Annotated in this window: 48 protein-coding genes (1 of these 48 running past the window's edge); 17 read left to right on the top strand and 31 right to left on the bottom strand. The window is 32.9% G+C overall.

What is annotated here, in order from left to right; genetic code table 11:
• Positions 1–421, top strand: partial view of an Ig-like domain-containing protein gene (locus M4I21_RS11000; protein WP_249559213.1) — the 3' portion only. The gene continues 1,193 nt to the left of window position 1, outside the view; 421 of the gene's 1,614 nt are visible here — the last part of the coding sequence; the start codon falls outside the window, past its left edge; the stop codon is at positions 419–421.
• On the opposite strand, the gene M4I21_RS10995 is transcribed toward M4I21_RS11000, so the two are convergent.
• The gene (locus M4I21_RS10995) at positions 411–1,187 is read right to left on the bottom strand and encodes a nitrilase family protein (RefSeq protein WP_249559212.1); all 777 of its coding nucleotides are present in this window, start codon (positions 1,185–1,187) and stop codon (positions 411–413) included. The genes M4I21_RS11000 and M4I21_RS10995 overlap by 11 nt on opposite strands.
• A gap of 138 nt (positions 1,188–1,325) precedes the next feature.
• Here M4I21_RS10995 and M4I21_RS10990 point away from each other — a divergent pair, with 138 nt between their 5' ends.
• From M4I21_RS10990 to M4I21_RS10980, 3 genes are all read left to right on the top strand, one after another.
• Positions 1,326–1,931 (top strand): DinB family protein, encoded by a 606-nt coding sequence (locus tag M4I21_RS10990; protein WP_249559211.1) that lies wholly within the window; start codon positions 1,326–1,328, stop codon positions 1,929–1,931.
• 196 nt (positions 1,932–2,127) lie between these two features.
• The gene (locus M4I21_RS10985) at positions 2,128–4,329 is read left to right on the top strand and encodes a PAS domain-containing sensor histidine kinase (protein ID WP_249559210.1); all 2,202 of its coding nucleotides are present in this window, start codon (positions 2,128–2,130) and stop codon (positions 4,327–4,329) included.
• Positions 4,330–4,342: 13 nt separating this feature from the next.
• On the top strand, positions 4,343–4,747 hold the full coding sequence (locus tag M4I21_RS10980; RefSeq protein WP_249559209.1) for a response regulator: 405 nt from the start codon (positions 4,343–4,345) through the stop codon (positions 4,745–4,747).
• Here M4I21_RS10980 and M4I21_RS10975 read toward each other — a convergent pair whose 3' ends face one another.
• Complete coding sequence (locus tag M4I21_RS10975; protein ID WP_249559208.1) at positions 4,748–6,097, bottom strand: DUF5689 domain-containing protein; 1,350 nt, start codon at positions 6,095–6,097, stop codon at positions 4,748–4,750.
• 4 nt (positions 6,098–6,101) lie between these two features.
• Complete coding sequence (locus M4I21_RS10970; RefSeq protein ID WP_249559207.1) at positions 6,102–8,837, bottom strand: peptidase associated domain and porin domain-containing protein; 2,736 nt, start codon at positions 8,835–8,837, stop codon at positions 6,102–6,104.
• A gap of 61 nt (positions 8,838–8,898) precedes the next feature.
• On the opposite strand from M4I21_RS10970, the gene M4I21_RS10965 reads away from it, so the two are divergent.
• Positions 8,899–9,963: an endonuclease/exonuclease/phosphatase family protein gene (locus M4I21_RS10965; protein ID WP_249559206.1), complete on the top strand. Its 1,065-nt coding sequence runs from the start codon at positions 8,899–8,901 to the stop codon at positions 9,961–9,963.
• A 2-nt stretch (positions 9,964–9,965) separates the two neighbouring features.
• Here M4I21_RS10965 and M4I21_RS10960 read toward each other — a convergent pair whose 3' ends face one another.
• The 11 genes from M4I21_RS10960 to uvrC form a co-directional block, all read right to left on the bottom strand.
• Positions 9,966–10,403 carry a hypothetical protein gene (locus M4I21_RS10960; protein ID WP_249559205.1) on the bottom strand — a complete coding sequence of 146 codons (438 nt, stop codon included), beginning with the start codon at positions 10,401–10,403 and terminating at the stop codon, positions 9,966–9,968.
• A gap of 59 nt (positions 10,404–10,462) precedes the next feature.
• Positions 10,463–11,833: an Ig-like domain-containing protein gene (locus tag M4I21_RS10955; protein ID WP_249559204.1), complete on the bottom strand. Its 1,371-nt coding sequence runs from the start codon at positions 11,831–11,833 to the stop codon at positions 10,463–10,465.
• 139 nt (positions 11,834–11,972) lie between these two features.
• A complete protein-coding gene (locus tag M4I21_RS10950; protein ID WP_249559203.1) occupies positions 11,973–13,124 on the bottom strand; it encodes a hypothetical protein in 1,152 nt (383 codons plus the stop codon).
• A gap of 19 nt (positions 13,125–13,143) precedes the next feature.
• The gene (locus M4I21_RS10945; protein ID WP_249559202.1) at positions 13,144–15,678 is read right to left on the bottom strand and encodes a TonB-dependent receptor; all 2,535 of its coding nucleotides are present in this window, start codon (positions 15,676–15,678) and stop codon (positions 13,144–13,146) included.
• A gap of 174 nt (positions 15,679–15,852) precedes the next feature.
• The gene (pgi, locus tag M4I21_RS10940) at positions 15,853–17,499 is read right to left on the bottom strand and encodes a glucose-6-phosphate isomerase (protein WP_249559201.1); all 1,647 of its coding nucleotides are present in this window, start codon (positions 17,497–17,499) and stop codon (positions 15,853–15,855) included.
• A 2-nt stretch (positions 17,500–17,501) separates the two neighbouring features.
• A complete protein-coding gene (locus tag M4I21_RS10935) occupies positions 17,502–18,788 on the bottom strand; it encodes a peptidoglycan DD-metalloendopeptidase family protein (protein ID WP_249559200.1) in 1,287 nt (428 codons plus the stop codon).
• Positions 18,788–19,753, bottom strand: coding sequence for a tryptophan 2,3-dioxygenase family protein (locus M4I21_RS10930; RefSeq protein ID WP_249559199.1), 966 nt, complete (start codon positions 19,751–19,753; stop codon positions 18,788–18,790). The genes M4I21_RS10935 and M4I21_RS10930 overlap by 1 nt, the downstream gene beginning before the upstream one ends.
• 6 nt (positions 19,754–19,759) lie before the next feature.
• Complete coding sequence (locus M4I21_RS10925) at positions 19,760–20,539, bottom strand: DUF3108 domain-containing protein (protein ID WP_249559198.1); 780 nt, start codon at positions 20,537–20,539, stop codon at positions 19,760–19,762.
• Between the two features lie 314 nt (positions 20,540–20,853).
• Positions 20,854–21,996, bottom strand: coding sequence for a 4-hydroxyphenylpyruvate dioxygenase (hppD, locus tag M4I21_RS10920; RefSeq protein WP_249559197.1), 1,143 nt, complete (start codon positions 21,994–21,996; stop codon positions 20,854–20,856).
• 212 nt (positions 21,997–22,208) lie between these two features.
• Positions 22,209–24,482, bottom strand: a complete 2,274-nt coding sequence (locus M4I21_RS10915) for a patatin-like phospholipase family protein (protein ID WP_249559196.1) — start codon at positions 24,480–24,482, stop codon at positions 22,209–22,211.
• Positions 24,483–24,486: 4 nt separating this feature from the next.
• Complete coding sequence (gene uvrC, locus M4I21_RS10910) at positions 24,487–26,277, bottom strand: excinuclease ABC subunit UvrC (protein ID WP_249559195.1); 1,791 nt, start codon at positions 26,275–26,277, stop codon at positions 24,487–24,489.
• Positions 26,278–26,631: 354 nt separating this feature from the next.
• Between uvrC and M4I21_RS10905 the strand changes: the two genes are divergently transcribed.
• On the top strand, positions 26,632–27,192 hold the full coding sequence (locus M4I21_RS10905) for a 5-formyltetrahydrofolate cyclo-ligase (protein ID WP_249559194.1): 561 nt from the start codon (positions 26,632–26,634) through the stop codon (positions 27,190–27,192).
• Here the strand turns inward: M4I21_RS10905 and M4I21_RS10900 are convergent.
• The 4 genes from M4I21_RS10900 to ileS are packed head-to-tail and all read right to left on the bottom strand — an operon-like array spanning position 27,164 to position 32,283.
• On the bottom strand, positions 27,164–27,802 hold the full coding sequence (locus tag M4I21_RS10900) for a lipoprotein signal peptidase (protein WP_249559193.1): 639 nt from the start codon (positions 27,800–27,802) through the stop codon (positions 27,164–27,166). The genes M4I21_RS10905 and M4I21_RS10900 overlap by 29 nt on opposite strands.
• Before the next feature lie 33 nt (positions 27,803–27,835).
• The gene (locus M4I21_RS10895; RefSeq protein WP_249559192.1) at positions 27,836–28,456 is read right to left on the bottom strand and encodes a DUF4097 family beta strand repeat-containing protein; all 621 of its coding nucleotides are present in this window, start codon (positions 28,454–28,456) and stop codon (positions 27,836–27,838) included.
• A 37-nt stretch (positions 28,457–28,493) separates the two neighbouring features.
• Positions 28,494–28,877 carry a TraR/DksA family transcriptional regulator gene (locus tag M4I21_RS10890; RefSeq protein ID WP_249559191.1) on the bottom strand — a complete coding sequence of 128 codons (384 nt, stop codon included), beginning with the start codon at positions 28,875–28,877 and terminating at the stop codon, positions 28,494–28,496.
• 4 nt (positions 28,878–28,881) lie between these two features.
• The gene (gene ileS / locus M4I21_RS10885; protein WP_249559190.1) at positions 28,882–32,283 is read right to left on the bottom strand and encodes an isoleucine--tRNA ligase; all 3,402 of its coding nucleotides are present in this window, start codon (positions 32,281–32,283) and stop codon (positions 28,882–28,884) included.
• Positions 32,284–32,623: 340 nt separating this feature from the next.
• Between ileS and M4I21_RS10880 the strand changes: the two genes are divergently transcribed.
• Positions 32,624–33,067 carry a hypothetical protein gene (locus M4I21_RS10880; RefSeq protein WP_249559189.1) on the top strand — a complete coding sequence of 148 codons (444 nt, stop codon included), beginning with the start codon at positions 32,624–32,626 and terminating at the stop codon, positions 33,065–33,067.
• A gap of 71 nt (positions 33,068–33,138) precedes the next feature.
• Here M4I21_RS10880 and M4I21_RS10875 read toward each other — a convergent pair whose 3' ends face one another.
• From M4I21_RS10875 to M4I21_RS10860, 4 genes are all read right to left on the bottom strand, one after another.
• Entirely contained in the window at positions 33,139–35,568 is a 2,430-nt protein-coding gene (locus M4I21_RS10875; protein ID WP_249559188.1) for a TonB-dependent receptor plug domain-containing protein, read from the bottom strand.
• Positions 35,552–36,271, bottom strand: coding sequence for a DNA repair protein RecO (recO, locus tag M4I21_RS10870; RefSeq protein WP_249559187.1), 720 nt, complete (start codon positions 36,269–36,271; stop codon positions 35,552–35,554). The genes M4I21_RS10875 and recO overlap by 17 nt, the downstream gene beginning before the upstream one ends.
• A 118-nt stretch (positions 36,272–36,389) precedes the next feature.
• Positions 36,390–37,733, bottom strand: coding sequence for an NADP-specific glutamate dehydrogenase (gdhA, locus tag M4I21_RS10865; protein WP_249559185.1), 1,344 nt, complete (start codon positions 37,731–37,733; stop codon positions 36,390–36,392).
• A gap of 105 nt (positions 37,734–37,838) precedes the next feature.
• Positions 37,839–38,993: a cystathionine gamma-synthase gene (locus tag M4I21_RS10860; RefSeq protein ID WP_249559184.1), complete on the bottom strand. Its 1,155-nt coding sequence runs from the start codon at positions 38,991–38,993 to the stop codon at positions 37,839–37,841.
• A gap of 73 nt (positions 38,994–39,066) precedes the next feature.
• Here M4I21_RS10860 and M4I21_RS10855 point away from each other — a divergent pair, with 73 nt between their 5' ends.
• A complete protein-coding gene (locus M4I21_RS10855; RefSeq protein WP_249559183.1) occupies positions 39,067–39,816 on the top strand; it encodes a DUF3298 and DUF4163 domain-containing protein in 750 nt (249 codons plus the stop codon).
• 34 nt (positions 39,817–39,850) lie between these two features.
• Here M4I21_RS10855 and M4I21_RS10850 read toward each other — a convergent pair whose 3' ends face one another.
• Complete coding sequence (locus M4I21_RS10850; RefSeq protein ID WP_249559182.1) at positions 39,851–40,312, bottom strand: DinB family protein; 462 nt, start codon at positions 40,310–40,312, stop codon at positions 39,851–39,853.
• Positions 40,313–40,414: 102 nt separating this feature from the next.
• Here M4I21_RS10850 and M4I21_RS10845 point away from each other — a divergent pair, with 102 nt between their 5' ends.
• A complete protein-coding gene (locus M4I21_RS10845; RefSeq protein ID WP_249559181.1) occupies positions 40,415–40,768 on the top strand; it encodes an arsenate reductase family protein in 354 nt (117 codons plus the stop codon).
• Positions 40,765–41,664: a DMT family transporter gene (locus M4I21_RS10840; protein ID WP_249559180.1), complete on the top strand. Its 900-nt coding sequence runs from the start codon at positions 40,765–40,767 to the stop codon at positions 41,662–41,664. Before M4I21_RS10845 ends, M4I21_RS10840 begins: the two co-directional genes overlap by 4 nt.
• Here the strand turns inward: M4I21_RS10840 and M4I21_RS10835 are convergent.
• Positions 41,661–42,140: an acyl-CoA thioesterase gene (locus tag M4I21_RS10835; RefSeq protein ID WP_249559179.1), complete on the bottom strand. Its 480-nt coding sequence runs from the start codon at positions 42,138–42,140 to the stop codon at positions 41,661–41,663. The genes M4I21_RS10840 and M4I21_RS10835 overlap by 4 nt on opposite strands.
• Positions 42,141–42,279: 139 nt before the next feature.
• Between M4I21_RS10835 and M4I21_RS10830 the strand changes: the two genes are divergently transcribed.
• The 4 genes from M4I21_RS10830 to M4I21_RS10815 all read left to right on the top strand — a co-directional run bounded on the left by M4I21_RS10830 (position 42,280) and on the right by M4I21_RS10815 (position 45,946).
• On the top strand, positions 42,280–43,254 hold the full coding sequence (locus M4I21_RS10830; protein WP_249559178.1) for an NAD(P)H-dependent flavin oxidoreductase: 975 nt from the start codon (positions 42,280–42,282) through the stop codon (positions 43,252–43,254).
• Between the two features lie 2 nt (positions 43,255–43,256).
• Positions 43,257–44,219: a YheT family hydrolase gene (locus M4I21_RS10825; RefSeq protein WP_249559177.1), complete on the top strand. Its 963-nt coding sequence runs from the start codon at positions 43,257–43,259 to the stop codon at positions 44,217–44,219.
• 41 nt (positions 44,220–44,260) lie between these two features.
• Positions 44,261–44,743 (top strand): c-type cytochrome, encoded by a 483-nt coding sequence (locus M4I21_RS10820; protein ID WP_249559176.1) that lies wholly within the window; start codon positions 44,261–44,263, stop codon positions 44,741–44,743.
• Between the two features lie 162 nt (positions 44,744–44,905).
• Positions 44,906–45,946, top strand: coding sequence for an aldo/keto reductase (locus M4I21_RS10815; RefSeq protein WP_249559175.1), 1,041 nt, complete (start codon positions 44,906–44,908; stop codon positions 45,944–45,946).
• Between the two features lie 65 nt (positions 45,947–46,011).
• Here M4I21_RS10815 and M4I21_RS10810 read toward each other — a convergent pair whose 3' ends face one another.
• The 7 genes from M4I21_RS10810 to panC all read right to left on the bottom strand — a co-directional run bounded on the left by M4I21_RS10810 (position 46,012) and on the right by panC (position 52,514).
• Positions 46,012–46,644 (bottom strand): outer membrane beta-barrel protein, encoded by a 633-nt coding sequence (locus tag M4I21_RS10810; protein WP_249559174.1) that lies wholly within the window; start codon positions 46,642–46,644, stop codon positions 46,012–46,014.
• 98 nt (positions 46,645–46,742) lie between these two features.
• Positions 46,743–48,104, bottom strand: coding sequence for a DNA repair protein RadA (gene radA / locus M4I21_RS10805; protein ID WP_249559173.1), 1,362 nt, complete (start codon positions 48,102–48,104; stop codon positions 46,743–46,745).
• Between the two features lie 513 nt (positions 48,105–48,617).
• Entirely contained in the window at positions 48,618–49,109 is a 492-nt protein-coding gene (locus M4I21_RS10800) for a hypothetical protein (protein WP_249559172.1), read from the bottom strand.
• 65 nt (positions 49,110–49,174) lie between these two features.
• Entirely contained in the window at positions 49,175–50,308 is a 1,134-nt protein-coding gene (locus M4I21_RS10795; RefSeq protein WP_249559171.1) for an alpha/beta hydrolase, read from the bottom strand.
• 29 nt (positions 50,309–50,337) lie between these two features.
• Positions 50,338–51,303 (bottom strand): lysylphosphatidylglycerol synthase transmembrane domain-containing protein, encoded by a 966-nt coding sequence (locus M4I21_RS10790; RefSeq protein WP_249559170.1) that lies wholly within the window; start codon positions 51,301–51,303, stop codon positions 50,338–50,340.
• A gap of 1 nt (position 51,304) precedes the next feature.
• Positions 51,305–51,655 (bottom strand): aspartate 1-decarboxylase, encoded by a 351-nt coding sequence (gene panD, locus M4I21_RS10785; protein WP_072303819.1) that lies wholly within the window; start codon positions 51,653–51,655, stop codon positions 51,305–51,307.
• Positions 51,656–51,668: 13 nt separating this feature from the next.
• On the bottom strand, positions 51,669–52,514 hold the full coding sequence (panC, locus tag M4I21_RS10780) for a pantoate--beta-alanine ligase (RefSeq protein WP_249559169.1): 846 nt from the start codon (positions 52,512–52,514) through the stop codon (positions 51,669–51,671).
• Between the two features lie 107 nt (positions 52,515–52,621).
• Here panC and M4I21_RS10775 point away from each other — a divergent pair, with 107 nt between their 5' ends.
• The 3 genes from M4I21_RS10775 to glmS all read left to right on the top strand — a co-directional run bounded on the left by M4I21_RS10775 (position 52,622) and on the right by glmS (position 57,263).
• Positions 52,622–53,431 carry a glycogen/starch synthase gene (locus M4I21_RS10775; RefSeq protein WP_249559168.1) on the top strand — a complete coding sequence of 270 codons (810 nt, stop codon included), beginning with the start codon at positions 52,622–52,624 and terminating at the stop codon, positions 53,429–53,431.
• Between the two features lie 5 nt (positions 53,432–53,436).
• Positions 53,437–55,287, top strand: coding sequence for a DUF4270 domain-containing protein (locus tag M4I21_RS10770; protein WP_249559167.1), 1,851 nt, complete (start codon positions 53,437–53,439; stop codon positions 55,285–55,287).
• Between the two features lie 128 nt (positions 55,288–55,415).
• Positions 55,416–57,263: a glutamine--fructose-6-phosphate transaminase (isomerizing) gene (gene glmS / locus M4I21_RS10765; protein ID WP_249559166.1), complete on the top strand. Its 1,848-nt coding sequence runs from the start codon at positions 55,416–55,418 to the stop codon at positions 57,261–57,263.
• Positions 57,264–57,671: the final 408 nt, after the last annotated feature.

Below are 57,671 nucleotides of genomic sequence, written 5' to 3'. Positions count from 1 at the left end.
GGTGGTGCCTATAGATGAAGAGTATAATATTACAATGCTCCCATCTGCAATAACAGATTTTTTTGATGCTGTTAATGATACTATTGTATACCGAGTTTCTTATGTAGACCCTACAGAAAATAGTTTTCTTACGGTTAGGTTGTCTGGAGAAGTTGCTTACCCTGTTATTGTACAACTGGTAGATGAGTCAGGAAAATTAATAAGAGAACAATTTGCTGTTGAGTCTAAGTCATTTGTGTACAAAAACGTTAAGCCAGGGAAATATCAAGTAAGGGTAATACAAGATACTAACGGAAACCAAAAGTGGGATACAGGTAATTACTTAGAAAAGAAATTTCCAGAAAAAGTAAGTTATTCTCCAAATATTTTAGAGCTAAGAGCCAATTGGGAGGAGAATTATGATTTTCAGATTATAAAGTAAAATCATCTCTGTCTTCTAAAAACTTTAATTTATTTCGGGTATCATTTATGTGCTGTTTGTGTATGGTGGTTTGTAAAATTTCTTCATTAGAAGAAAAACAAATGTCATTACCAAGCGCGTCGTAAGTAGCAGAGTGTCCTGTATACTCGTATCCAGACTTGTCTACCCCAACTCTATTTACACCAATACAATAAGACATATTTTCTATAGCTCTAGCTTTAAGTAATGTGTCCCAGGCTGTAATTCGTTGTTTAGGCCAATTTGCAACGTATAGTAAAACATCATAGTCCTCTGTGTTTCTTGACCATACCGGAAACCTTAAATCGTAACAAATTAATGGGCAAATTTTAAAACCTTTGTAGGTTACAATTAATTTTTTACTACCTGCTTTATACACCTTGTCTTCACCGGCTAAAGTAAAGGTGTGCCTTTTATTGTACGTAACGTAAGTTCCGTTTGGGAACACAAAAAATAACCTATTGTAATAGTTGCCGTCTTCAAAAAAAAGAATGCTTCCAGTGATTGCAGCCTGTTTTTTATGAGCAATTTCTTGCATCCACTTTAAAGTTTTGTTGCCTTGGTTATTATCAATATTACTAGGATTCATAGTAAAACCAGTTGTAAACATTTCAGGCAATATAATAATATCGGTATCAGTAGTAAGTGGTGCTATTTTTTTATTTAATGTATTTCTGTTCTTTTCAGGATTTTCCCAATAAATAGAAGTTTGTATCAATGCTATTTTTAAAGAATTAGGAGCGTCCATAGTCGTGATTTTAACGTATTATAGTTGAGCAATAAAAGTACTACTTTTAAAAAAGATAAAAATGTTACTTTTTTACAGCTAGTTTTGTTATTATTCTACAAAAAAGAGACATATACAATACAACTTAAAACAACACAAATGAAAAAAGTAATTTACGGAGTAATAGCATTATTAATGCTTAGTTTTATGCCTGTAAACAAGGGTTTAAATAATGCGGATAAAGAGCTTGTAGTTACAGAGATGACTAAAACTACTAAGTACTTATTACAAGCAATAAAAGGACTTAGTCCAGAACAATTAAATTTTAAAAGCAGTCCTGAGTCTTGGTCTGTTGCAGAATGTGTAGAGCATATAGCTGTATCAGAAAGCAATATTTTTGGAGCTGTAGAAGCTGCAGTTAAAACGCCAGCAGATGCATCAAAAAGAGATTTAGTTAAAATTACTGATGATGAGGTTATAGGTTTTATGTTAGACAGAACTAAGAAGGCAAAAGCTCCAGAGGCTTTTAAACCTTCAGGAAAATTTGGAAGTCATAAAGAAACTGTAAAAGCATTTCTTAAAAAAAGAAAGCAGAATATAAAGTACGCTAAAAAGACAGAAGACAACTTAAGAAATCACTATGGAGAAATGCCATTTGGAGTTGTAGACGGAGTGCAATTAATGGTTTTTATTTCTGCACACTCGGAAAGACATATATTACAGATAAAAGAAATTATGAGTCATACAGACTTTCCTAACAAATAGGGGTAGAATACATCAATTCATAATAAAAAAGGCACATTTGTTAATAAATGTGCCTTTTTTATTATTTATAACACTCTAAACTAGGGTATATATGTTGTTTTTTCTTTGTTTTGCATAAAAAATATAAATTTAAAGAAAGTTATTTCTTACTTGATGAGAATTACACTATATTTAAAGTTAAACCATTATTAAAATTTTGCAAAAAGAGCTTACACATTTGTTTATAGAAGATTCTCCCATAGAGATTGGTGTTTTTGATGCTGATATGAACTTTCTTAGTTGCTCTAAATTATGGTGCAAAAAACTGGGTTTATCTATTGAAGAAGTAATAGGAAAATCATACTATCAAATCTTTCCAGAGACAACAGAAGAGATTAGAAAAATACATGAATACTGCCTTAAGGGTAGTTTTATAAGTTTTGAAGGAGAAAAAACAATATTAGCAAGTGGAAAGATTCAGTGGTTAAACTTTAAAATTAATTCTTGGGAAAAAGAAAAGGATAAGGTTGGAGGGTTAATTATTGTTTGCGAAGATATTTCTAACAAACGAAACGAAGACGAGTATAGATTAAAAGCGCAACAAATTGCTAATATTGGTGGTTGGGAAGTTAATTTAATTACCAATGAGGTCTATTGGACTAACATAACCAAAGAATTACATGAGGTATCAGAAAGCTATATTCCTAGTTTAGAAGAAGGAGTAAGTTTTTATAAAGAAGGTTATCATAGAGAAAAAATTGTAGCGCTTGTGAGTGAGGCAATTAGTGAAGGGACTCCTTGGGATACTGAATTAATTATAGTTACCGCAAAAGGAGTTGAAAGATGGGTAAGAGTTATTGGTAAAGTTGAATATGTTAATGGTAAGGCGGCTAAAATAACAGGTACTTTCCAAGATATAGATAGTAAAAAGAGAACAGAGGTAAATTACCAAGAAATATTACGCAGGCATAATATAGCTACCAAAACGGCTAGTATAGGTGTTTGGGATTATGATTTAGCCAGTCTAGAGTTAAGTTGTGATGAAAACACATACCTATTGTATGAAGCAGATTTAAGTGGCTTTGCAAATACGTATGATGCTTGGAAGCAAAGTATTTTACGAGAAGATAGGGATAGGGTCATAAAAGAAATGGATTTTGCTATACAACACAGAGTTGAGTTTAATACAGAGTTTAGAATTAGACTTAAAAATGGCAGAATAAAATATATAAAATCTATAGCACAAGTTCATAAGTACCCAGATAGTAACGAAACCAAAATGATTGGTGCAAATTGGGATATTACAGAGTTTAAGCACACGGAATTAAAATTAATTAAAAGAAAAGAGTCTTTTACTGGGGTTTTTAATAACTCATCTGTAGGGATGGCTTTAATTGGTTTAGATGGTTCTTGGTTAAAAATAAACAAAAGTTTATGCACTAGTTTGGGGTATTCAAAGGAAGAGTTAATGAAATTGACTTTTCAAGATATAACTCATCCGGAGGATTATATTACAGATCTAGATTTGTTAGATAAACTAACCTTAGGGGAGATAGATCAATATCAAATAGAAAAAAGATATTTTCATAAAAAAGGACATGTTGTATATGTAATTTTATCTGTAACTAAGGTAAGTAAAATAGATGGTACGCTGTCTCATTTTATATCGCAGGTTGTAGATATTACATCTCGTAAAGAGGCAGAAAATAAGGTTAAAGCTGTTCTGAAAATAACAGCTGATCAAAACGAAAGTTTAACTAATTTTGCACATATAGTATCTCATAATTTAAGATCGCATTCTACAAATTTATCTATGCTTACAGGTTTTTTAATTAATGAAACCGATAAGGAAGAAAGAGAAAATTTAATTAGAATGTTAAATGATTCATCAGAGAGTTTAGATGAAACTATTTCCCACTTAAATGAAGTGGTTAGTGTAAAGTTAAACGTCTTAGGTAAATTAGAAGGTGTAAAAATTATAGATGTTTTTGATAATGTAAGAAAAAGTGTAGCCGCATTGTTAAAAGAAAATGATGGAATACTAAACGTACAAATACCAAAGGAAGATATAATTAGTGCTGTGCCGGCTTATGTAGAGAGTATTTTATTAAATTTATTAACCAATAGTGTTAAGTATTGTTCTCCTAAACGAAGATTAGTTGTAGATATAAAAACAAGAAGAGAAAGAGATAAAATTATATTGAGCTTTTCTGATAATGGCCTTGGAATAGATATGAAAAGGCATCAAAACAAAATTTTTGGAATGTATAAAACGTTCCATAAGCATAAAGACTCTAAGGGAATTGGACTTTTTATTACAAAAAGTCAAATAGAGGCAATGAACGGAAAAATAGAAGTTGATAGTTCTGTAGATGTAGGAACAACATTTACATTGTATTTTAACTCACATAAAAAATAAGATAAAATAAAAAATGAAAAAAATACACAGCGCTTGTATTATAGATGACGATCCAATTTTTGTATATGGAACAAAACGTATAATGAAAGACGTAGATTTTTGCGAAGAAATTCACGTTTTTGAAAATGGGTTAGACGCTATAGAAGAGTTAAATAGGTTAAGAGTCGCAAAGAAGAAGTTGCCAAAACTGATTTTCTTGGATTTAAATATGCCTATTATGAATGGGTGGGAGTTTTTAGATGATTTTCAGAAAATTCCAGAACACATAAGAGAAGGTGTTATAATTTATATTATTAGTTCGTCTATTGACCCAAGGGACATAGAGCGTGTTAAAACATATAATATTGTTAGTGATTATATTTTAAAGCCTGTTACTCCTAAAGATTTAGAGAACTTACTAGAAGAGTTAGTAGAGTAGTTATCTAATGCCTGGAGTAAAATCTGTAGGTGCTATTTGTGGTGTTTTAAAAGTGCCATTTTCTCCTGTATCATTAAAAATAATCCATTCGTTAAAGGTGAAGCTACTGTTGCTTTTTGTGACAGATTCTTTACGCGCTGCTTTTCCGTCTTCAAATTCATGATTGGTATTAGATCCGTCTTCACCAATAATACCAAATATATCTATAACTTCTCCAAAAGGATCAACTAGTTCCAGGTTGTCGTCCCCGTTAGAATCTGCAGGACTATTTGTACTAACACTCACGTCTGGTATAAAACCGTATACAGACGCAAACTCTGTAGCATTGGGAGATATAACAAGAGTACTTTTTGCACTAATTATATATCCAGATAAATCTATAGAAGCGCTAATTTCTGTACTGGCATTTGTATACCTATTAAGTTTCCAGTTGTTTAAATCTAAAGGTTCGTTGCTGTAATTGTATAGTTCAATAAAACGGGCACCTGCATTGTTATCTGGATCAGCAATTTCAGAAATAAAAATAGCTGTAGATGTAAATTCGGTAACAATAGGTGGGCAACGATCATTTGCAAAGTTAAGGTCGCTAAGACTTCTTATTTGCAACTTAAACTCATTTTTATCTTTAATTAAAACGGCTGTAACGCTTCCGTTATTAGTAGGTAGTATATTATCTGCAAAATTGGAATAGCCACTATTTACAAGCTTAATTTGGTTTCCTAGGCAATCTTTTAAGGTACGTTCTGTTTCTTCTTTTGCCTCTGCAAATGTCAAGTCTAATTCTTCTTCTATAAATTCTAAGTTTTCTATTTCAACTAAAGTGTTTACCATATAGTCTTTTAAATTGGTAATCGAGATTTTGGTAGCTTTAGCAATAGCGCTATTGCAGCTAGAAAATAGATGTTCCTTAACCTGCAAGCTTGGTAATCTACCTACAGATTTATTTCCAAAGGAAGTAAAAACACCACCAATTACGTAGTTGTCATTCTTTTTAGCTAGATATAAGTCTTTTAGTTTAATAGATACTTTTTCTCCATTTCTATAATTAAGGTGATAATCTCTGGTGTCTACAAGAAACTGTATTCCTATTGTTGGGTTTTCTGCTTTATCTTGAATATGTATTGTTCCAAAAAAGTTGTTTTCAATGTCAGATGAAACTACGTAACCTTCTAAGATAATAGGATCTAAAACTTTGACTACTTCTCCTGTGGTGCTATTTTCTAGGTCAGCAAAAGTTGCATTTATTGTTAGTTCTGTGCAATTGTCTTTTGGAGAGTCAAAATCTTTATCGGTAACACATCCAATAACTAGAGTAAAGAAAAATAAAATGAATAGAAATTTTTTATACATAATTTTAAAAGCTAATGGCCAAGTTTAAAAAGTAAGTACGCCCATAACCGTACCAATATTTAGTTCCAAAAGATGGCGTTGTGCTAAGGTTATCTTGTGACATTTCTCCGTAGTTCCCGTTTCTACTCTGTTCATATCCGCCAGTTTTAAAAACGGTATTAAATACATTGTTAACACTTGCAAAAATACTAACGTAATTGCCTTTAATAATCCAGGACTTGCCGCCAACAAGGTTAAGAAGATAAAAATCTTCCATTTTTTGTTGTGCTAATAGTTTGTTTACGTTTTCTGGTGTTGCTTCAGGAAAAGGTTCTTTGGTTTCTGGGTTTAAATAAAAACTACTTGTTCTTGTTATGGTAGAGATATTGGCATAGTTATTACCTAAGAAATTTGCGGAACCAGAGACCCACCAATATTTAGGATCTCTATATTCTAAGCCAAAGGCGAATGCTTTTTGTGGTCCTTGCGCAAGTTTGTACCCATCTATGGAGCTTGTGCCTAGATCACTATAGCCTTCTGTGTTTATTAATTCGTCTGTATTTGCTGTGGTATCAAAATTTATGGCAACATTAGGATCGTTATCGTAGGCGTAATCGCCTAAAGCAAATACTCCCGAAGCTTTTACGGAGGAAGATAGTTGGTATTCTAGTCCAATTTCTAATCCCATATGTCTTTTATTTATGTTGGTAACTACCTCCTGTACAAAATCAGACCCTATTCCAGATTCTACAAAGAAAAAATTAACATCTGTAGCACCTTTAAACTCGGTGTAAAATGTAGAAATTCTGCCCGTTAATTTAGAAAGACGTATGTGGTAGTTTAGATCTGCAGTTGTAATGCGTTCACTTTGTATATTTTCTACACTTGTGTTGTTTTCTCTAGGGTTTACAAATGTATTTTGTAATGTTGGTGGTTTTTCTGTTGTCGCAAATTGAGCATTTATCCAATGTCTGCCTGTAATTTTATAGGTAAAAGCGCCTTTTAAATTTATATCTGTAAAATTTACTTTAGGACTGTTGCCTATAGAGTTGTCTAAGTAACGTTCGTTTTTAAAAAGACCTTGCCTTTGGTAGTTAAGCTGATTTATACTTGCCGATACTGATGCGTACCATTTACTATAGCTTACTTTTAATTGTGAAAAATAATTTATATTGGTGGCGTTTAATATGTAATTATAATTAAAAATTTCATTTTCTTCTTTGTTAATAGAACCATCTACATCGTTACTTGTGTTAGAGAAAGTATCAATATCTAGATGATAATTAGCATTTAGTAAATCTTCAATTTTCGCATAATTATGAGATTTTAAATTTTTGTACATCACTCCAAAATCTATAGAATATTTAGAATTTACCTTAAAGCTTCCGGAGCTATTAAATGTTAGTATTTTATCATCTACAAAGTCATTATATAAAACATATGAAGCTTTTTTATCTTCTAAAGCAGTATTGGCTTCGTAAATACTGTTCCAGTCTAATTGCGAATTTCTAATAAAGGCTTGTCTTGTTGTTTCTGCACTTTCAAAATTTGCTCCAATAGGACTGTTTACATAAAAACTGGGTAAATAGCGATAGTAAGTAGCGTCTGGGTTAGGAGCATTATAGTAACCAAGTCTACTTTTTGTTTGTGGGCCAAATAGATAGGAGACACCCGTATTTAATTTAAAGTTTTCTGTTTTATATAAATGATTAAACATGAATACTGGCTGTGCAATTTTACGTTCTCTAGAGTTTCTAATTTTTTTATCCTGTTCTCCCCAATACGGATTGTATTTTCTTCCTTTTAATAAAAAGACTTCTTCCGTAATAGCAGAAGATCTTCCCCTTCGGTTAGATGCGAATATTGCTGTTGCTAAAAATGTATTTGTGCTATTTAATTGGTATTCTAATGCTCCAAAAACGGAAAAAGCATCATACAAAGTGCCTTCTATATAGCCTTCTTTTGCCCATCTATGGGAGGCAGAAACACTATAGGTAATTCCTTTTTTGTTGGTAGCTTCTGTATGTGTTGTCATTAACCTTCCTGCGTAAGTTCTATTCGCTGCGGAAAAAGAAACACGTGTGCCCGGTCTCATTTTAGAGGGTTGTGTATTTATGTTTGTTGTTCCTAATATACCGCCAAAACTATAATTAGACGGTTGTAGGCCAAATGTAAATTCTTGATTTCTGGTAGCATCATTTAGGCCACCCCAATTATTCCATTGAGGTCTACCGTCGGTAAGGTTATTCATTAAAACACCATTAAGTAATACCTGACTATACTCCGAGTTGTACCCTCTTACTCTAAAAAACGCTTGCCCAAAATCGAACGCAGCCCTGTTTAAAAATATGTCTTTGGTAGCTTGCAATAGACCAGATGTTATTGTACTACTTTCATCATTAGATATATCTACCTCTGTTAAAGAAATGAGATTATCTGTCTTTTCTGTAGTAATGTCTTTTTCTAAATAGATGATGCCTAAGTCTATGTTTTCTTCTGCTATAGAAATAGGTAATCTTATAGACGTGTAACCTTCGGCGTTTATTTTTAATATGTAATCACCTTTTTGTATAGTGCTGATGAATAGTGTACCCGAAATAAGTTCTGTACTAGTTGAGGTTCCTTCTAAGAATGCAGTTCCTAGTATTTTAATATTATTCTCTTGTTTACTTATAACAGTAGCTTTAATACTTATTTTAGTTTGCGCATACGTAAAATGTAGGGCTATTAAAAACGATAAAACGTTGAAAAACAATCTCATATATTTGTGAAAATAGATATTTTCGAGGAAAATTCCTTATTTTCATAAAAATATTTTGTTAATGCGTAGGAATATAGGTTGTAATTGCTTTGGTTTATTTTTGATATTATTAGTAATAACAGTTGAGAATGTATCTTCTCAGAATAAAAAACAGTATAAAGCCAGAACAATTGCTTTTTATAATTTGGAAAATTTATTTGATACAATTAATGATCCAAATACGTTTGATGATGATCGTACGCCTTTGGGTAAGGATAAATGGACGGCAGATAAGTATAGGGATAAACTAAAAAACATGTCTTTAGTTTTATCAGAAATAGGTAGTTCTGTAACCAAGGCTTCTCCTGATATAATTGGAGTTTGTGAAGTTGAAAATAATGCTGTTCTAGAAGATTTAATTAAACAACCAGCATTGCTTAATAAAGGCTATGCTATACTACATTTTGATGCTCCTGATGAGCGAGGTATTGATGTTGCTTTATTGTATAAAAAAGAAGTTTTTATGCCAACATCTTTTAAAAGCCATAGGTTATTATTGTTTAGGGAAAACGGGTATAGAGATTATACTAGAGATCAGTTAATAGTTGGTGGTTTGTTAGATGATGAAGAAATTTATTTTATTGTAAATCATTGGCCGTCCAGGAGTGGAGGTGAAGCGCGTAGTAGGCCTAATAGAATTGCAGCAGCTAAACTAAATAAAAGAATTATAGATTCCGTTTTACGCTTAAATACGGATGCAAAGATTATAAGTATGGGGGATTTTAACGATGACCCTATAAATGATAGTTTTAAAAAAATTATAAAAACTGAGGGTAGAAAAAGAAAAGTGACAGATAGTATTTTGTTTAATCCTATGGAAGCGTTGTATAGAAAAGGAGAAGGCTCTTTAGCATACCGTGATAAATGGAATATCTTTGATCAGATTTACTTTACAGGAAATCTAATAAGTAGCACTAAAGAGTCTTTCTCTTTTTATAAAGCAGCAATTTATAATCCTGCTTATTTATTAACTTCGTCCGGTAGATACAAAGGCTACCCAAAACGCACCTATTCTGGTGGTAATTATACGGGTGGTTATAGCGATCACTTTCCGGTCTATATTACACTAATAAAGTTAGTGAATTAGTTTTAGAACCATTGTCCCCAAGGAATTCTACTTAAAAAACATAATAATCCTAATCCGTAAAAAATAGCTATTAATTTAAATTTCTTAGCGCTTTCCATTACTTTTTTGTGCTTAGACCAACCAATTGTAATAAGCACTATTGCAATAATGTTTATAAAAGGGTGTTCTACGGCTAGTAGTCTAGCAGCAGGACTTAATCCGCCCATTCCGTTCGCTTTAATAGATCCAAAACCATTAGGCGAAACAAAGAAAAGTATAATTCCAATTAGCAGTTGTATATGCGATAATATTAGCGCAAACAAAGAGACTCTAAAGTCTTTAGTTAGGTTAAAATCTCTTTTAGCTAGTAAGCCGGAAACTGCGTTTACAACAGCTAAAATTAAAATTGCTAATACAATAAAAGCAAAGAATGAGTGTAGGTTTAAAATTGTGTCGTACATAGTAAATTGTTTGACTATAAAAGTACTAAAAATTAAGAATTTAAAAGTGAATTTTTAGTTTATTCCCACTTATTTTCTGCGTTATCTCCTCCCCAGATTAATGTTGCTAAATATGGGTTATCTATAAGAGGATTCCTGTTTCCTTGAGCATCTTGAATTACGTTATTTCTTTGTTCTTCAAATGAAGATACCGGATCTGCTATATTCCAGGCTAAAAATAAATCTAATGTTCCTACTTGTGTATAGTCTTCGTTGTATCTAATGTTAAGGTATAAAACCATACGTGCAACATCACCTCGCCAGTCATCACCAGGATACCATTTACCATCTATTAGTTGGTAGTCTCCAGAACCCTCTGTATAGGCAAAGTTACTTCTGTTTTCGTTTACAACTGCATCACAAGAGCGCAAGTGGTGTAAATCTGAAACAGCTATGTCTGATCCTAATTTAGATTGAGGAAAAATATGTTCTGTATTAAACGTCTGTGGAGAATGCGTGTTTGTGCCAGAAGTATATTCTCTGTAATCTCGACTCTCTCCCGAATACATTAAAATTACATTGTCGGCAATGGTTTCATCCTCATCTGCATTGTATAAATAATTATGTCTTTGCCCGTAAGATAAAATAGTAGTGTGTTTAGAAGTAGTATGCTCCTTTAATGCGTTTAAAGTGATATCAGCATTCTCAGAAAAAGCAACATTTTGATAATAACTTTGTAATTCTGAAGGAATATTAAAGCTCAGTCTTTCTGCAATTGTAACTGTAATAGTAGCAGTTGCACAAGTAGCATCTGGCTTGTCATTATCGCAAATAGTATATGTAAAAGAATCTTCTCCTGTAAAATTATTTTGTGGCGTATAAACAATTTGTCCATCTTCATTTAACTCAACCGTACCAGATGCACTAGAACCGTCTACAGACGTTAAAATAGCATCATCTATTATGGTGTCGTTGTCTAGGGCAGTTGTAATTGTAATAGGAGTATTGTCTACGGTTGTGTATGCATCATCAACAGCAACGGGATTTCCTTCGTCTGTTATAGTTACGGTAACTGTTGCCGTAGAACAATTGGGAGTTTCTTCGGAATCGCAGATCGTGTATGTAAAAGTATCTACACCTATAAAATCTGTAAGAGGGGTATAAGAATATGTACCATCTCTATTTTCAGTAATTGTGGCCCCACCGGTGCTACTAGCATCAAAAGAAGTTATACTAGCTCCTGTTCTGGTGTCGTTGCTTAAAAGGGTGCTTATAATTAACTCTTCATTTTCTATACCGGCAACATCATCATTTACGGCTATTGGTTTGTTGACTGGTGTTGGGTCTGGTGCGTCTGTGCCACTGTCTGAACTGCTACAACCTAATGTTAGTGTAAAAAATGCAGTTATGTAAATATACTTTTTTATTGATTTATTTAGTTTCATCATCATCTAGTCTTTCTAATAGTTAGGGTGATTTTTAGTGTTATGCTAAATTAAGTGTTGTTTATTAAAGTTTTAAAAGAATTAAAGAAAAAACCTCTATCTAAATAAATTAGATAGAGGTTAAATATTTTAAAGTGATACGTTTCTATTTTAGAACGTAAACTCCATCTTCAAAAATTATATTCATAATCCAAACTGCGTCAGATCCAGAATATACATTGTAAGATACTGAGAATTTTTGACCTTCTTCAACGTCAGTGAAGTTGGCTGTTAAAATAGTAACCATTTTAGCAAATCTAGCATCTTCAGAAGCATCATCTTTACCTTCTCTTACATCAAAGTTTGGAAACCTGTCATTACCAACTAACACATAATCAGCACCTGTTAATGTGTATTTAATAGTGTTGTCTGGTACCCAAGTGTTACCATCATGTGCAAACTGTATTGTTTCGCTAGCAACATTATCATATTTAGACCATTTAGAACCATCAAATATAAAGTTACTAGTGTATGTAAATGTTTTTCTAATACTACTTCCATCAGGTTTTTTACCAGTAACTTTTGATAACTCATAAGATGCCACAGCAATATCGCCAGCTTCTTTTGTTTCAAACTTAAAACGTTCTGCTAAAGTAACTGCTATTTTTAAATCAGCTTCATCATCGCTAGAAAAGTTAGGAAAACTCTCGCCCATTGCAGTATATTCTGCAGGAGTAAACCCGGCAAATCTTGTCCATTCTCCGTTTTCAAATAAGAAACTATCTGTAAGATCCGTTGGAGAGCCTGCATAGTACTCATAACGTAAAGAAACAAAGTCACCTTCTTCAGCTGTAGGGTATTCTGCAGCTAAGAAGTCAAATATATGATCTTCGTCAGAAAAGTTTCCGTAAGTATCTCCGGTTATAGCATTTTGCTCTTCAGGTGTAAGAATTCTTACTTCAGCCTCATAAGTTGGTATTTTGTTGTACCAATCAAAAGTGATTAAAGCAGAAGAAGCTTGCTCAATTTCACCATTGTCCTTATAAGTAACTCCCCACATAGGGTACTCTCCTATTAAATATACAGGTAATAGTTCTTTTGCTTCATCTACAGAACTAAAGCTTGGAAATTTAAATTCGAAATATCCTCCTTTACTCTTTTTTTCGATATAATCTTCGTCAATAAGAGTATATTCTAAACTTCCTATTTCCGCGTTTTTAGCATTTATAACATCTAACTCTTCGTTAATGTCTTCCATTGGATCACAAGAGGTGAAAATAAACCCAAATGCGATTAGTGAATAAATTATTTTTTTCATCTTAAATATGCTTTTTTAATTAAAATCTAATTTTTGTGCTAAGGCTAAATGTTCTTCCAAAACCATAGAAAACACTAGCAGTAAGTGCATCGTGATTTCCTCCATCTTGTGCATCTGCAATGTATCTTGTATCGAAAACATTGTTCATTCTAACTGTAACTGTAGCGTCATATTCGCCTAATTTAAAACCGTGTCTTAAACCTGCATCAAATAAACCATAGTCAGGAGCTTCCCAAGCTTCTGGTGTAGATGCATCTCCACGATCACTAGGATCAAAATCTGCATAAAAGTTAGCGTAGTAGTTGTAATCTATAATAAGGTTAGTTTTAGGCATAACTTCGTAGTTAAGACCTAGAGCCATTGTAGTTTGTGCAGCATCACCAACATGTAAATCTTTAATGTAAATATCTACAGTATTTACTAAGTTTTGATTTTCATCAAAAATTTGAACATCTGTAACGTTGTTTTGCCATGTCCAATCTCCAAAAGAAGCCATACCTGTAATGGTTAACTCGTCTGTAGCTTTATACATAAAATCTAACTCTATACCTTGGTGTAAAGCGTCTACGCCTAAAATGTTTGCTACAGCATTAGAACCATCTGGCTGATTAAAGCTAGCAGTTTCAGTTCTGTCATTCCAGCTAGTTCTGTAAATGTTTACGTTAGCGGCTAATTTATCGCTACGGTAACCATAACCTAGTTCAGCACTAAATATTTTTTGGTTTTCAGCATCTGGGTTTTGGTTTTCGTTGTCAAATCCAACAAATACACCATCAAAATTAGCTGCTTTTTCAAAGTAACCAATGTTACCAAAAATATTATGATTGTCATCTAATCTGTAGTTAGCACCACCTTTTGCGCTAAATCCTAAAAAGTTGTATCTGTCTGTTTTTTGATCAGGATCTGAATCTAAATAGTTAAAGTAATCTATTCTTTGGTAAGATGTGTTAGATACTGCTGTAGATAAAAACGCAGAAACTTTATCTTTATCGTACTCTACTTGAGCAAAGAAACCTTGCCATCCTACGTTACCTACGTTGTGGTACTGACGTTTGTCACCAACTTGTAAAGTAGCATTTGGATTGTTTTCATTGTCATTATCTAAGGCGTAGTTACCACCTAGTAAATCTGTAACCTCAGAGAAGTGATCACCAGTGTAATCTCTTAAATCTATACCAACTAATAAATCTAAATCTTCTGTTAGTTCATTTTTGTAAGTAGATAAAAATCCAAACCACTCGTGATTGTTGTAAGAAGCTCTTAAGTATGCTTCAGAACCTAATCCTTGACGTCCGTTTTCACGGTTAATTTCTACAATATTGTCTAAGTCTACTGGTTGATCAAAACCACCTAATCTAGTTTTAAATAAATCTGTGTTAGTACCAGCAGTACCACCACCACCACCATTACCCCAAGAGGCGTAAACTGCAGAAGATAATATTGACTTTTCATTAATGTTCCAGTAATGGTTTAATGAAGTCTGAGATTTATGGTAAAAGTTATCTTCTATATGAGTAACCTGACCATTTTTATAACCCCAATCTGGGTTAAATCTAATTCCGCTTTCAGCGTTTCTGTACGTATCAATAGAACTTCTGTTTTGACGTTGCCCGTGTGTTTGTGGAGCACCGAAAGAAGTTAAAGATAATTTGTGATTATCGTTAATTGATTTAGAAATGTTTACAAAATAGTTGTAACCATTAAACTGAGTACCGTCTACATAACCTTCTCCTGTAGTTTTAGAAGCAGATACTGTTGCAGCAAATCCGTTATCCATTAAACCTGTAGAGATAGTAGCTCCGTATTTTTGGTATCCGTCATTACCAATACCACCAAAAATACTTCCACCTTTTTCTACATCTGTAGTTTTAGATAAAATGTTTATTGTACCACCAATAGAAGGCACAGCTACTTTAGAAGCACCTAAACCTCTTTGTACCTGCATAGAAGAAGTAACGTCTGATAAACCAGCCCAGTTACTCCAATATACTCTACCGTTTTCCATATCGTTAACAGGAACCCCGTTAATCATTACAGCAACGTTTTGAGAATCGAAACCTCTAAGTCTAATTTCACCATCTCCAAAACCACCACCAGATTTAGTAGCATATACACCAGGTGTAGATTTTAGAACTTCAGGAAATTCCTGTGTTCCTAATTTTAATTCAATGTCAGCAGCACTAATTGTAGAAACAGCAACCGGAGTTTTTCTGTCTACAGCTACAGAAGCTACAATAACAACTTCTTCTAAAGCTTCTGCATCTGGCATTAATGTAATTTTGCCTACATTGCCAATTGCGCTAAAGCTTATTTCTTTGGTGATGTATCCAATATAAGATACAACTAAAACACCAGAATTACTAGGGGCAGTTATGCTAAAGTTACCGTCAAAATCGGCAGCCATACCATTTGTAGTTCCTTTTACAACTACACTTGCTCCTGGTAGAGGTCCTCCTAAGTCACCATCCATAATTTTACCTGTGATGGTTCCTTGTGAAAATGCGAATGCCGTACATAATAACATAACGACAAAAACGAAGTAATTTTTTTTCATTTTTCTTTTGTTCTTTAGTTTTTTATTAACGGCACAAAAATGTACAATTTATACAACTTGTACGTTAACAGAATGTTAAATCAGTTAACGCAAAAATAACATAAATTTATGTTAAAATGGCGTTGATAAACAAGAAGTTATCAACGCCATTTTAATAAGTTTAATAGGAGTATTCTATTTTTTAAAAGCCTCTAGTATTTGTAGTGTAGATGGGTCGTGTGTTCCATTTTTGTCAGAATTTATATCTTTTAAAATGGTATTTGCTAATTGTTTTCCAAGCTCTACACCCCATTGGTCGTAGCTAAAAATGTTCCAAATTATGCCTTGAACAAATATCTTATGTTCGTAAAGGGCTATCAATTTACCTAAACTTTTTGGCGTTAATTTGTTAATTAGTAGAGTCGTTGTTGGTTTATTGCCTTCAAAAACTTTAAAAGGAAGTAATTCTTTTATTTCGTCTTTGCTCAATCCTTTTGTTTCTAATTCAGATAAAACATCTTCTTTGCTCTTGCCGTTTAATAAAGCTTCTGTTTGGGCTATAAAATTGGCCATTAATTTATCTTGGTGATCTTGATCGCCATATAAAGATTCTTTAAAGCCTATAAATTCTGCAGGTATTACCTTTGTTCCTTGGTGTATTAACTGAAAAAATGCGTGTTGCGAGTTTGTTCCTGGTTCTCCCCAAATAATAGTTCCTGTCTGGTATGTTACTTTGTCACCGTTACGATCTACGCTTTTGCCGTTGCTTTCCATAATACCTTGTTGTAAATAAGCAGAAAATCTACTTAGATATTGTGAGTAAGGAATTATAGCTTCTGTTTCTGCCTTATAAAAGTTATTGTACCATACCGTTAATAAGGCAGATACAACTGGTATGTTTTCTGAGAACTCCGTGTTTTTAAAGTGCTCGTCCATTTCATTTGCGCCCATTAAAAGAGCATCAAAATTAGAAAAACCAACAGAAAGCGCAATACTAAGGCCTACAGCACTCCATAAAGAAAAACGTCCGCCAACCCAATCCCACATAGGAAATACATTGTTGGCATCTATACCAAATTCTGCAATTTTTACAGCATTGGTAGAGACTGCAGCAAAATGCAAGGCAATATCACTTTCTTTGGTTTTAAAGTCAGGATTTAAAAACCATTTTTTTATTGTTGTAGCGTTGCTAAGTGTTTCTTGTGTTGTAAATGTTTTTGAAACAACAACAAATAACGTTGTTTCAGGGTTTAATTCGCGAAGTACTTCGCGAACATGATCACCGTCCACGTTGCTAACAAAGTGCATTTTTAAATGGTTTTTGTAGAATTTTAATGATTCTACGACCATTGCAGGTCCAAGATCCGAGCCTCCAATGCCAATGTTTACAACATCTGTAAATGGTTTGCCTGTGTACCCTTTGCTTTCTCCAGAAATAATACGTTCTGTGTAGTTTTTAATTTTTTCTTTTACAGCGTATATTTCAGGAATAATGTTTTCTCCGTCTACTAAAACAGAATCAGATTCTTTTGCGCGCAGTGCAGTGTGCAAAACGGCTCTTCCTTCTGTTTGGTTTATTGGCTCTCCTTTAAAGTAGCTTTTTATAGCGTCTTTTAGATTAACCTCGTCTGCTAATTCTAATAAATGTTTAACAGTATCTTCTGTGATTCTGTTTTTAGAATAATCAAATAAAAAGTCTTTATCCTCAAGGGTTAATTTTTTAGCACGATTTTCATCATCCTTAAATAAATCTTTAACCTGTAGTTTTTTAGTGTTGTTGTAGTTTTCTTTTAATTTTTGCCAAGCAGCAGTTGTAGTAGGGTTGGTGTTTTGTAATGCCATTTTTATGGATTAATTATGTTTTCTTCTTTGTCTTCTGTGATAATTTTTTTTGGATAAACTATTTTTTCTAACTGAGCCATTTTTGGATTTATAAAATCTAAATAACCAGTTTTTAAACTATCTGCAATAGACTCTGCTGTTGGTAATTTTTCTCTTAAAGGGTCTACTTGTTTGCCGTTTTTCCAGAATCGGTAACAAACATGAGGTCCTCCAGAATTACCCGTCATACCTACCCAGCCAATAACATCACCTTGTAAAACATATTCACCTTTTTTAACGTTTTGGCTTTTCATATGTAAATACTGAGTACTATATGTACCGTTGTGTTTAATTTTTACAAATTTACCATTACCACCACGTCTTGTAGATTCTACAACAGTACCATTGGCAGTAGCAATAATAGGCGTTCCAATTGCTGCAGCGTAATCTGTTCCTTTGTGTGGTCTTACTTTGTACCCGTAATATTTTATTCTTCTGTTTAAGTTGTAGCGAGAAGATATTCTGTAATTAAATTTTATAGGAGCCTTTAAAAATGCTCTTCTTAAGTTGTTTGCTTCTTGATCATAGTAATCGGCAATTTGCTTTAAGGAGTCTGTTGTGTATTCAAAAGCATAAAAAGGTTTTCCGTTATGTTCAAAATATGCAGCTTCTATAGATTCTGATCCAGCATAGATTGTATCGTTAATGTAACGTTCTTTATATATAACTTTAAACTTGTCTCCTTTTTGTAGTCTAAAGAAATCTATAGACCAGGCATATATTTCAGATAAATTATTAGTTACGTTGTAATCTATGCCTTGTTCTAATATGGCCTCAGATAAAGAAGTGTTAATTACACCTGAAGCTTCGCGTTCTACATAGGTAACCTTCTTTTTCTTTTTGTAAACATTTACGGAGTCTCTTAAATCTACAACGGTATAATTTATACGGTCGTTTTCGTATATGAAAAACTGAGCTGTTTCTGTAGTGTCCTTAGATTTTAGAATAACATAAGGCTTGCCAACTCTAATTCGGCGCACATCAAAACTATCTTTATATTCTTCAGATATTTTATGAATTTTAGGGTAATCTACCTTGTTGTTGGTCATTAACTCGCCAAAACTATCACCGTTTCTAATGGTATCTTGTAGTACTGTAAAGTTATCTAGGTTAAAACCATATTCCATTGCAACTATAGGTTTTTCTATAGTTATAACTTTTGGTAAATCATCATTGTCATTATTAACCTTGCTATCCTTGCAAGAAATAAATGTAGTTATTGATAAAAGAAGGAGAATAAATTTTTGCATTACTTAGATTTTTCGGGGTTAAAGATATGGTCTATCCATTCTTTTCCCCAATTATTTAACTCTTCTTTTGTATATAAATATGGAAAAAACACTACTTTTTGAAAACTTGGAGGTAAATAGTCTTTCCAGTTTGTACCGCCAGTAGCATCTATTGGTTTTTTGTCCTTTGCCAAATACCTATACGCAGAACCCATATGCATTAATGGCCAATTAACATTTGCGTTAATATCTAATGCTTTTAAGGCATCTATTAATTCTTTGTTTTCTTGACTTTTTTTAGGAAGATCTAAGTATTTATGGTAAATAGTATTCTCTTTTACTTGGTTGGCAATACGTATTAAACGTGGGGTGTATCTATACTCAAACTGCTTAAGAGTTAATGTCTTTTCTCCAGTGTCTTTATCTGTTGCACCGTTTTTCCAGTAAATTTCTTCGTAAAGTTCTTCTATACTGTTTTCTGATGAAAATTGATCTCTTCTGCTTTTGTGAACTAAATTTTCTAGAGGAGCCGAGTACAACTCAATCATTCTATATTGTGCAGATTGAAAACCACTTGCCGGAAGCAGTGCCATTCTGTATTTTAAAAATTGTTCCCTATCCATACCATTTATCATAATGCTAAATGATGATATAAGAACTTTGTAGTAACTATTTATTCTATTCGCCTTCTCTGTAAAAAATGCAACATCTTGTGACTTGTCGTCTACAATTTGTTTTTGTTCATGTAAAATAAGTTTAAAGTACAACTCCGTAATTTGGTGGTACATTATAAATATTTCTTCATCAGGGAAGTGCGTTCTAGGTATTTGTAAGCTTAATAGCGTGTCTAGATGTATATAATCCCAATAAGTAAGGTACTTTTCGTAGAGTAAGCCATCTAAGTACGAACTTAAGTCTTGTCCAGAACCTTTGTATTTTTCCTCTAATTTTATAAGTTGAGATGCTATCTTTTCTTTATTATCCATTAGGTGCTAATCCATTATTATTTTAAACTGATGCTTTAAGCCTGCGTAACCATCTAGGTCTGCTTTTATAGAACCAACAGCTAAATCTGCTTTTATTCTAATGGGAATTTTATTTTCGTCATTAGAAACCCAAAGAGATAAACTTTCTTGTTCTTTAAAAACACGGCCAGACTCTACGTAAGGTCTAAATTTATGACATTCTACTTTGCCATATTTAGTTTTTAAAATTTCTTTTCCTAAATACTTAAGTTTAAATTTAAAAATGCCATCATCATCATACAAAAGATTAAGAGTAATGGTTTCTCCTTTAACTAATTGATCTGCATCGTAGTTGTTTCTTACGTAGTAAAATGCAGAAATTAAATCTTGTATGTTATCTTCTATTTTAAAATCTAGTTTTTTATTTTTTTTATAATCATTTAAAACGGCTTTCTTGTTTTTATGATCAAATTCTACATCTAGATTTAAGGTGTAGCTTCCTTCGCTAACTTGCCTAACAAATTTATAAGGTTTGCCATTATTTTTATCAAAATAACTTTCGTAAACATCATCTACCTTAAAAAAGACTCTGGCTAAACCAGTAGTTCTTCCTTTGCCTATTACGCGGTAAACAGATTTATTGTTGACCTTGTCATTTTTAACTTGTAGAGTTGCGTAGCTGGCATTAAAGATTCCGTAATGAATTCTAAAGCGCAACCACTCACCGGCTTTAAATGCACTGTGTTTGTTTTGTGCGTTTACAGATAAGGCGGTTAATAGCAGAATTGTTATATATACTTTTTTCATATCGATAGTTGTAAAATTACTAAAATTGAAATTACAATTTAATGTCTTTACAATTATTTAAACAACTTTTGTTCCAAAGTATTGCGCAAAAAAAAAGCCTAGTCTTAAAACTAGGCTTTTCCTAAATAACCAACCAAACTTTAAATTATGAAAAACCAATACTTAAAGTTAATAAGGGAACCACCCCTTATGCCGTCAAAAGTACTACATTCTTTCAAAGTTATAATTGGTTTTAACTTACTTTAACTAAAGTGTTAACACTACTTTAGCTTTTAAATGCAAAAATTAGAGCATTCCTAATAATTCGAGGTTTTTTACAATGTTCCTCTAGATTCTTGTTCTCTTTCTATAGCTTCAAAAAGTGCTTTAAAGTTACCTTTACCAAAAGATTTAGCGCCTTTTCTCTGTATAATTTCTATAAACATAGTTGGTCTGTCTAAAATTGGCTTAGTAAATATTTGTAACAGGTAACCTTCTTCATCTTTATCTATTAAAATACCTAGTTCTTTTAACGGAGCTAGATCTTCATCAATTTCACCAACTCTATCTAAAACATCTTCGTAATAAGAGCTAGGAACGGTTAAAAATTCGATGCCACGATCTCTTAATGCTGTAACTGTTTCTATAATGTTGTCTGTTGCTAGTGCCATATGTTGTACACCAGAACCGTTATAAAAATCTATGTATTCTTCAATTTGAGATTTTTTTCTTCCTTCTGCAGGTTCGTTAATAGGGAATTTAATACGCCCATTACCGTTGCTCATTACTTTACTCATAAGAGCAGTGTACTCTGTAGAAATATCTTTGTCATCAAAAGAAACTAATTGTGCAAAGCCCATTACTTTTGCATAGAACTCACACCATTTGTTCATCTCGTTCCAGCCTACGTTACCTACAATATGATCTACAAACTTTAAACCTACGTCTGTTGGCTTGTAATGTGGGTTCCAGGCTTTGTAGCCAGGTAAAAATACACCTTTGTAATTACTTCTTTCTACAAATACATGTACTGTTTCGCCATATGTATGTATACCAGAGAAAACAACTTCTCCGTTTGCATCTTCTTCTTTTCTTGGCTCAAAATAACTTTCTGCACCCCTACTGGTTGTTTCTTTATAACTTTTAGTAGCATCGTCTACCCAAAGAGCAATGGCTTTAACACCGTCTCCGTGTGCGTCTATATGTTTGTTTATATCTCCGCCAGAATTTAAGGGCGATGTAAGTATTAATCTAATTTTACCTTGTTCTATAACATAAGACACGCGATCTTTTAGTCCTGTTTCTAGACCTGCGTAAGCTAATGGTTGAAACCCCCAAGCAGACATGTAATAGTGAGCGGCTTGTTTTGCGTTACCTACATATAGTTCTACATAGTCTGTGCCAAGTAGCGGTAAAAAGTCTTCTGCTTCTAAATTTTCTTTTGGTAATTTAAGTGATGTATTGTCTAATGTTGACATAATTTTGTGCTTTAAGATTTATATATTTTGATATTCTAAAAATTCTTGTTTTTACTGAAAACAAGGTATTATTCTGAAACATTTGTCTCACCACATTGCCCTTAAGTGGGCGGTAATATCAATTCTAAATAGTAACATAAAATTTTTTTGTGATTACAAATATCGTAAAAAAATAATCTAATGATAGGAAGGGCAATTGTTAATTGTATAAATTAAAACCAATAGCCTACACTAAAAAACATATTTCCTTTATTTTGTTCCGGAGACCAAGAGTAGATAGCTTGTACTGGGCCTAAAAAAGATTCAAAACCATACCCTAGGCCATATCCTGTATAAGTGGGTAATTGAAACCATTCTGCTTTTCTAAAAATATCATCATCAACATTTGCAAAATTCGCAGCCAATAATAAGTGATTTTTTGGGCTAAATTCATAATCTAATCTTGTAGAGCCTTTTATATAGCTATTTCCGGGTAGGCTTAAAAAATCGTATCCAAGAAATGAAACAAAGTTGTTTCCTATGTTATTACCATAGCCTCCTAAGATAAAATCTAAAGATGTTACAGTTGAGTTTCCTAATTTAAACCCGCCGCCAGTTTCTATATTTAAAGATAAGTTTTTTGCTAATGGTATTGCTGCACCCATTGTAGCTTGTGCTATGGAAAATTCTTTAAAGTTATTATTATAGTCAGAAGAAAACATATAAAAGTGAAAGTCCCCACTAAAATATAAACCTTTACTAGGGAAATATTTATCGTTATAGGTATCTAACTTTAGTTGCGAGTATGTGCTAAAGTAGTTGCTTTTTTCAAAAATGGTTCTAAAATTAGAGTTTGCTCCATTTGTGCTACCTGTGGCGTTTTCTTTTTCTAGTGTACGTGTTGTATATTTTACAAACCTGTGTTCTGCACCTAAGCTAAAAGCAAACTCCTCATTCCATACTGTTTGTATGTAGGCTTGGTTTGTGAAGTTGGTAACATCTATGTTAATATTGCTTATTCCAGTGCTGGGTGTTGTAAAGTTAGATTTAATAATGTCATAGTCAATTTCATAATTAAAGTCGTTATAACTAGAGTTAAGGCCAAAACTCCAATAGAAACCTTTATCAATATAATACTGCATTTTATATCTAATATTATCACCTAAAATAAGATCAAAAGAGCCAACATCATCTTGTAGAAATATATTTTTCTTAGTTAGATTTATAATGGCAGCACTCTTGTAAATGTCATCATAATGGGCACCCATTTTAATAAACATTTTATTTTTGTTTTCCTTTAAGTTTAAAGCTAAAACAACTTCAGTCTCTTCAGAGTCCAACGATTCTTTCTTTTGTAGCTTGTATCTTATTGTTTTAAAGTTGTTAGTGGCTGCCAAGTTGTTAATGCCTTGTTGTAATTTAGAGAAAGATATTTTTTTATCAATATCTAGTCTTAGCTTACCTTTAATGTAGGCTCTAGTGTAATCTTCATTACCAGAAATAGACAATTTGTTTATAATGATAGAATCATTAACTTCTATTTGTTGGTGTGTTTTTGGTTTAGTAGTCTGTTGCTGTGCAATATTTGTTAACTCCGTGAATTTAATTTTAGCAGCTTCTTCTCCGGTTTTAATAATTTCTTTTCCAAAAGCAAAATCTATTACAGAGTATTTTTCTATAGCTGGTTTTATAAGGACATCGGTGTCTTTTGCTTTTTTCTTCATGTCACTAACCGTTCTGTAATTGTTAATTTGTAACAATACTTCGGTTCCTGAGCTAAGTTTGTCTCGGTTTGCTAGCCCGTCTTGCACATCAACACCAATAACAATTGTTGCGCCTAATTTTTTAAGTTTGTTTATTGGGTAATTGTTTACTACGCCGCCATCTATTAATATCTTATGTCCTATTTCAGCAGGTTCAAACAAAGAAGGGAATGTGCCACTTGCCATAATTGCTTCTGGTAAATAGCCGCTATTAAGTAAAACTTCCTGTCCTGTTTCTACGTCTGTGGCTATACAGAAAAACGGAATAGGTAGTTTATTAAAATCATCTGTGTCTTTAACGTGATACAATAATTTAACTAGAAGATTGTAAATGTTTTGGCCACTAGATATTGCCGAAGGAAATGAAACTTTAAATTTGTTAAACGGTAAACTAAGTGCATAGCGTTCTGCGTCTTCTTTATCGTAAAAAGTTTTTGCTCCTCGCGGTAAGTTGTCTTGTATTAGTTTGGCAACATCTATACTTCTAAATATGGAGTCTAATTCGTTAGCAGAATAGCCAGATGCGTATAGTGCGCCAATAATAGCTCCCATACTTGTACCGCCAATATAATCTATTTTTACACCTGCTTCTTCTATTACTTTAAGTGCTCCAATGTGGGCAAGTCCTTTTGCGCCACCGCCACTAAGTACTAGGCCAACCTTTATACTGTCATTCGGCATTGTGTTTTGCGCAAGGTTAGTTGCGCAAATAAAAAGTATAAGTAAGGTTATTGCGTTCTTCATTTTTTTAATGAAAGGTGTTATATATTTTTTTTGCTTTAGATACGCCAACTACTTCAGCTAGTTTTTCTATGCTTGCTTCTTTTATTCTTTTTACAGACTTAAATGTTTTTAAGAGATCTGTAGCTGTTTTTTCTCCTACGCCGTCTATGCTTTCTAATTCTGAGTCTATAGCGGCATTGCTTCTTTTTGTTCTGTGAAAAGTAATTCCAAATCTGTGGGCTTCATTTCGTAATTGCTGAATTATTTTTAGGCTTTCAGATTTTTTATCTAAATATAACGGAATTGAGTCGCCTGGGAAATAAATTTCTTCTAATCTTTTGGCAATACCTATAATTGCTATTTTTCCTCTAAGCCCTAAAAGATCTAAGCTTTTAAGGGCAGATGATAATTGTCCTTTACCACCATCTATAATAATAAGTTGGGGTAATGGTTGCTCTTCTTCTAGTAGTCTTTTGTAGCGTCTAAAAACAACCTCTTCCATAGAAGCAAAATCATCTGGACCAACAACCGTTTTTATATTAAAATGGCGGTATTCTTTTTTTGAAGGTTTGCCATTCTTAAAAACAACACAAGCCGCAACGGGGTTTGTACCCTGTATATTGGAGTTGTCAAAACACTCTATATGTCTTGGTTCTTGAGATAAACGCAAATCTGTTTTCATTTGCGCCATTATACGGTTGGTATGTCTGTCTGGATCTGTAACTTTTATTTGTTTAAAACGCTCCATTCTAAAGTACTTCGCATTTCTTTCAGACAGCTCTAATATTCTTTTTTTGTCGCCCAACTTTGGTATGGTGACTTTTAAATCTTGGTCTACTATTAATGGGAATGGTAAATATATTTCTCTAGAATGAGATTTAAAACGTTGTCTTATTTCTATGATGCCTAATTGAAGTAATTCTTCATCAGACTCGTTTAATTTTTTCTTTAACTCAAGTGTGTGCGACCGTATTATTGCACCATGCGATAATTGTAAAAAATTTATATATGCAAAGCTTTCGTCAGAAATAATAGAAAATACATCTACATTATTAATTTTGGGATTTACGATGGTTGTTTTGACCTGGTAATTCTCTAAAACTTCTATTTTTTCTTTAAAATCTTGAGCCTCTTCAAACCTCATTTCAGAAGCCAGTAGTTTCATTTGGTTTTTAAAATAGTGTAAAGAAGACTTGAAATTACCTTTTAATATATCTTTAATCTCTATAATTTGTCTTTGGTATTCTTCTGCAGATTGGTGGCCTTCACAAGGGCCTTTACAATTGCCTAAATGATATTCTAGGCAAACTTTGTATTTGTATGCGTTAATTTTTTCAGCAGACAAATCGTAGTTGCAAGTACGCAAAGGGTAAACACTTTTTATAAGGTCTAGTAGAACCCGTACAGTTTTCATATTTGTATACGGACCAAAATATTCTGAGCCATCTTTAATTAGATTTCTTGTGTAAAATACGCGAGGAAAACGTTCGTTCTTAATGCAAATCCAAGGATATGTTTTATCGTCTTTTAATAAAACATTGTACCTAGGTTGGTATTTTTTTATTAGGTTGTTTTCTAGTAATAAAGCGTCTGACTCTGTGTCTACTACAATGTGTTTTATATATACTATTTTTTTTACTAAAACCTTGGTTTTTCCGTACTCGTGATTCTTGTTAAAGTAGGAGCTAACTCTTTTTTTAAGATTTTTAGCTTTACCTACATATAATATTTTTTCATCTTTATCGTAGAATTGGTATACACCCGGATTGGCTGGCAGTGTACTTAATTGTAGTTTTATGGAAATTGTTTCCGACATAAAATAAAAATATTCTCTTCTCTAGTTTAATATAGTGAAAATACTATGTTTTTAAAGATCTAACTATGATTTTTTTAAATTTAACGATATAGCTTTATGTTTGTTTAAATGTGTTTTATATTGTTAAGAATACCTAAGAAAGGGTAGTATTCTTTATCTTAAAAATCCTTTTGACACATAAACTATGCACTTAGTCGATAATACTAAAATATTTTTGTTTACATTGTAGACTTAAACTTTTGAAAAGCATGGAGTTATACGTTGTGGCAATGGGTGCTTATTTAATAATGATGATTTTTTTGGTAATTTACGAAGCTATATCATCTGATAATAAGGATAGCACTAAACATACCAATGATTAAAAAAGAATTAAGAGCTAAGTATACTGAGTTAAGAAAAAACTTATCTATAAATGAGTCTGAAGATAAAAGCATAGAAATAGCAAATCAGTTATTAAAAATGCCAATCTGGGATTTTAATTATTATCATATTTTTTTAACGATTGAAGAGAAAAAAGAAATAGATACAAGTACGGTGCTTTCTATTTTACAGGGTAAAGACAAACATATTATTTTGCCTAAAATGAATGCAGATACTACGCTTACAAACTATTTACTTACGGATAGTACTGTGCTTAAAAAAAACAAATACAATGTACCAGAACCTTTAGATGGTATAGAAATTAGTACTTTAAAAATTGATGTTGTTTTTATTCCTCTTTTAGCTTTTGATAAAAAAGGAAATAGAATAGGGTATGGCAAAGGTTTTTACGATCAGTTTTTAAATGATTGTAAGGATGACGTACTAAAAATAGGATTATCTTTTTTTGAAGCCGAAGAAGTAATTACAGATGTTTATAAGGACGATGTTCCTTTAGACTATTGTGTTACGCCTCAACAGATTTATCGTTTTTAGCGCCAAAAGCCTTTTTGTTAAAAACCAGAAGGATACCAACACCAGTACTAATTGCTGTGTCTGCAACATTAAAAACAGGCTCAAAAAAGCTAAATGTATTGCCTCCTATTACTGGGATCCAAGAAGGCCAAACAGCATCTTGCACCATAGGAAAGTATAACATATCTACTACCTTTCCATGGAAAAGACTGCTATATGCATCATCAGAAAATAAAGTTGCAACCTTACCGTAGCTTTCATCAAAAAGAACACCGTAAAAAACAGAATCTATAATGTTACCCAATGCTCCGGCAAATATTAGAGATACTGCGAGTATTAATACTTTTGGAGCTTGTTTCTTAATTGTATCAAACAACCAATAACCAATACCTCCAACAGCAAATAATCTAAATACTGTTAGTATTAATTTCCCTGTACTATCTGCTATAGGGAATATGTCGCTTAACTTGGCTCCCCAAGCAGCTCCTTCGTTTTCTATAAATAGTATTTTAAACCAACTAAATACTTCAACAGATTGTTGATACGTAAAAGTTGTTTTTACATATATTTTACTTATTTGGTCTACTAATAAAATTAGTATTACAATTAGGGCAGATTTTTTTAAAGTCATTCTTTACAAGATAGATTCGGCAAAAATAGACAATTATTTGGTTTTAGAGATGTGTATGTTTCCTGTAATGGTAGATAAGTTGAAAATTATGTCGCCTTTTGTAAGTTTCTCAGCAACAATTGCTCCGTATTTAGATTTTGCTGTAATGTTTGCGTTATTGCTCTCTACCGTAATATTGCCACTTTGGGTAGTTACGGCAACTGTCTCTTCAATGCTTTTTAAAACACAATAACCGTCTGATAGTGATATATCTATGTTGTTGTACTTGCCAGATGCAGTTATGTTGGAGCTCTTGCCATACATTCTTACATTTTTGTAGTTTGGTAAGACAATATGTAAAGAGATAGATATTACTTTGTGAGCACTAAGCTTATCATTTGGATTGGTAAATGTTGGACTAAAGCCTGTGCTAATAAAAATACTAGAGGCTTCTTCTTTGATTTCTAAAAGTAAATCTTTTTGATACTCACCATCTATAGTAGCAGAAACAGTAACATCGTTTGTGTTGGTTGTTTCTATGGTAACCTCGTAACAGTTCTCAGTATTAATATTAATTAAAGAAATATGGTCGTTAAGTACAGACTTTTCTACAATTTTTTGGGCAACCAAAAAATTAAAAGAGAATGCAACTAATGTAATTATAAAAGATTTCATTTAATATATTAAAAAACGCCCTTAAGAGGGCGTTTGTTTATTTCTGCATATTTTTAGCTTCTATGCTAAGTGTTGCGTGTGGTACTAACTTTAAACGTTCTTTGTTTATTAGTTTCCCAGTAACTCTACATACGCCGTATGTTTTGTTTTCTATACGCAGTATTGCATTCTTTAAATCGCGAATAAATTTTTCTTGACGAATAGCTAATTGCGTATTTGCTTCTTTGCTCATTGTTTGTGAGCCTTCTTCAAAAGCCTTAAATGTTGGCGAGGTGTCATCGGTACCATTATTACCATCATTCATATAAGAACTTTTTAAAAGTTCCAAATGCTCTTTAGCTTTACTTATTTTTTCGGTAATAAGAACTTTAAATTCTTCTAAGTCTTTATCGCCGTATCTCACGTTTAATTCTTGCGCCATAGTTTTAATGTTTTTGGATAAACAATTTTGTATTTACTTCATCAAAAGCAATTGTTGTGCCATTGTCCAGTTTTTCCTCAAAATTAAGTTCCGCTGTTAATGTTTCAGTTTTAATATAAGCTATGTTGTCTGCAACAGCATTTTCTAAATAGCTATTTTTCAATATTTTTATATCAATCTTGTCTGTTACTTCAAAACCAGATTCTTTTCTTAGATTTTGTATTCTGTTTACTAGTTCTCTTGCAATACCTTCTTTTCTAAGATCGTCACTAATTGTAACATCTAGAGCAACCGTTAAGCCACCAGAACTAGCAACTAACCAACCCTCTATATCTTGAGACAAAATCTCTACATCTTGCAGCTGTAAATTAATACTTTTATTATCAATTGCAATAATTATTTCACCGTTTTGCTCAATTTTTTGAATGTCATCTTGCTCTAATTTACTTACTGCATTGGCAATCAGCTTCATATCTTTACCGTACTTAGGGCCTAAAGTTTTGAAGTTTGGTTTTATTTGTTTTACCAAAATGCCAGAGGCATCATCTAAAAGTTCTATTTCCTTTACGTTTACTTCGGACTTAATTAAATCTGCAACGGCTTCTATCTCGTGTTTTTGTTTTTCGTCTAATACAGGAACCATTATTCTTTGTAATGGTTGGCGTACTTTTATTTTTTCTTTTTGACGAATAGACAATACTAATGACGATATAGTCTGTGCTTTTTCCATTTTACTTTCAAGCTCCTTATTTACTAAAGCTTCATTGTATTTTGGAAAGTCAGCCAAATGTACACTTTCCGCTTTTTCTTTAGTTGTTGCCTGGGTTAAATCTTTGTAAAGTCTGTCCATAAAGAACGGAGCAATAGGGGCAGATAATTTAGCAACCGTTTCTAAACAAGTGTATAGCGTTTGGTAGGCAGATATTTTATCTTGTTGATAGTCTCCTTTCCAGAAGCGTCTTCTACATAAACGAACATACCAATTACTTAAATTTTCTTGTACAAAGTTAGATATAAGTCTAGCTGCCTTTGTAGGTTCGTAATCCTCGTAAGCTAAATCTACCTTATTAATTAAGGTATGTAGTTCAGATAATATCCATTGATCTATCTCTGGGCGCTCTTCTAATGCAATGTCTTCTTCTGTATAGCTAAAGTCATCTATGTTAGCGTAAAGCGAGAAGAAAGAGTAGGTATTGTATAGAGTACCAAAGAATTTTCTTTTTACTTCTGCAATACCTTCTAAGTCAAACTTTAAATTGTCCCAAGGGTTTGCATTAGAGATCATATACCAACGAGTGGCATCTGGTCCGTAAGTGTTCATAGTTTCAAAAGGATCTACAGCATTACCTAAACGCTTAGACATTTTTTTTCCTTCTTTATCTAAAACTAAACCGTTAGACACAACATTTTTATATGCAACAGAGTCAAACACCATTGTAGAAATTGCGTGCAACGTATAGAACCAACCACGTGTTTGATCTACGCCTTCAGCAATAAAATCTGCAGGATACGCTTTGTTATCGTCTATTAATTCTTTGTTTTCAAAAGGATAATGCCATTGTGCATATGGCATAGAGCCACTATCAAACCAAACATCTATTAAATCGCTTTCCCTTTTCATTGGTTTACCGCTAGCAGAAACCAATGTAATTTGATCAACAATGTTTTTATGAAGATCTATTTTGTCGTAGTTGTCTTCAGACATATCACCCACAACAAAATCTTCAAAAATGTCTTTTTCTAGAATGCCAGCAGCAACAGATTTAGACATTTCTTCTTTTAATTCTGATACAGAGCCTATTATTATTTCTTCTTTGCCATCTTCAGTTCTCCAAATTGGTAAAGGAATACCCCAATAACGAGATCTAGATAAGTTCCAGTCATTTGCATTAGCTAACCAGTTGCCAAAACGTCCTTCACCTGTAGATTTAGGTTTCCAGTTTATAGTTTCGTTTAGGTTAAACATTTTATCTTTTACATCTGTTACCTTAATAAACCAAGAGTCTAATGGGTAGTAAAGTATAGGTTTGTCTGTGCGCCAGCAGTTAGGGTAGCTATGCACATATTTCTCTACTTTAAATGCTCTGTTTTCTTCTTTTAATTTTATGGCAATTTCTACGTCTATAGAACGCTCTGGTGCTTCACCGTCGTTGTAATATTCGTTTTTAACATATTTGCCACCTAGTTCTTTTAGTTCTTTTCTAAATTTACCTTGTAAATCCACTAAAGGAACAGGATTGTCATTTTCATCTAATACCAACATTGGTGGTATTTCTGGTGTTGCCTGTTTGGCAACCATTGCATCATCTGCACCAAAAGTTGGGGCAGTATGTACTATACCAGTACCATCTTCTGTAGTTACAAAATCACCAGATATTACTCTAAATGCATTTTCTGCATTTTGGTAAGGCAGTACATAATCCATTAATTGCTCATAAGTAGCATTAACAAGGTCTGTACCTTTAACTTCTGCTAAAACTTTATAGGGTATTTTTTTGTCTGTAGCAGTGTAGTTTGTAAAATCATCATCACTTTCTGCAGCTATAAATTTACCGCTAAATTGTTTGTTTAATAAACTTTTAGCTAGGATTACTTTAGCAGGCTCAAATGTATATTGATTAAAAGTTTGCACTAAAACATAATCTATCTTAGGACCAACAGTTAATGCTGTGTTAGACGGTAATGTCCAAGGGGTTGTTGTCCAAGCTATAAAAAAGACATCACCTTCTACATTTTTAAATGCCTCTGGCAGTGTTTCTTTATTTGCTTTAAACTGTGCAGTTACAGTGGTGTCTGTAACATCTTGGTATGTTCCAGGTTGGTTTAGCTCGTGAGAACTAAGACCTGTACCAGCTTTTGGTGAATAGGGTTGTATTGTATAGCCTTTGTAAATAAGATCCTTATTGTATATCTGCTTTAGTAGCCACCAAACAGATTCCATATATTTAGACTTATACGTTATGTATGGATCTTCCATATCTACCCAATACCCAGTTTGTTCGGTCATTTTGTTCCAAACGTCTGTGTAACGCATCACCGCCTTTTTACAAGCAGCGTTGTATTCTTCTACAGATATTTTTTTACCAATATCTTCTTTAGTAATACCTAATTCTTTTTCTACACCAAGTTCTATTGGTAGACCATGCGTATCCCAACCAGCTTTACGCTTAACTTGGAATCCTTTCATAGTTTTATAACGAGGAAAAATATCTTTAATAGTACGCGCCATTACGTGGTGTATACCAGGCATACCATTTGCAGATGGCGGTCCTTCAAAAAAGACATATCCTTCTTTGCCCTCTCTGTTCGTAACACTTTTTTCAAAAATATTATTCGCTTTCCAGTATTCTAGTATGTTCTCTGCTACCTTTGGTAGGTCTAATCCTTTATATTCCTCAAACTTCATATTAAGTGCTTCTGGTACTACATTTTAAGTTTGCAAAACTAATGAATTTTGAGTGAATAATAGTTTTTCAAAATACAAAAGCGTAGTCTTTTTATTGCTTTCCTTTTTTTTAGTGATTTATAGATGAATTTATCTTTGTTTTGTGAGTTAAAGAGAAAGCTTTTGTAAGAAATAAAAATGATTTTTTAACGTTTATAAAACGTTATGTTTTAAACAATTATTAAAGTTTTTAAGGTTTTCTTAACATAAATACCAAAGTTTTTTTTAGTTTTGCACATCTAAAATATGTTTTAACACGTAGATTAGGTGTAACATAACAAACAATAAAAACTAAAAAAGAATGAAAAAATTAATCTTAGGTTCTGCATTAATGTTAGCTGTAAGTGTATCATTTGTTTCTTGTAAAGAAGCTACTGATAAAGCAAAAGAAGCTACTGAAGAAGTAGAAAAGGCTGCAGAAGAGACTGCAAACAAAACTAAAGAAGTTGTTGAGGATACTAAAGAAGCTGTAAATGAAGCTGTTGATGGTGTTCCTAGTTTTGACGATGCTGCAGTAGCAGAATATGTTAAAACATATGACGAATACGTAGCAGAATATAAAGAAGCTGCTGAAAGCAAAAATATGACAGCTCTTGCTGCACTTGGTACTAAATCTCAAGAATTAGCTACTAAATCTCAGGATGTAATGAAAAACCTTTCTGCTGATGATGCTAAAAAGTTAACAGAATATATGACAGCTAAGTCTAAAGAATTGCAAGAATATGCAACTAAAATGACTAACTAAGATATATTTTTAAGATATACTTTAAAAGCTCGATTATTAACTTAATCGGGCTTTTTTTATGTCTAAACTTTTTAAAATTGATAGCTAATTGAGGAAATTAAGTTTGTCCCTGGCGCTACAATACCAGAAGAATAAGTTCTGTAGCGTTGATTAGTTATGTTTTCCCAGCCAAGAGTAGCTTTTATTTTATTTGTGATTTGGTAACTGGTATGTAAGTTTAGGGTTTGCCAATTAGGACTGTATGGGTTTCCGTTACTGTCTGCTGCATAAATGTAATCTTTACTACGTTCTGATGATGATAAGTTGTTGTATGAAACTTCACCATTAAAATTTAAGAATAAATCTGTTTTTAATTTATCGTTTTTCCAGATTAAATGTACATCTCCAAAAGTAGGAGCAACGTGTCTCCCAGGAGACTCCGTGCCATCTTCTTCTTCCTCAATGCCTTTTGTAAATGTTAAGTTAGATGATAGTGATAAGTGCTCCGTAAAATATGCATCTACGCCAAATTCAAATCCATGAACATAAGCCTTGGCTGCATTTTGTATTGCCTGTACATTGCTTAATTCTCCGTGGTATTCTATTTCGGTTTCACCATTAAAAGTAAAATCTCTACGCACTAGGGCATCAACTAAGTACGTATAGAATGCGGCTCCTTTAATAATAACCTTGTCGTTAAAGTTTTTTTGAATTCCTAAATCAACGTTGTACGCATACTCTGCCTCTAAGTTTGGATTAGGAACCACGACAGAACCAGGTTCCGAATCAAAAATTTTACCAACATCATCTATATTTGGAGCTCTAAAACCTGTAGAACCATTAAATGTAACCTGAAAACTTTCTTTAGGAAACCAGCTTAGTCCAATGCTTCCAGTTAATGCACCCGCGTTTAAATTTGCATCATCAAACGGAAATGGATAAAATGTCTTGTCAAATTCAGCATTAATCCAAACGTGACTATAACGTAAACCAGACAACAGGGTTAGGTTAGGTTTTGCTTTGTATTCAGCGTTAATATAACCAGCTGTTGTTTGCCACCTAGAATCATCGGGGTATCTAGATGCGGCGTTTGTAATCTGGTTGCTTTCTGTATCGGATTCAAAACCTTTAGAGTTTATCTTGTTAAATACATATTCTAAACCATAATAAAGACGTAAGTCTCCAATTCTTTTGTTTTCAAAATCTATATTAGTAGAAAAAGCATCTACATCTTCTTCTGTGGTACTTAATGTTTTAGAACCAAAATCTCTATCGTTCCTGCTTTCTCCAAAATGCTGATATGCTGCGTTTATTTTTAACCGATCATAAAATTTACCTTTGCCATGGTGCTGCATTCCTAGTTTGCTCATAAACCACTCTTGTGGGCCATAATACCATTCTGCTGAACGTAACCCCGTTTCGTCTTTAGAAGGCCTAATAAGTCGGTCGTATCTGCTAAAGTCAGATGTTTCAGAAAAGTACAATCCTAAGTCGTAATTCCAGTTATTGTTTGGTTTAAATGCAATTTTCTGCATTGCATTAATTTGATTGTAGCCAGACGTTACTTGTTTTTTAGGGTTGCTATTAATTGTTAGTATGTCTTCATTATTTATAGTCTCTGCATAATTTTGTCTTAAGTAAGAGTCAGGACCATGTTCACCCATTTTTAAATCGCCAAAATCGCTATACGTAACACTTGTTAAAAAGGCCCATTTTTGTTTGCCGTAGTTTATGTCTGCATGTATTGTGTTTTCTGAGTTTGCAGTAGAAAATCTATATGTGGTGTTGCCTAGTACATTTGCTTCTTCGGTTTTTGAAAACACAGGTTTTTTAGCATAAAAATTTAGAACGCCACCTATAGCATCACTACCATAAATAACCGATCCAGGACCAAAAATAACCTCAGTATTGCTTATGGAAAAAGGATCTATAGCAATAACGTTTTGTAGGTTGCCACCCCTAAATATAGCGTTGTTCATACGTACACCGTCTACAGTTATTAAAAGTCTGTTGGTTGCAAACCCTCTAATCATAGGGCTTCCTCCGCCAAGCTGACTTTTTTGCACAAATATTTTGCCACTTTTCTGTAGCAAGTCGGCAGCCGTTTGGGGATTGGTAAAGGCAATTGTTTTCTCGGAAATGGATACAACCTTTTGTGGTATGTCCTTTTTTTGTTGCTCCCATTTAGAGACAGACATTACAATACCATCTAATTCTTCTACAGCTAAAACCAAGTAGATGGTTTCTCCTCTTTTTAAAAGTAAATTTTTTGTTGTTTTTTTAGTTTGATAACCAATATGTTTTAGAGTAATGCGTTCGTTTTTATTAAAAACGGAAAGATTTGCGCTACCATTAAAACTAGTTAAGGCTGTTTTGCTTTTATCAGAATTAAAGATAGCAACATCTTGTATTGGTTCTTTTGTATCTTGATCTAAAATTATAATTTCTTGAGCAAAAATGCTGTTGAAGAAGAATAAAAAAAGAATAAAAAAAGCTTTGTTCATACTAACTAAAAATTTCATTTAAAATAACAAGAGATTTTGGTTTTCTAAATCCTTGTAAATGTAATTCAAAATACAGAATAAGTGACTTTAGTAAATCTTGCCGGTCTGTTTTATTCATCTTTACGGTATATATTGCATCAAAATTTGTGCCTAAAAACATTTTAAAGTAGTTTAAATTTTTTCCTTCTAAAATGGGATTTAAAGAGGGTTTATTTATGAAACTACCTTCAACTAAATCAAAATAGAAAAAACCATTGTTCTTACGATCTGGATAAAAGCCTAAATACTTGGTAATACTAAGTAAAAAATGTAGATGAAAGTTCGCAATTTGTGTTTCTGTATCTAGCCATTGCAGGGAAGCTTCTATATAATTAAACAGGTTCTCGTTTGGCTCTTCTTCTAATAAACTATTGCTTAGCATTTCTGCTAGAAACTGCGCCATTGCATTTTTTGCAATAGAAGTGTGTAGTGTCTGGTAATGGTAGCTAGTTTTGGCTTCTCTAATGCTCTCTAAAGTACCTTTGTTTTTATGAACGGCAACTAACTCTAATTGTGTTAGTGGTTGAAAATAAGCAGCTTTAACTTTTCCTTTTTTAGATGATAAAACGCCTTTTAGTAAATAAGATTTTAAACCGTCTGATAGGGTATATGCTTTTACAATTAAGCTATTGTCTCCATATTTAAGTGCAGAAAGAACTATAGCTTTGGTGGTTACTTGCATTTATTTTTTTTAGTTATTGTAAATATAGTGATTTGGAATAGTAGTGGTTTTTAGATGAAAGCAAAAAAAAGCTCCATTAAGTTAAACCTAATGGAGCTTTTAAAATATATGTTATGTTTTAAATAACGCCTTGAGCTAACATAGCATCTGCAACCTTAACAAAACCAGCAATATTTGCTCCTTTTACATAGTTACAGTAACCATCTTTGTCCTTACCATATTCAATACAAGAATTATGAATATCTTCCATAATTACTTTTAATCTTTGGTCTACTTCTTCTCTTGTCCAGCTAATACGTAAAGAGTTTTGAGACATTTCTAAACCAGATGTTGCAACACCACCAGCATTAGATGCTTTTCCTGGAGCAAATAATATTTTTGCCTCATGGAATTCGTGAATAGCTTCTGGAGTAGAAGGCATATTTGCACCTTCTGCAACACAAATACATCCGTTTTTAATTAATGATTTAGCAGCATCGCCACCAAGTTCATTTTGTGTAGCACATGGTAAAGCAATATCACAAGCAACATTCCAAGGAGTTTCTCCTTTGTGGAAAGATGCAGATGCATATTTGTCTGCATACTCAGAGATACGACCTCTTTTGTTGTTCTTAAGATCCATAACAAAAGCAAGCTTTTCTTCGTCTATACCATCTTTATCAAGAATGTAACCTTGAGAATCAGATAAAGTTAAAATCTTTGCTCCTAATTGTAACGCTTTTTCTGCAGCATATTGTGCAACATTACCAGAACCAGAGATTACAACATTTTTACCAGAAAAATCTTGACCTTGAGTTTTAAGCATACTTTGTGCAAAGTAAACTGTACCGTAACCGGTAGCTTCTGGTCTTATTAAAGAACCACCCCAAGAACGTCCTTTACCAGTTAAAACACCTGTAAATTCGTTTCTAATTTTTTTGTACATTCCAAAAAGGAATCCAATTTCTCTACCACCTACACCTATGTCACCAGCAGGTACATCTGTATTAGGACCAATATGACGACTAAGTTCACCCATAAAAGCATGGCAAAAGCGCATTACTTCATCATCGGATTTTCCTTTAGGATCAAAATCAGATCCACCTTTACCGCCACCCATTGGTAGTGTAGTTAAGCTGTTTTTAAATACTTGCTCAAAAGCTAAGAATTTAAGAATACTAGCATTTACACTTGGATGAAAACGTAAACCACCCTTGTATGGTCCTATGGCAGAGTTCATTTGTACTCTATACCCTCTGTTTACGTGGATGTTTCCATTGTCATCTACCCATGATACTCTAAAAGAAATTAATCTTTCAGGTTCTACCATACGTAAAAGAATGTTTTTACCATTGTAAATATCATGATCAGCAATATAGGGGATTACTGTCTCGGCAACTTCTTGTACCGCTTGGATAAATTCAGGCTCATGACCGTTACGGGTCTTAACCTCATCCATAAATGCATTTATTTTTGCTTCCATATAGAAACCTTTATAATTGTTAAATTATTGAATTAAAATTATAACGGCAAAATTATACTATTTATATAATTTAAACCTTCTTTTTTTAAATTTTTGATAAAATCATTATCCTATAGCTTGTTTTAGGTCGTCTATAAGGTCATTCTCGTCTTCAATACCAACGCTAAGTCTAATTAAAGCATCTACAATTCCACTTTGTTCTCGCTCTTCTTTGGGTATACTTGCGTGCGTCATACTTGCGGGGTGTCCTGCTAAACTTTCTACACCGCCTAAACTTTCAGCTAGTGTAAAAACCTCTAACTTTTTAACTATGTTTATAGCATCATCATAATTTGCTCCTTTTGGAATAAAAGATAGCATACCTCCAAAATCCTTCATTTGATTTTTTGCTATTTCATAATTAGGATGTGTGTCAAAACCAGGCCAAAATACTTTTTCTACTTTAGGGTGGTTTGCTAAATAGGTTGCAATAGCTTTTCCGTTTTCACAATGTCGCTGCATTCTAACATGTAATGTTTTTATGCCTCGTAATACCAAAAAACTGTCCATAGGTCCGCAAATTGCACCACTTGCTTTTTGTATAAAGTATAATTTTTCTGCTAGCTCTTTGTCATTTACAATTAATGCGCCCATAACAACATCACTATGGCCTCCTAGATATTTTGTGGCAGAATGCATAACAATATCGGCACCTAAATCTAATGGTGTTTGTAAATAAGGAGTAGCAAAAGTGTTGTCTACCGCTAATGGTATGTTGTGTTTTTTGGCAATTTTACTAGTGGCAACAATGTCAATAATATTCATCATTGGGTTTGTTGGTGTTTCTACCCAAATAAGTTTTGTGTTACTATTAACGTAGTTCTCTATATTGCTGGCATTACCCATTTCAACAAAATGAAATGTAATACCAAATTTTTCATAAATTTGTTTAAATAAACGGTAACTACCACCATATAAATCACTCGTAGAGATAACTTCGTCACCAGGACTTAAAAGTTTAATAACCGCATCTATTGCAGCTATACCACTTCCAAAAGCAAGTCCGTAATTTCCGTTTTCAATGCTAGCCAAAGACTTTTCTAAGGCTGTTCTAGTAGGATTTGCACTTCTAGAATACTCGTACCCTTTGTGCTCACCGGGAGAAGTTTGTGCATATGTAGAGGTCTGGTAAATTGGGGGCATAACAGCTCCGTAGGCCTTATCTGGTTCTTGGCCTCCATGAATAGTTTTGCTGTTAAATTTTAAGTTATTTTTGCCCACACTTCTTTAATTATAACACAAATGTATCGTTATCTTTGCAAAGTACAACGCTGTTAAACAATCTTATTTTCCTATGAATCATAAATTTTTCTTATTCCTTTTTTTAGTCGTATTAATTGGATGTAATAACAAAAAAGAAATTTCTTTTGAGGCCTTACATATTTCAACAGAAAAAGAGATAAATAAACCATTAGTAATAGTTAACGTGCCAAAAGCTATTAAGGATACAAAAGTGGCAGCGGCAATTAACCAAGTTATAAAAGATAAAATAATAGCACTTCTGATTTTTGATGATGATATTGCTGTTGATAATATAGATGATGCAATTTCATCGTTGAACGAAGAGTTTTTGAGTGTAAAAGAAAAAATTCCAGGAGACGCAACACGTTGGGAAGTAACAATAAACGGTGAAGTGGTTTATGAAACTGATAAAATAATTACTATTGATTTAGAAACTTATGAGTTTACTGGCGGTGCACACGGATATGAATCTAGTATTTTGTTAAATTTTGACGTTGTAAAAGGTGAACTAATACCAAATGAAGAATTGTTTGCAAGCAAGGAAGCATTTTATAATTTGGCAGAAACTAAATTCAGAACACAAGAAAAAATTCCGGCAGAAGGACCTATTAACGATACTGGATTTATGTTTGAAGAAGAAGTTTTTATGCTTCCTATCAATATAGGGTATACTAAAGACGGGCTAAGGTTACTTTATAACACTTATGAGGTTGGTTCTTATGCAGATGGGCAAATAGAGGTTCTTTTGCCATATACAGAAGTAAACCAAATGTTGGCTATAAAAGGTGAAGAAAAAGAGTAACTTTTAATTAAAAATTACTCTTTAATTAGTTTCGTTATTTACCAACGTTTCTTTTAAGTGCTAAAATAGCGCCTATGTGTATTCCTTCATGCATGGCATTAAATTTCATAGCTTCTACAGCGTTACTCAATGTTACATTAAGACTTGTAGTGTACGCATTGTAATTTTTGAAATTACCAGCTTTGTAATCTGCTTGAGTCTGGTCTAAAGTAGAAAATAAAAGGTCTTTAATTTGTGCTATTTCCTCCTCTGTAGCGTTGCCATCCGGGGTAGTTCCTTTTTTAAACTTTTCTACCATTTCATCAGAAACTAACATAGGCATACCACTAAACTTATAAACTAGTAATTGTTGGGTAACAACTACGTGTGCTATGTTCCACCAGATATTGTTGTTGAAGTTCTTAGGTATTTCTAAAAGTAACTCTTTAGGAGTTTCTTCTAAAATTTTAAATAGTATTTTTCTAATCTGCTTAGAAGTGTCAATTAAATATTCCAAAATTATGTTTTTTGATAAAAATAGTACAATTCAGTCAAATTGGGTTTCTTTGTACTAAGTTTTTTGTTTCTCTAATTACTCCGTGAAAATTATAAATTTAAGATGAAGAAAATATACTATTTAAGTACTTGCGATACTTGTAAGAGAATATTAAAAGAATTACAACCTTTAGATGATTTTTTGCTGCAGGATATTAAAACTGATGCTATGACTGATGCCCAAGTAACCGAAATGTATAGTTTATCTGGTAGTTATGAATCTCTTTTTAGTAAAAGAGCGCGTTTATATAAAGAAAAAGGCTTAGCTGATAAAGAATTACAAGAGTCAGATTATAAAGATTTAATACTAGAACATTATACTTTTTTAAAGCGCCCTGTAATTTTAGTAGACGAAGCTATTTTTATTGGTAACAGTAAAAAGGTTGTTGCTGCAGCTAAAGAAAAAATACATAATTGAGTAAAAGAACACTAGCAATATTAGCTTGCCTTGGCGCTACTACAATATATGGGTTAAACCACACTATTGCAAAAGGAGTAATGCCAACCTATATAAAACCTTTTGGATTTATTATGGTGCGTTTACTGGGAGCATCGTTCTTGTTTTGGGCTTGTTCGTTTTTTATGCCAAAACAAAAAATAGAACGTCAAGACTGGGGCAGAATGTTTATCTGTGCTTTAACAGGTATGGGGATTAATATGCTTACTTTTTTTAAAGGACTAGAGTTATCTACACCAATTAATAGTGCTGTTTTAATTACGCTTGTTCCCATATTGGTGGTTGTAATGTCGGCTCTATTTATAAAGGAAAAAATATCAGTACAAAAAAGCCTAGGCATAGGCTTAGGTTTAGTAGGCGCACTGTTTCTTATATTATATGGAGCAGAATTAAGACAAGATGCTCCAAATATTCCGTTAGGCAATATTCTGTTTATTGTAAACGCAATTAGTTTTGGAATCTACTTGATTGTAATTAAAAAACTACTTGAAAAGTATCATATGTTTACGCTTTTAAAGTGGCTTTTTACAATTGGACTTGTAATTTGTTTTCCAATTACAATATCAGAATTTAGAGAAATAGAATGGAGTACTATACCTTTAGAGGGTGTTAGTGCAATAGTATTTGTAATTATAGGGACTACATTTTTAACCTACTTGTTTAATGTATATGGTTTGTCTCAGTTAAAAGCGTCTACTGTAAGTGCGTTTTCTTACGCACAACCACTAATAGGTATTTTATTTGCTGTTGTTGCGGGTAAAGATGAGTTAAATACAGTAAAAGTTGCAGGCACAGCCCTAATAATAGTAGGACTATACTTAGCTACTAAAAAAGCTAAGATAAAATCTCAGGTTTAAATTTTTAAATCTTTTGGTTGTTTTGCGTGTTTACGGGTATCTTCTTTGGTAAGTACTTTAAAGTCTTCAGATTTTTCAACTTTAGAAAAAGCAGTCATAAATTCTTCAGGTAGACCTGTTAAACTTCTAGATTTTAAATCTATCCAAGCGCCTAATATTTCGCAGTGAGCAAAATTTCTTCCTTTAGAATCAAAAAAATTATGATGAAATTTAAAGAATTTTCCATCTTCACTTAATCCCATTAATTCTAGGGAAACTTTTACTGGTTTGCCAAAAAATGCCTCTTTAAAATAATAAATGTGCTCGTAGAAAACAACAGGTCCTATATTATTGGTGGCCATTGTTTTTTGATTAAATCCAAGTTCCATTAAAAAGCCCATTCTAGTCTGACTCATATAATTAACGTAGGCAGAATTGGCTAGGTGCCAATTTGCGTCTATATCACTCCAGCGAATTTCAAATTCTTTTAAGTACATATTTTTTTCAGAATTAATTGTTATGCATGCATACTAAATGATAAAAATACTATAGTTTTGAGAAACTAAAACATATTTACCCTTTAAAAAGTAGTTAAATTTCTACTTTTTTGGTCTTAACATAATAAAAATTGTAGTTATGAGAACAGTAGCCCCTTTTGTAAAAGAACTTTCTTTACCGGTTATAGCCGCACCAATGTTTTTAATTTCGGGACCAAGCTTGGTTGTTGAATGTTGTAAAAACGGAATTGTAGGTACTTTTCCGGCATTAAACCAACGTACAAGTGAGGGTTTTGAAGAGTGGCTAATTCAAATTAAAGCAGAATTAAAAACTTTTGAAGAAGAGACTGGAAAAAAAGCAGCACCTTTTGGGGTAAATCTAATTGTTCATCAAACTAATCCTAGGTTAGAGGCAGATCTTATGTTGTGTATAAAACATAAAGTGCCATTAATAATTACGTCTTTAGGAGCCGTTTCACAGGTAGTAGATGCTGTGCACAGTTATGGCGGATTGGTTTTTCATGATGTTATAAAAAAGCGTCATGCAGAAAAAGCATCTGAGGCTGGTGTAGATGGTTTAATTGTGGTTGCAGCTGGAGCCGGTGGTCATGCAGGAACCTTAAATCCTATGCCTTTAGTTGCAGAAATTAAAAAGTTCTTTACAAAAACGGTTATTCTTTCTGGTTGTATTAGTACAGGTAGAGATATCGCTTCTGCAATGCAAATGGGAGCAGATGTTGCTTATATGGGTACTCGTTTTATTAATACTAAAGAAAGTAAGGCTACAGAAGATTATAAGCAAATGATTATTGATGCAGGTGCTAGTGATGTTGTGTATACCGCATCTATATCTGGTGTACATGCAAACTTTTTAGGCGCTAGTTTAAAAGCGGCTGGTATTACAGAAGATGATCTTAAAAAAGATACTAAAATAGATTTTGGTAAGGAAATGGATACAGAAGCTAAAGCTTGGAAAACAATTTGGTCTGCGGGTCAAGGTGTAACCAATATAACTAATGCTGTTTCTGTTACAGAATTAGTTTCAAATTTAAAAACTGAATTTGTAGATGCCATAGAGGAACAACAGAAATTATTAGAAGTATATCCTAAGTAAAATTGCCAATATTAGAATCAACATACAATCCTTCTTTTTTATTTAAAAGTGGGCATTTTTCAACTTTGTACACAGGTTTGTTTCGTTCGGTAGAAAAGCCAGCGCAACAAAGAGAGCGTATTTATTTAGAAGATGGAGATTTTTTAGATTTAGACTGGAGCTTTACATCTGTAAAAACAACTAAAGTAGCTGTTGTTTTGCACGGTCTGGAGGGCAATGCACAACGACCTTATATTTTAGGAGCAGTACAGCAATTATTGCAGAATAACTATTCGGTTTGTGCTGTTAACCTAAGAGGGTGTAGCGGAGAGACTAATATTTTGTATAGATCTTACCATTCTGGTGCTACAGAAGATTTAGATGCAGTTGTACAACATATTGTTAAGTTGAATAAATACTCAGAAATTATACTTCAAGGTTTTAGCCTAGGAGGAAATCTTGTGTTAAAGTATGTAGGTGAAGAAAGGTTGCTTTCTAAAGAGATTAAGGCAGCTGTAGGTGTTTCTGTACCGTGTAGTTTAGGCAGTTCTTTGCAAGAATTATTAAAGCCTAAGAATGTCTTATATGCTACAAATTTTAAAAAACGTTTGATTGAAAAATTAAAGATAAAGCAACAGCAATTTCCAGATAAAGTAACTACAGCAGAAATTAAAAAGATTAAGACCTTAAAAGATTTTGATGATGTGTATACAAGTAGGGCAAACGGATTTAAAAATGCTATAGATTATTATAATAAGGCAAGTTGTTTGCAATTTTTACCAGATATAAAAATACCAACACTAATTTTAAATGCAAAAAATGATTCTTTTTTAGGAGAAGCTTGCTATCCTCTAGAAGAAACTAAGGCAAATAGCAACTTGTTTTTAGAAATACCGTTGTACGGAGGTCATGTTGGGTTCTATGGCGATAATAACATAACATATGCAGAAAAAAGGGTAGTTAAATTCTTAGAAGAGCATGTTTAAATAGGAGTATTGCTTATATTAGTGCTTTAAAACTTAAACACATGAAAAAAATACTTTTAATTTTAGCTGCAGGCGTATTTATGGCGAGTTGTGGTGACAAAAAAGAGGATAAAAAATCCGATGGTTTTGAGATGAACAGAACCAAAAAAGAGGACAAAAGTGCTGCTAAGCAAGAAGGAGTTCCAGTAGATATGGACAACAAAGGAGTTGGCCCAATAAAATCTGTAGATTTAGGCGCGGAGATAGATAAAGAAATGGCAACAAGTGGTGAAGCTATTTTTAGTTCTAAATGTGTGGCTTGTCATGCAACAGATATGCGTTTAATAGGCCCTGCTGTAAAAGGAGTATTAGATCGCAGAAGTCCAGAATGGGTTATGAATATGATTTTAAACCCAGAAGGGATGCTAAAAGAGGATCCAATTGCTAAAGCTTTATACAAAGAATATAATAATGCTTTAATGACAAATCAAGGATTAACAAAAGAAGAAGCAAGAGCTATTACGGAGTATTTCAGGACGTTATAAAAATAGTCTTCATAATATAAAAAAAAGCGTTTATCTTAAATTAGATAAACGCTTTTTTTTATGGTAAAATCTTTAACGAATGCTTGTTTTTATGTTTGATTAAAGTAATTATTTCCCTAGATTTGGTTGAGAACATGAAGAATTTTCACCAGATTAATGACTATGAAATATACTAAACTACCACATACTAATTTGGAAGTGAGTGAAATCTGCTTAGGGACAATGACTTGGGGCAGACAAAACAATATTGAAGAAGCATTTGAGCAAATGAACTATGCCTTAGAGCAAGGTGTTAACTTTTTTGATACCGCAGAATTATACCCTGTTCCGGCAAAGGCAGAGTTATATGCAGAGACAGAAAAAATTATAGGTAAGTGGTTTAAAGAAACAGGAAACAGAGATAAAGTAGTGTTAGCGTCTAAAATTGCTGGTAAAGCAGATATGACCAAACATATTAGAACTACAGGTTTTAAAAAAGACGGCTTAATATCTGCAGTAGAGAACAGTTTAAAACGGTTACAGACAGATACTATTGATTTGTATCAATTACACTGGCCAGAACGCCAGACTAATTTTTTTGGACAAAGAGGATATGATCATAAAATAAACGATTTTTGGGAAGATAATATTCACGAAGTATTAAATACATTGTGCGACTTAGTAAATGAAGGGAAAATAAAGCACATTGGCTTATCTAATGAAACTCCTTGGGGAACTATGCGTTTCTTAGAGGAAAGTAAAGTACACAGAAAGTTGCCAAGAATGTCTACAATACAAAACCCGTATAGTTTATTAAATAGAACATATGAGGTTGGTTTGGCAGAAGTATCTATGCGGGAAGATATTGGTTTAATACCGTATTCTCCTTTGGGTTTTGGGGTGTTAAGTGGTAAATATTTGGGAGGTTTACAGCCTGCAAATGCACGTGTAACAATGTTTCCTAATTACAATAGATATAGTGGTGACAATGCTAAACAAGCAACACAATTGTATTTTGATCTAGCCCGCAAGCACAATTTGTCCTTGCCCCAAATGGCACTGGCGTATGTTAACTCTAGACCATTTGTTAAGAGTACAATTATTGGTGCAACGAACTTAAAGCAATTAGAAGAAAATATAGGTAGTGTAAATGTAAAACTAACAGATGAGGTTTTAGAAGGAATTGAATTAATACACAAACAAATTCCTAATCCGGCTCCTTAATAAATTCTCGAAAAAGATATAAAACAAAAAAGAGGCTATACATTATATATAGCCTCTTTTTTGTTTTATAAAAATACAATTACACCAAAGTTTAAATTAGCGGAATCTATATTAAAATTGAATGAATTGGTTTCGGTTTTACCATTATCGCTTCCTGTGACTTCGCTTGTTCTGTGTTTGTATCCAAGGGATCCAATTGTTGTTTCTAGAGCTACTTTTTTGCTGATAAAGTAGTTTAGACCAGGTCTAAACCCAATAAATAAAGACTTACTGGTATTCTCGTAATTAAAGTTGGTATTTTTTTGTTTCGCTATTTCATAATTACCTTCTCCTTGAATAAATAAACTTAAATTTTGCCCTATTCCATAATGCTTTCTAATATATGGTGTAAAGTTATAAGAATTGGTTTTTGAGTTGTCATTATTAATATCATCCTTTGAGAAAGAATAGCCAAGACCTAACCCAATAATTAAATTTTCGGAGATAGTGTAGCCAATCTTTGGTAGTAGACTATATGTGTGATTTTTTCGCTCAATGTCGTCTTCTAGCTCTCTACTAAATTCTGAGTTGTTGGTTGAGAACCCAAGATTACCACCAATAGTCCACAATCCTTTTGGTATTATTCTTTTTGTGTCGGTTTCTTGAGCAACACTTGTTCCGTAAATAACTAAAAAGGCAATAATTAATAATTTTTTCATCTTATTTTTTTAAGGATTAAGACTACGTATTATCAAGATTTATACCACATGCAATTTTTTGCGTATTAATAAAAAGTTAAAGTATTTAAATCTAAATTTTAGTCGAACAAACCTCTTGCTACATCTTCTATTTTAGATACAAGGAATATTTTTATGGCCGTATTCTTTAATGTAATTTTATTATTCTTAGAGACAAAAATTGTGCTAAAACCAAGTTTTTCTGCTTCAGATATACGTTGGTCTACGCGTTGTACAGGTCTTATTTCACCAGCTAAGCCAACTTCCGCAGCAAAACAAATTCCTTTAGGGATTGCAATGTCAGCATTGCTAGATAATATGGCTGCAACTACAGCTAAATCTATAGCCGGATCATCTACAGAGATACCGCCAGTTATATTTAAGAATACATCTTTAGCACCTAATTTAAATCCTGCTCGTTTTTCTAAAACGGCCAATAGCATATTTAATCGTTTTGCATTATAGCCCGTAGTAGAGCGTTGTGGTGTACCGTAAACAGCAGTGCTAACTAAGGCTTGTATTTCTATCATTAAAGGGCGCATGCCTTCTATGGTTGCAGAAATAGCAGTTCCGCTTAAGCCCTCGTCATTTTTAGAAATTAAAATTTCAGAAGGATTATTTACTTCCCTTAACCCGCTACCTAACATTTCGTAAATTCCTAGTTCAGCTGTAGATCCAAATCTATTTTTTAATGCGCGTAATATTCTGTATACGTAATTTCTATCACCTTCAAACTGCAAAACAGTATCTACCATGTGCTCTAGAATTTTAGGGCCAGCTATGGTACCGTCTTTTGTAATGTGACCAATTAAAATTACCGGAGTATTCGTTTCTTTTGCAAATTTTATAAGCTCGGCTGTACATTCTCTTATTTGAGAAATACTACCTGCGGCAGATTCTATATAATCTGAATGTAGTGTTTGTATAGAATCTATAACCACAATATCTGGTTGTATAGCTTCAATTTGCTGAAAAATATTTTGAGTTTTTGTTTCTGTTAAAATGAAACATGTTTCACTATTTGGAAGAATACGATCTGCTCGCATTTTTATTTGTTTCTGACTTTCTTCACCAGAAACGTATAGTGTTTTGTATGGTAGTTTTAAAGATATTTGTAGTAATAATGTACTTTTTCCAATACCGGGTTCGCCTCCTAGTAAAGTTAAGGATCCAGGTACTAAGCCACCGCCTAAAACTCTGTTAAATTCTAAGTCATAGGTGTTAAGTCGAAGTTCTTTTTCTGTGCTAATTTCATTAACACGTAAAGGTTTAGATGTTTTTTTAGCAGGTGCACTTGGTGCTTTCCAACTGCTTTTTTCTTCTTTTTGTATTACCTCTTCTACAATGGTATTCCATTCTTTACAAGCGCCGCATTGTCCTGCCCATTTAGCGTATTGAGTACCGCAATTTTGACAAAAAAAAGCTGTTTTAGTCTTAGCCATTACCTTACTTATTGGTTTAGACCAAAGGTACTAAATAAGGGGTAACTAAAATCGGAAAATTTAAGCATTCCAAACCGTATAAAGCGGTGTTTTAGTTTTTGAAAATCAACCTCTTATTCAAAGTCAGACGGTTTACTTTTCTTTTAGATGACCGTTTGGAATATCATTTTAAAATAAATTAGTGCAATAGATACTATAAAAGCGAAAATAAAGATAAGGTCTACGATTAAGACGGGTCTATATCGGAATTTAAATAAGAGAATAAGACTAATTAGTAGTCTAGCTATAAAAAAAGAGCTTAGGATATAAAAATACTGTAACGACTGCGGGTTTATTAAATGCGTTGTTTGAAAATTTAGAATGGATTTAAAATCTCGTGTAAATCCGCAGGTGGGACAATCTAGGCCATAATTAGACTTGTAATAGCACGTTAGCGTATCCTTCGAAATTAAAACATAGAGTAGTGCTGAGGTGAAAAATAAAATAAAGACTAAGTTAAAGAAAAGATGATTTCTACGATGTATAGCATCTGTGGCTTCCATAAACATAGGTGTCTAATTCTATTCCTGATTTCAGTTTTAAACCTTTGGAGTTAATGGAGATTTCTTGTACTTCTTCTTCTATCTCTTCTGTTTCTTCAGGTATCACATCCAACTCTTCTGTGTCTTCTGGTTCTTCTAGCTCATCTAATTCTTCCGTTTCATTTATCTGTTGTTGTAGCTCTATTTGGTCAAATAATAATTTTGAAGTCACGAAAAATTGAAATCCGAGAGAGGCCATACCTAGCAAAGAAATGACCAAAGCTATAATTGCAAGTATTTTTGTTTGCTTTAACATAAAGACCCTAAATACAGCTATGATTGAAATGATGATTGCTATACAGCCAAAGATAATTGCGAAAATACCTAAGCAAGGGATTATAGAAAAAAATAAGCTCAAAATTCCTAATACAATTCCGATAATAGATAGAATATTAGAATTTGATTTGTTTGGTTGGTTGTCCATTTAGTGCAAGTAATTGAGTGGTTTTGGTGATAAATATAAACATATTTATAAATTTTAGTCTAATTCTAATACCCAAAATCTGCTTTTAAAGCATCTATTTTTTCCAAAGCCATATCCTTAGTTAAAAAGTCAATTTCACTCATTCCAAAAGCTTTTTCAAATGTACGTAGTGCTTTTTTTGGTTCGCCTATTTCTTCATAGTATTCACCTTCAAAATAAAAGCCAAGCATTGTATCTGGAAATTCTTTTTTGCAAAGATTAGCTAATTCTTTTAGCGACTCTGGTTCTTCTTTCTTTTTACTAGCGGCATAAATTGCCATAACATCATTAAGATCTACCCTTTTGCTAAAACCAAAAGTTTCTTTAATATTGTTGTATTTTTTTTCTAAATACGCGTAAGCCGGTTCATCAGAAGTAAGAATTTTAGTCTTATATTCTTTTGGACTTATGGGTTTAAATATTTCAAAGATATCATCAAAAGCTTTTCCTAAGCCAAAAGTGGCTATAGAAGTATGGTTGGTATTATAAATATCAAAATAATACTTAAACGTTTCTTTTTCTATTGCTGCTAATGATGTATTAAATTCAGCAAGTTGGGCTGTGTTCTTATTTTCTTCAACAATTAAATGATAAAATATTTGCTTGTCTACTGCTCCAATTCTATTAGCAACTCTAGTTTGCATTTCAGGAGCAAGCGTAGGAGAAATACTTATGTATGAACTAAAAAGTGGGTTTTCTTTAAATAAGTAAAAATTTTCAAAATTTGCAGTAATGTCATAACCAACTATCATTTTAAAAGGAGATATGTTGTAAGTGCTTTCTAAGTTAGGAATAACCTCCATACCTAAAAATTCAAAAAATGATTTTCCTTCTTCTGTTGGCAGACCGTTTTCTTCATTAAAAGAACAGTCTTTTAACCTTGCCTGATTTGCTTGTTGATGAATACCAACTACAATTGCTGGTGGCATACCATGAAATCTGCTAAAAAATTTAGCTTTGGCAACAACATTATCAAACAGATACTCCGCATCTAATACAACTATTAATGTATGCTGATCTTCTGGATTATATTCTTCGGGAATGTAATAACTAACGTCTCTCTTTTCTTGAAGTTTAAAAGATTCAAATACTTCTGTTTTTACTTGCGCAAATGCGTTTAACCCTATGAATAGGGCAAAGGTTAAGGTAATTTTTTTCATTTTTGGGTTTGCTCTTTAGTCTTAAAAAACTATTTGTTTCTTTTTAATAACGGCAATAGTAGAAAAGATATTGCCCCAAAAACGACAACTAATAAAGTTTGTGATATCCACATAATCCAACCAAATGCATCACCGGAAACACTGCTAATGCCAAAAATGGCTAATGCGCTACTTACTACAATTGGGTAAAGCCCTATGCCACCATTAGTTGCGGTCATAGCAAAAGCTCCAAAAATAAAAGCAACTAGTAATTGGCTAATAGATAAATCTATGGTTTCTGGAACGGTGTACTTTATAACCCAGAACATGCCAACATAAACAGACCAAATAAAGAAAGTGTGAAAGATAAATGCCCACTTGTTTTTCATTTTAAAAATACTAGTTACTCCCTGTAATAAGCCAGTAACGAAAGTTTTTATTTTTAATAGAAATGGATGTTTAGATTTTTTTATAATAAAAAAGAAAGCAATTGCTAATAGTACTGCAAAACCTAGTGCAGCAATAATTTTAGTAATATTAAAACCTTTATTTGTAAAGAACTCTACAATAATCTCTGTCTGTAAAAAGAATGTTACAGCAATAATTAAAAGCAACATAATTAAGTCTATAACTCTTTCTGTAACTATAGTTCCAAAACCTTTTTCAAAAGGAACGCCCTCATAAGTGGTTAGTGCTGTGGCACGTAGTATTTCGCCTGATCTAGGTATTCCTAAATTAGCAAAATAAGACGTTAATATTATTAAGATATTATTTGTGATTTTGGGTTTGTATCCAAGCGGTTCTAAAAGATAGTTCCATCTAATAGCTCTAGAAATATGGCTTAAAACACCCATAAATAAAGAGATGCTTACCCAAAATAAATTAGCCTCCTTTATGTAAAAGATAATCTGTTTTCTATCTTCAGCAGAAGTAGAGTTATAAGAGTACCATACTAAAAACAGTCCAAAAGCTATTGGAAGCACTGTTTTTAATGTTTTTTTTAAAGAGGCCGACAAATTAGTTTAGTAAGTTGTTTTCTTCGTTAGGGAAAACTAAAGAAGGATTAAATGTTTTAGCTTCTTCGATATCCATACGTGCGTATGTTATTAAAATAAGAATATCACCAGCAGCAACTTTGCGAGCAGCAGCACCATTAAGTGTAATCTCTCCACTCTTTCTAGGTCCTGGTATGGCGTAAGTTTCTAGTCTTTCTCCGTTATTGTTGTTTACAATTTGTACTTTTTCTCCTCTAATAATATTGGCAGCATCCATTAAATCTTCATCAATGGTTATACTTCCAATATAATTTAGGTCTGCACCTGTAACTTTTACACGGTGAATTTTAGATTTTACAACTTCTATTTGCATATTACAAAGGTAATTAATTTAAGGCTATATTGTCTATTAGTCTTATGTCATTAGCATAAACGGCAATAAACGCTCTATATTTTTTATTTTCAGATTTTCTTTTAATTGTCTTTAGATCATCTGCATCAGTTATGGTAAAATATTCCAAATCTAAGAGTTCGTTTTTCTTAAATAGAGCAGTAATCCATTCTGTAACTTCTAGTGCACTTTCTGTGCCAAATTTTTGTTTGGCATCTTTAAGTGTCTGGTAAATAACAGCGGCTTCTGCTCTTAATTCAGGAGTTAATCTTTCATTTCTAGAGCTCATTGCTAACCCGCTTTCTTCTCTAACAATAGGGCAGCCAATTACGTTTACTGGTATTTTTTTAATTTCTACTAGTTTTTTTATAATCTGTAGTTGTTGGTAATCTTTTTCACCAAAATAAGCATTATCTGGTTTAGCAATGCTAAAAAGTTTTTCTACAATAGTGCCAACACCGTCAAAATGGCCATCTCTAAATTCACCTTCCATTACTTTTTCTAGTCCATCAAAATTGTAACTTTGAGATGTAATATCGCTATTGTATATTTCTTGAGCAGAAGGAGCAAAAACTACAATATCTTTGGATGCAGTTTCTAATAAAGCAATATCTTCTTTTAAAGTTTGAGGATATTTTTCTAAATCTTCAGCATTATTAAACTGGGTTGGATTCACGAAAATACTCACAATTGTATGTTTATTTTCGTTTAATGCCTTTTTGACTAAAGAAATGTGGCCGCTATGTAAAGCGCCCATAGTAGGTACCATTCCTTTGGATTCTCCTTTGGATACGGTAGAAAAATGATTTTCTAATTCTTCAATTTTATGAAATATATACATAAATTTAATTTAAAACGACAGCAAACTTACTATAATTACTGCTAATCTCTATAATTTTTGTAATTTTGCATCCTACGCTTTTTTGATAAAATAAAAATCAGCTTCTTATGAATGGTAAAAAGATATTGTTTGTATCTTCAGAATTAATGCCCTATCTCCCAGAGAATCAAGTTTCCCAAATGTCTTATGAAACACCACGTATGGTGAATAGTAAAGGCGGGCAGATTAGAATATTTATGCCGCGTTACGGTAATATTAATGAAAGAAGACATCAGTTACACGAAGTTATTCGTTTATCTGGTATGAACTTAGTTATTAACGATATGGATATGCCGTTAATAATAAAAGTGGCTTCAATCCCTAAAGAACGTATTCAGGTATACTTTATTGATAACGAGGAGTACTTTAAAAGAAAAGCAACATTTACAGATGAAAACGGTACGCTGTTTCCAGATAATGATGAGAGAGCTATCTTTTTTGCAAAAGGTGTTGTAGAAACAGTTAAGAAATTAAACTGGTCTCCAGATATTATACACGTACACGGTTGGATGGCTTCTTTAGTGCCATTATATTTAAAGCAATTTTACGCAGATGAACCATTGTTTGTAGAGAGTAAAGTTATTACATCTGTGTATAATCAAGGTTTTGAAGGAGAATTAGATAAGGATATAGTTAAAAAAATTGCTTTTGACGAAATAGGAGAGGATAAAATTACCCCATTGACTACTCCTAACTATAATAATTTGTTAAAAGTAGCTGTAGATTATTCGGATGCTGTTATTTTAGCCTCAGATGAAGTTCCAGAAGAGCTTAATGAATATATTTCTGGACTTGACAAACCTGTGTTGTCTTACGTGCCTCTTCAAGAGTTTGAAGAAGCGTATACCAACTTTTACAGTAATGAAGTTTTAAAATAAGTTACATGAATTTTTACAAGAAGTTAGTTTTTTCTGCTATAGCGGGATTGTCTTTAATGACAACATTTGTATCCTGTGAAGATGAATTAGATACAATTGCTGGAGATGTAATCTCTGGGGAACCTTTTTCAGCTAAAAAAGCAGTTTACGATGTGTTTGCGTATAACAAAAAAATTAAGTCTGTACAGACTAATGGTTTGCCAATATATCAATTAGGGTCTTATGTAGATCCGGTCTATGGTAAAACAACAGCTTATATTAATACACAAGTAAGATTAGCTTCTGGCGTAGGGAATCCAATTTTTGGAATCTACACTCAGGATACAGAAGATGGTTCTGCTACAGACGATAGTGTAACTACTATTCCAGAGAACGAAACGGTTAAAGAAGTTACTTTATTTATTCCTTATTTAAAGAAATCAGGAACTTTTAGTGATGCAGATAGCGATGGTGTTGAAGATGCTTTTGATGCAGATTCTACTGATCCTAATAGTGATTCAGATGGTGATGGCTTAACAGATGCTCAAGAGCAATCATTAGGTACAAATCCTTTAAGTACAGATACGGATGGTGATGGTACAGCAGATGGAGATGAAGAAAGCGTAGTAGCAAATGCTTATGCTAAGTCGTATGAAATTGATAGTATATACGGAAATAAGGCAGTTCCATTTAATTTTAAAGTAGAGCGCTCTACATACTTTTTAAGAGATGTAGATCCTACTCAAAACTTTGAGCAGAGACAAATATATTTTTCTGATTTTGTTTTTTCTCCAACTTTTGTTTCAGATGTTTTGTTTGATGGTGAGGTGACTATAAATGAATCGGAAACTATTACTTTTAAAGAAGATGATCCGGATACTGAAGATACAGATGAGTCTAAAGAAGTAGATTTGCGTTTAGCTCCAGGGATCATTGTTAATTTAGATAAAGACTTTTTTCAAGAAAACTTTTTAGACAAAGAAGGAGATTCAGAATTACTTAGTCAGGCTAACTTTCAAGAATTTTTAAGAGGAATCTATCTTTCGGCTTCAGGTACTACTTCTGAAGATATAATGTTGTTGTTAGACTTGTTCAATGCTAAAATTTATGTGAATTATGAGTATGATAAGGTAGATACTAATGATACAGCTACGGACACATCAGATGACACTATTGTTAAAACAGATGCAACCTATGTATTAGATCTTAGTTCTAGTTCAGGTAATGCTGTTAATACATTAATTAATGAGGATTACCCTGCGGATATTGCTGGTAAAATGGATACGGGAGAAAATGCAGACCGAATTTATATAAGAGGAGGGGCAGGATCTTTTGCTGAAATTAAGTTATTTGATGAAAATAATGGTAGAGATGCTATTACGGAAATTAAAAATAACAACTGGATAATTAATGAAGCTAATTTGGTTTTTTATATAGATAGAGCTGCTTTAGATGCAGCGGGTAATGGCGTTGAGCCTCCTAGGTTGTATTTGTATAATGCAGAAGATAATGCGGCAATATATAGTTACCCAGTAAGTACAGAGTTGCCAAATGGTGCATTGAGTCTTACTGCGCTTACAGGTTTCGATGGAATTATAGAGGAGTCTAGTGATGGTAAAGGTTTAACTTATACATTTAGAATTACAGAGTATCTTAATAACTTGGTTGTTCGTGATGCGGATAATATAACATTAGGATTAACTGTTACTTCAGACATTAGGTTTGATGTTTCTGCAGAGGCTATGTTAGAAGACGGTGAAGGTAAAGTACCTCTTATGTCTGTAATTAACCCTTTTGGCACCATACTATATGGTAGCAACACTTCAGATGATGATAAAAAACTAAAACTAGAGGTTTTTTATACAGAAGCTAACTAAGAGTTTATTCCTTGTTTGCTTTTTGTAGTCTTTTTAGGCTATTATAACTGTTATGTGCTCTTTTTTTTACATTTATAATTAGATTTGCATGTAATCATTAACTGTAACATTTAATAACAAATTACATTATGTGTGGAATTGTAGGATATATAGGTCATAGAGAGGCTTATCCAATCATTATAAAAGGACTAGAGCGTTTAGAATATAGAGGGTATGATAGTGCAGGAGTAGCATTGTTCGACGGTGAAAAAATCAACCTTTCTAAAACTAAAGGTAAAGTTTCAGATTTAAAAAAGAAGACTGAAGGCACAATGTCTTTGAAAGGTAGCATAGGTATTGGCCATACAAGATGGGCAACACATGGTGTTCCTAACGATGTTAACTCTCATCCACATTATTCTAATTCGGGAGAGTTGGTTATAATTCATAACGGAATTATAGAAAACTACGAGTCTATAAAAACAGAATTAATTAATAGAGGTTATACTTTTGAGTCTGATACAGATACAGAGGTGTTGATTAACCTTATTGAAGAAGTTCAGAAAAAAGAGAAAGTAAAGCTTGGTAAGGCTGTGCAATTAGCGTTAAACGAAGTTGTAGGTGCTTATGCTATTGCTGTTTTTGATATAAAGAAACCAGATGAGATTGTTGTGGCTAAATTAGGTAGCCCTTTAGCAATTGGTATGGGTGATAATGAATTTTTTATTGCTTCTGATGCTTCTCCTTTTATTGAGTTTACAAATAATGCTATTTATTTAGAAGATGAAGAAATGGCAATTATTAGACTTGGTAAAGAAATTAAACTAAGAAAGATTAAGAATGATGCAGTTGCATATCCAACAGTTTTGGAATTGCAGATGAATATAGAGGAGATTGAAAAAGGTGGTTACGATCATTTTATGATGAAAGAAATCTATGAGCAGCCAAGAGCTATTCTAGATACATACCGTGGTAGATTGTTAGCAGATCAAAAGCTAATTAAAATGGCAGGTATAGATGAGCATTTAGATAAGTTTTTAAATGCAAATAGAATTATTATTGTTGCTTGTGGTACTTCCTGGCATGCAGGTTTAGTTGCTGAATATATTTTTGAAGATTTAGCTCGTATACCGGTAGAAGTAGAGTATGCTTCTGAGTTTAGATACAGGAATCCTGTAATCACCGATAAAGATGTGTTAATAGCTATCTCTCAATCTGGTGAAACTGCAGATACTTTAGCTGCAATTAAATTAGCAAAAGAAAATGGAGCTTTCGTTTTTGGTGTTTGTAATGTGGTAGGTTCTTCTATTGCTAGAGAAACAAATGCAGGTGCATATACACATGCTGGTCCAGAAATTGGAGTTGCATCAACAAAGGCATTTACGACACAGATAACAGTACTTAGTTTAATTGCTTTAAAATTAGCACAAGAGAAAGGTAGTTTAACAGATGCTAGATTTAGCGAGTTTTTAACGGAACTAGAAAATATACCGACTAAAGTAGAAATTGCTTTACAGTCTAATGATGCAATTGAAAAAATAGCTGCAGTTTATAAGGATTCTCCTAACTGTTTATACTTAGGTAGAGGTTATAATTTCCCAGTTGCATTGGAGGGGGCTTTAAAGTTAAAAGAGATTAGTTATATTCATGCAGAGGGGTATCCAGCTGCGGAGATGAAACATGGTCCTATTGCTTTAATAGATGAATCAATGCCAGTTATTGTTATTGCTACCAATAGAGGTCATTACGAAAAAGTTGTAAGTAACATTCAGGAAATAAAATCTAGAAAAGGTAAAATTATAGCTATCGTAACAGAGGGAGATGTTCAGGTTAGGGCCTTAGCGGATCATGTAATAGAGGTTCCAGATACTTTAGAGGCGTTAACACCATTGTTAACTACAATTCCTTTACAGTTATTGTCATACCACATTGCTTTAATGAGGGGTTGTAATGTAGATCAGCCACGTAACTTAGCTAAATCTGTTACTGTAGAATAAAATACAGAAAAAGAGTCGACCTATTATTAGGTTGGTAATCGTAATAGAATTTAAAAAAGCCAGAGAATTTATTTCTTTGGCTTTTTTTTATGCGCTATAACGAAGGAGCTTCTTAATGGTTGTGTCTCATGTCTAAGGAAGTGTTTGTTTGTTGTCAATTGCTTTATTAGGGTGCTAATACTATTTTTTTTTGTAGCGTGTTTGTAAAGCCCAGGGGTGTTTTTATGCTTTTAGTTATTGGCTCATTGCTTTTTGGTAGTATTTAATAGGTGAAATTACGACGTATTCTTCTTTATATATAGGTTGATAATAGCCTTGGCTAAGGCAAAGAACCTGCGATAAAGTGTGTGGTTTTGGGAGGGTTTGTTATTTTGTTTAAAACGGGTTAAAAAAGATGCTTGTTTAAGG

Source organism: Cellulophaga sp. 20_2_10, from assembly GCF_023476645.1.
Classification (GTDB): Bacteria; Bacteroidota; Bacteroidia; order Flavobacteriales; family Flavobacteriaceae; genus Cellulophaga.
The sequence above is the reverse complement of the archived record's forward strand: the minus strand, read 5'-3'. Positions and strand labels throughout refer to the sequence as shown.

Coding starts and splice junctions, on each gene's coding strand:
- M4I21_RS10995 (WP_249559212.1), bottom strand. CDS start 1,187: ATGGACGCTCCTAATTCTTTAAAAATAGCATTGATACAAACTTCTATT.
- M4I21_RS10990 (WP_249559211.1), top strand. CDS start 1,326: ATGAAAAAAGTAATTTACGGAGTAATAGCATTATTAATGCTTAGTTTT.
- M4I21_RS10980 (WP_249559209.1), top strand. CDS start 4,343: ATGAAAAAAATACACAGCGCTTGTATTATAGATGACGATCCAATTTTT.
- M4I21_RS10975 (WP_249559208.1), bottom strand. CDS start 6,097: ATGTATAAAAAATTTCTATTCATTTTATTTTTCTTTACTCTAGTTATT.
- M4I21_RS10970 (WP_249559207.1), bottom strand. CDS start 8,837: ATGAGATTGTTTTTCAACGTTTTATCGTTTTTAATAGCCCTACATTTT.
- M4I21_RS10965 (WP_249559206.1), top strand. CDS start 8,899: ATGCGTAGGAATATAGGTTGTAATTGCTTTGGTTTATTTTTGATATTA.
- M4I21_RS10960 (WP_249559205.1), bottom strand. CDS start 10,403: ATGTACGACACAATTTTAAACCTACACTCATTCTTTGCTTTTATTGTA.
- M4I21_RS10955 (WP_249559204.1), bottom strand. CDS start 11,833: ATGATGATGAAACTAAATAAATCAATAAAAAAGTATATTTACATAACT.
- M4I21_RS10950 (WP_249559203.1), bottom strand. CDS start 13,124: ATGAAAAAAATAATTTATTCACTAATCGCATTTGGGTTTATTTTCACC.
- M4I21_RS10945 (WP_249559202.1), bottom strand. CDS start 15,678: ATGAAAAAAAATTACTTCGTTTTTGTCGTTATGTTATTATGTACGGCA.
- pgi (WP_249559201.1), bottom strand. CDS start 17,499: ATGGCATTACAAAACACCAACCCTACTACAACTGCTGCTTGGCAAAAA.
- M4I21_RS10935 (WP_249559200.1), bottom strand. CDS start 18,788: ATGCAAAAATTTATTCTCCTTCTTTTATCAATAACTACATTTATTTCT.
- M4I21_RS10930 (WP_249559199.1), bottom strand. CDS start 19,753: ATGGATAATAAAGAAAAGATAGCATCTCAACTTATAAAATTAGAGGAA.
- M4I21_RS10925 (WP_249559198.1), bottom strand. CDS start 20,539: ATGAAAAAAGTATATATAACAATTCTGCTATTAACCGCCTTATCTGTA.
- hppD (WP_249559197.1), bottom strand. CDS start 21,996: ATGTCAACATTAGACAATACATCACTTAAATTACCAAAAGAAAATTTA.
- M4I21_RS10915 (WP_249559196.1), bottom strand. CDS start 24,482: ATGAAGAACGCAATAACCTTACTTATACTTTTTATTTGCGCAACTAAC.
- uvrC (WP_249559195.1), bottom strand. CDS start 26,277: ATGTCGGAAACAATTTCCATAAAACTACAATTAAGTACACTGCCAGCC.
- M4I21_RS10905 (WP_249559194.1), top strand. CDS start 26,632: ATGATTAAAAAAGAATTAAGAGCTAAGTATACTGAGTTAAGAAAAAAC.
- M4I21_RS10900 (WP_249559193.1), bottom strand. CDS start 27,802: ATGACTTTAAAAAAATCTGCCCTAATTGTAATACTAATTTTATTAGTA.
- M4I21_RS10895 (WP_249559192.1), bottom strand. CDS start 28,456: ATGAAATCTTTTATAATTACATTAGTTGCATTCTCTTTTAATTTTTTG.
- M4I21_RS10890 (WP_249559191.1), bottom strand. CDS start 28,877: ATGGCGCAAGAATTAAACGTGAGATACGGCGATAAAGACTTAGAAGAA.
- ileS (WP_249559190.1), bottom strand. CDS start 32,283: ATGAAGTTTGAGGAATATAAAGGATTAGACCTACCAAAGGTAGCAGAG.
- M4I21_RS10880 (WP_249559189.1), top strand. CDS start 32,624: ATGAAAAAATTAATCTTAGGTTCTGCATTAATGTTAGCTGTAAGTGTA.
- M4I21_RS10875 (WP_249559188.1), bottom strand. CDS start 35,568: ATGAAATTTTTAGTTAGTATGAACAAAGCTTTTTTTATTCTTTTTTTA.
- recO (WP_249559187.1), bottom strand. CDS start 36,271: ATGCAAGTAACCACCAAAGCTATAGTTCTTTCTGCACTTAAATATGGA.
- gdhA (WP_249559185.1), bottom strand. CDS start 37,733: ATGGAAGCAAAAATAAATGCATTTATGGATGAGGTTAAGACCCGTAAC.
- M4I21_RS10855 (WP_249559183.1), top strand. CDS start 39,067: ATGAATCATAAATTTTTCTTATTCCTTTTTTTAGTCGTATTAATTGGA.
- M4I21_RS10845 (WP_249559181.1), top strand. CDS start 40,415: ATGAAGAAAATATACTATTTAAGTACTTGCGATACTTGTAAGAGAATA.
- M4I21_RS10835 (WP_249559179.1), bottom strand. CDS start 42,140: ATGTACTTAAAAGAATTTGAAATTCGCTGGAGTGATATAGACGCAAAT.
- M4I21_RS10830 (WP_249559178.1), top strand. CDS start 42,280: ATGAGAACAGTAGCCCCTTTTGTAAAAGAACTTTCTTTACCGGTTATA.
- M4I21_RS10820 (WP_249559176.1), top strand. CDS start 44,261: ATGAAAAAAATACTTTTAATTTTAGCTGCAGGCGTATTTATGGCGAGT.
- M4I21_RS10815 (WP_249559175.1), top strand. CDS start 44,906: ATGAAATATACTAAACTACCACATACTAATTTGGAAGTGAGTGAAATC.
- M4I21_RS10810 (WP_249559174.1), bottom strand. CDS start 46,644: ATGAAAAAATTATTAATTATTGCCTTTTTAGTTATTTACGGAACAAGT.
- radA (WP_249559173.1), bottom strand. CDS start 48,104: ATGGCTAAGACTAAAACAGCTTTTTTTTGTCAAAATTGCGGTACTCAA.
- M4I21_RS10800 (WP_249559172.1), bottom strand. CDS start 49,109: ATGGACAACCAACCAAACAAATCAAATTCTAATATTCTATCTATTATC.
- M4I21_RS10795 (WP_249559171.1), bottom strand. CDS start 50,308: ATGAAAAAAATTACCTTAACCTTTGCCCTATTCATAGGGTTAAACGCA.
- panD (WP_072303819.1), bottom strand. CDS start 51,655: ATGCAAATAGAAGTTGTAAAATCTAAAATTCACCGTGTAAAAGTTACA.
- panC (WP_249559169.1), bottom strand. CDS start 52,514: ATGTATATATTTCATAAAATTGAAGAATTAGAAAATCATTTTTCTACC.
- M4I21_RS10775 (WP_249559168.1), top strand. CDS start 52,622: ATGAATGGTAAAAAGATATTGTTTGTATCTTCAGAATTAATGCCCTAT.
- M4I21_RS10770 (WP_249559167.1), top strand. CDS start 53,437: ATGAATTTTTACAAGAAGTTAGTTTTTTCTGCTATAGCGGGATTGTCT.
- glmS (WP_249559166.1), top strand. CDS start 55,416: ATGTGTGGAATTGTAGGATATATAGGTCATAGAGAGGCTTATCCAATC.